Annotated in this window: 46 protein-coding genes, 4 pseudogenes and 1 riboswitch; of the genes and pseudogenes, 8 read left to right on the plus strand and 42 right to left on the minus strand. The window is 55.5% G+C overall.

Annotated elements, in window-relative coordinates; genetic code table 11:
- Nucleotides 1-729 precede the first annotated feature (729 nt).
- Nucleotides 730-918 (plus strand): IS110 family transposase, encoded by a 189-nt coding sequence (locus PPOP_RS19255; protein WP_052516569.1) that lies wholly within the window; start codon nucleotides 730-732, stop codon nucleotides 916-918.
- A 104-nt stretch (nucleotides 919-1,022) separates the two neighbouring features.
- Here the strand turns inward: PPOP_RS19255 and PPOP_RS02335 are convergent, their stop codons facing one another.
- The 7 genes from PPOP_RS02335 to PPOP_RS02365 form a co-directional block, all read right to left on the minus strand.
- On the minus strand, nucleotides 1,023-1,895 hold the full coding sequence (locus PPOP_RS02335) for a UbiA-like polyprenyltransferase (protein ID WP_042227090.1): 873 nt from the start codon (nucleotides 1,893-1,895) through the stop codon (nucleotides 1,023-1,025).
- A gap of 39 nt (nucleotides 1,896-1,934) precedes the next feature.
- Nucleotides 1,935-3,266 carry an aspartate aminotransferase family protein gene (locus PPOP_RS02340; RefSeq protein ID WP_006284429.1) on the minus strand — a complete coding sequence of 444 codons (1,332 nt, stop codon included), beginning with the start codon at nucleotides 3,264-3,266 and terminating at the stop codon, nucleotides 1,935-1,937.
- The gene (locus PPOP_RS02345; RefSeq protein WP_006284430.1) at nucleotides 3,263-5,293 is read right to left on the minus strand and encodes a peptidase U32 family protein; all 2,031 of its coding nucleotides are present in this window, start codon (nucleotides 5,291-5,293) and stop codon (nucleotides 3,263-3,265) included. The genes PPOP_RS02340 and PPOP_RS02345 overlap by 4 nt, the downstream gene beginning before the upstream one ends.
- Nucleotides 5,294-5,439: 146 nt before the next feature.
- Nucleotides 5,440-6,231, minus strand: a complete 792-nt coding sequence (locus PPOP_RS02350; protein WP_006284431.1) for an energy-coupling factor transporter transmembrane component T family protein — start codon at nucleotides 6,229-6,231, stop codon at nucleotides 5,440-5,442.
- 4 nt (nucleotides 6,232-6,235) lie between these two features.
- Nucleotides 6,236-7,141, minus strand: a complete 906-nt coding sequence (locus PPOP_RS02355) for an ATP-binding cassette domain-containing protein (RefSeq protein ID WP_006284432.1) — start codon at nucleotides 7,139-7,141, stop codon at nucleotides 6,236-6,238.
- On the minus strand, nucleotides 7,114-8,676 hold the full coding sequence (locus tag PPOP_RS19260; RefSeq protein WP_006284433.1) for a Gx transporter family protein: 1,563 nt from the start codon (nucleotides 8,674-8,676) through the stop codon (nucleotides 7,114-7,116). Before PPOP_RS19260 ends, PPOP_RS02355 begins: the two co-directional genes overlap by 28 nt.
- Nucleotides 8,660-9,055 (minus strand): NusG domain II-containing protein, encoded by a 396-nt coding sequence (locus PPOP_RS02365; RefSeq protein ID WP_006284434.1) that lies wholly within the window; start codon nucleotides 9,053-9,055, stop codon nucleotides 8,660-8,662. The genes PPOP_RS19260 and PPOP_RS02365 overlap by 17 nt, the downstream gene beginning before the upstream one ends.
- Nucleotides 9,056-9,325: 270 nt before the next feature.
- Here PPOP_RS02365 and PPOP_RS02370 point away from each other — a divergent pair, with 270 nt between their 5' ends.
- Nucleotides 9,326-10,405, plus strand: a complete 1,080-nt coding sequence (locus PPOP_RS02370) for an FAD:protein FMN transferase (RefSeq protein WP_042227124.1) — start codon at nucleotides 9,326-9,328, stop codon at nucleotides 10,403-10,405.
- Nucleotides 10,406-10,427: 22 nt separating this feature from the next.
- Here the strand turns inward: PPOP_RS02370 and PPOP_RS02375 are convergent, their stop codons facing one another.
- The 4 genes from PPOP_RS02375 to PPOP_RS02385 form a co-directional block, all read right to left on the minus strand.
- Nucleotides 10,428-11,585: a hypothetical protein gene (locus PPOP_RS02375; RefSeq protein ID WP_006284437.1), complete on the minus strand. Its 1,158-nt coding sequence runs from the start codon at nucleotides 11,583-11,585 to the stop codon at nucleotides 10,428-10,430.
- Nucleotides 11,537-11,704, minus strand: coding sequence for a hypothetical protein (locus tag PPOP_RS23780; RefSeq protein ID WP_234399650.1), 168 nt, complete (start codon nucleotides 11,702-11,704; stop codon nucleotides 11,537-11,539). Before PPOP_RS23780 ends, PPOP_RS02375 begins: the two co-directional genes overlap by 49 nt.
- A gap of 433 nt (nucleotides 11,705-12,137) precedes the next feature.
- Nucleotides 12,138-13,037, minus strand: a complete 900-nt coding sequence (locus tag PPOP_RS02380; RefSeq protein ID WP_006284438.1) for a formate/nitrite transporter family protein — start codon at nucleotides 13,035-13,037, stop codon at nucleotides 12,138-12,140.
- Nucleotides 13,038-13,253: 216 nt separating this feature from the next.
- The gene (locus PPOP_RS02385) at nucleotides 13,254-14,684 is read right to left on the minus strand and encodes an NAD(P)/FAD-dependent oxidoreductase (RefSeq protein ID WP_006284439.1); all 1,431 of its coding nucleotides are present in this window, start codon (nucleotides 14,682-14,684) and stop codon (nucleotides 13,254-13,256) included.
- A 108-nt stretch (nucleotides 14,685-14,792) separates the two neighbouring features.
- A riboswitch (purine riboswitch) is annotated at nucleotides 14,793-14,892 on the minus strand.
- Nucleotides 14,893-15,421: 529 nt separating this feature from the next.
- Here PPOP_RS02385 and PPOP_RS02390 point away from each other — a divergent pair.
- Nucleotides 15,422-16,414 carry a tetratricopeptide repeat protein gene (locus PPOP_RS02390; protein WP_006284441.1) on the plus strand — a complete coding sequence of 331 codons (993 nt, stop codon included), beginning with the start codon at nucleotides 15,422-15,424 and terminating at the stop codon, nucleotides 16,412-16,414.
- Between the two features lie 252 nt (nucleotides 16,415-16,666).
- A complete protein-coding gene (locus PPOP_RS02395) occupies nucleotides 16,667-18,004 on the plus strand; it encodes a TrkH family potassium uptake protein (RefSeq protein WP_006284442.1) in 1,338 nt (445 codons plus the stop codon).
- Between the two features lie 76 nt (nucleotides 18,005-18,080).
- Here PPOP_RS02395 and PPOP_RS02400 read toward each other — a convergent pair whose 3' ends face one another.
- The 6 genes and pseudogenes from PPOP_RS02400 to PPOP_RS21590 form a co-directional block, all read right to left on the minus strand.
- Nucleotides 18,081-18,590 carry a CcdC family protein gene (locus PPOP_RS02400; protein ID WP_042227126.1) on the minus strand — a complete coding sequence of 170 codons (510 nt, stop codon included), beginning with the start codon at nucleotides 18,588-18,590 and terminating at the stop codon, nucleotides 18,081-18,083.
- A gap of 193 nt (nucleotides 18,591-18,783) precedes the next feature.
- A pseudogene (locus PPOP_RS02405) lies at nucleotides 18,784-19,147 on the minus strand (ATP-dependent helicase C-terminal domain-containing protein); the annotation flags it as partial.
- Nucleotides 19,084-19,338, minus strand: coding sequence for a hypothetical protein (locus PPOP_RS23255; RefSeq protein WP_006284445.1), 255 nt, complete (start codon nucleotides 19,336-19,338; stop codon nucleotides 19,084-19,086). The gene PPOP_RS23255 and the pseudogene PPOP_RS02405, both read right to left, overlap by 64 nt.
- Nucleotides 19,339-19,540: 202 nt before the next feature.
- Nucleotides 19,541-20,833 carry an NCS2 family permease gene (locus tag PPOP_RS02415; protein ID WP_006284446.1) on the minus strand — a complete coding sequence of 431 codons (1,293 nt, stop codon included), beginning with the start codon at nucleotides 20,831-20,833 and terminating at the stop codon, nucleotides 19,541-19,543.
- Nucleotides 20,834-21,556: 723 nt separating this feature from the next.
- The gene (locus tag PPOP_RS02420) at nucleotides 21,557-21,820 is read right to left on the minus strand and encodes a hypothetical protein (RefSeq protein ID WP_042227128.1); all 264 of its coding nucleotides are present in this window, start codon (nucleotides 21,818-21,820) and stop codon (nucleotides 21,557-21,559) included.
- Between the two features lie 429 nt (nucleotides 21,821-22,249).
- Nucleotides 22,250-22,544 (minus strand): annotated as a pseudogene (locus PPOP_RS21590) (helix-turn-helix domain-containing protein); the annotation flags it as partial.
- A 446-nt stretch (nucleotides 22,545-22,990) separates the two neighbouring features.
- On the opposite strand from PPOP_RS21590, the pseudogene PPOP_RS25700 reads away from it, so the two are divergent.
- A pseudogene (locus tag PPOP_RS25700) lies at nucleotides 22,991-23,106 on the plus strand (LD-carboxypeptidase); the annotation flags it as partial.
- A 174-nt stretch (nucleotides 23,107-23,280) separates the two neighbouring features.
- Nucleotides 23,281-23,460 carry a Mu transposase domain-containing protein gene (locus PPOP_RS02430; protein WP_148277809.1) on the plus strand — a complete coding sequence of 60 codons (180 nt, stop codon included), beginning with the start codon at nucleotides 23,281-23,283 and terminating at the stop codon, nucleotides 23,458-23,460.
- Nucleotides 23,461-23,520: 60 nt separating this feature from the next.
- Here the strand turns inward: PPOP_RS02430 and PPOP_RS02435 are convergent, their stop codons facing one another.
- From PPOP_RS02435 to PPOP_RS02530, 20 genes are all read right to left on the minus strand, one after another.
- Entirely contained in the window at nucleotides 23,521-25,068 is a 1,548-nt protein-coding gene (locus tag PPOP_RS02435) for a contractile injection system protein, VgrG/Pvc8 family (RefSeq protein ID WP_052516570.1), read from the minus strand.
- A gap of 27 nt (nucleotides 25,069-25,095) precedes the next feature.
- A complete protein-coding gene (locus PPOP_RS02440; protein WP_042227132.1) occupies nucleotides 25,096-25,533 on the minus strand; it encodes a DUF4280 domain-containing protein in 438 nt (145 codons plus the stop codon).
- A 25-nt stretch (nucleotides 25,534-25,558) separates the two neighbouring features.
- Nucleotides 25,559-26,083 carry a hypothetical protein gene (locus tag PPOP_RS02445; protein WP_006284450.1) on the minus strand — a complete coding sequence of 175 codons (525 nt, stop codon included), beginning with the start codon at nucleotides 26,081-26,083 and terminating at the stop codon, nucleotides 25,559-25,561.
- Between the two features lie 13 nt (nucleotides 26,084-26,096).
- A complete protein-coding gene (locus PPOP_RS02450) occupies nucleotides 26,097-27,230 on the minus strand; it encodes a pentapeptide repeat-containing protein (protein WP_006284451.1) in 1,134 nt (377 codons plus the stop codon).
- Between the two features lie 16 nt (nucleotides 27,231-27,246).
- Nucleotides 27,247-28,671, minus strand: coding sequence for a contractile injection system protein, VgrG/Pvc8 family (locus PPOP_RS02455; RefSeq protein WP_006284452.1), 1,425 nt, complete (start codon nucleotides 28,669-28,671; stop codon nucleotides 27,247-27,249).
- Entirely contained in the window at nucleotides 28,622-28,948 is a 327-nt protein-coding gene (locus PPOP_RS02460; protein ID WP_006284453.1) for a hypothetical protein, read from the minus strand. The genes PPOP_RS02455 and PPOP_RS02460 overlap by 50 nt, the downstream gene beginning before the upstream one ends.
- Nucleotides 28,949-28,997: 49 nt before the next feature.
- The gene (locus PPOP_RS02465; protein WP_006284454.1) at nucleotides 28,998-29,777 is read right to left on the minus strand and encodes a hypothetical protein; all 780 of its coding nucleotides are present in this window, start codon (nucleotides 29,775-29,777) and stop codon (nucleotides 28,998-29,000) included.
- A 30-nt stretch (nucleotides 29,778-29,807) separates the two neighbouring features.
- On the minus strand, nucleotides 29,808-32,474 hold the full coding sequence (locus PPOP_RS02470; RefSeq protein ID WP_006284455.1) for an acetate and sugar kinases/Hsc70/actin family protein: 2,667 nt from the start codon (nucleotides 32,472-32,474) through the stop codon (nucleotides 29,808-29,810).
- Between the two features lie 189 nt (nucleotides 32,475-32,663).
- Entirely contained in the window at nucleotides 32,664-33,365 is a 702-nt protein-coding gene (locus PPOP_RS02475) for a hypothetical protein (protein WP_042227135.1), read from the minus strand.
- Nucleotides 33,356-34,642 carry a hypothetical protein gene (locus PPOP_RS02480; RefSeq protein WP_006284457.1) on the minus strand — a complete coding sequence of 429 codons (1,287 nt, stop codon included), beginning with the start codon at nucleotides 34,640-34,642 and terminating at the stop codon, nucleotides 33,356-33,358. The genes PPOP_RS02475 and PPOP_RS02480 overlap by 10 nt, the downstream gene beginning before the upstream one ends.
- 109 nt (nucleotides 34,643-34,751) lie before the next feature.
- On the minus strand, nucleotides 34,752-36,398 hold the full coding sequence (locus tag PPOP_RS02485; RefSeq protein ID WP_006284458.1) for a hypothetical protein: 1,647 nt from the start codon (nucleotides 36,396-36,398) through the stop codon (nucleotides 34,752-34,754).
- 91 nt (nucleotides 36,399-36,489) lie between these two features.
- Entirely contained in the window at nucleotides 36,490-37,344 is an 855-nt protein-coding gene (locus PPOP_RS02490) for a PP2C family protein-serine/threonine phosphatase (protein WP_006284459.1), read from the minus strand.
- A gap of 1 nt (nucleotide 37,345) precedes the next feature.
- Complete coding sequence (locus tag PPOP_RS02495; RefSeq protein ID WP_042227138.1) at nucleotides 37,346-37,873, minus strand: FHA domain-containing protein; 528 nt, start codon at nucleotides 37,871-37,873, stop codon at nucleotides 37,346-37,348.
- 67 nt (nucleotides 37,874-37,940) lie between these two features.
- Nucleotides 37,941-38,558, minus strand: coding sequence for an FHA domain-containing protein (locus PPOP_RS02500; RefSeq protein ID WP_006284461.1), 618 nt, complete (start codon nucleotides 38,556-38,558; stop codon nucleotides 37,941-37,943).
- Nucleotides 38,559-38,593: 35 nt separating this feature from the next.
- Complete coding sequence (locus PPOP_RS02505) at nucleotides 38,594-39,061, minus strand: J domain-containing protein (RefSeq protein WP_006284462.1); 468 nt, start codon at nucleotides 39,059-39,061, stop codon at nucleotides 38,594-38,596.
- 21 nt (nucleotides 39,062-39,082) lie between these two features.
- On the minus strand, nucleotides 39,083-39,571 hold the full coding sequence (locus PPOP_RS02510; RefSeq protein ID WP_006284463.1) for a hypothetical protein: 489 nt from the start codon (nucleotides 39,569-39,571) through the stop codon (nucleotides 39,083-39,085).
- A gap of 184 nt (nucleotides 39,572-39,755) precedes the next feature.
- Nucleotides 39,756-40,196, minus strand: a complete 441-nt coding sequence (locus PPOP_RS02515; RefSeq protein WP_006284464.1) for a hypothetical protein — start codon at nucleotides 40,194-40,196, stop codon at nucleotides 39,756-39,758.
- 133 nt (nucleotides 40,197-40,329) lie between these two features.
- A complete protein-coding gene (locus PPOP_RS02520; protein WP_042227157.1) occupies nucleotides 40,330-42,492 on the minus strand; it encodes a hypothetical protein in 2,163 nt (720 codons plus the stop codon).
- Nucleotides 42,493-43,262: 770 nt separating this feature from the next.
- Nucleotides 43,263-44,636 (minus strand): DEAD/DEAH box helicase, encoded by a 1,374-nt coding sequence (locus tag PPOP_RS02525; protein ID WP_052516571.1) that lies wholly within the window; start codon nucleotides 44,634-44,636, stop codon nucleotides 43,263-43,265.
- Between the two features lie 80 nt (nucleotides 44,637-44,716).
- Nucleotides 44,717-44,935: a YwbE family protein gene (locus tag PPOP_RS02530; protein ID WP_006284467.1), complete on the minus strand. Its 219-nt coding sequence runs from the start codon at nucleotides 44,933-44,935 to the stop codon at nucleotides 44,717-44,719.
- A gap of 347 nt (nucleotides 44,936-45,282) precedes the next feature.
- On the opposite strand from PPOP_RS02530, the gene PPOP_RS22490 reads away from it, so the two are divergent.
- Complete coding sequence (locus PPOP_RS22490) at nucleotides 45,283-45,432, plus strand: hypothetical protein (RefSeq protein WP_006284468.1); 150 nt, start codon at nucleotides 45,283-45,285, stop codon at nucleotides 45,430-45,432.
- A gap of 21 nt (nucleotides 45,433-45,453) precedes the next feature.
- Here PPOP_RS22490 and PPOP_RS02535 read toward each other — a convergent pair whose 3' ends face one another.
- From PPOP_RS02535 to PPOP_RS02555, 5 genes are all read right to left on the minus strand, one after another.
- A complete protein-coding gene (locus PPOP_RS02535; protein WP_006284469.1) occupies nucleotides 45,454-46,062 on the minus strand; it encodes a TVP38/TMEM64 family protein in 609 nt (202 codons plus the stop codon).
- Between the two features lie 17 nt (nucleotides 46,063-46,079).
- Entirely contained in the window at nucleotides 46,080-46,646 is a 567-nt protein-coding gene (locus PPOP_RS02540) for a hypothetical protein (protein ID WP_006284470.1), read from the minus strand.
- A 380-nt stretch (nucleotides 46,647-47,026) separates the two neighbouring features.
- Nucleotides 47,027-48,046: a LacI family DNA-binding transcriptional regulator gene (locus PPOP_RS02545; protein ID WP_042227141.1), complete on the minus strand. Its 1,020-nt coding sequence runs from the start codon at nucleotides 48,044-48,046 to the stop codon at nucleotides 47,027-47,029.
- Between the two features lie 655 nt (nucleotides 48,047-48,701).
- Nucleotides 48,702-49,061, minus strand: a complete 360-nt coding sequence (locus PPOP_RS02550) for a DUF1634 domain-containing protein (protein WP_006284472.1) — start codon at nucleotides 49,059-49,061, stop codon at nucleotides 48,702-48,704.
- Nucleotides 49,058-49,894 carry a sulfite exporter TauE/SafE family protein gene (locus PPOP_RS02555; protein ID WP_006284473.1) on the minus strand — a complete coding sequence of 279 codons (837 nt, stop codon included), beginning with the start codon at nucleotides 49,892-49,894 and terminating at the stop codon, nucleotides 49,058-49,060. The genes PPOP_RS02550 and PPOP_RS02555 overlap by 4 nt, the downstream gene beginning before the upstream one ends.
- Nucleotides 49,895-50,278: 384 nt before the next feature.
- Between PPOP_RS02555 and PPOP_RS23790 the strand changes: the two are divergent.
- Nucleotides 50,279-50,495: pseudogene (locus PPOP_RS23790) on the plus strand (IS110 family transposase); the annotation flags it as partial.

Genomic DNA, 50,495 nt, shown 5'->3' on the forward strand with positions numbered 1-50,495 from the left:
TCTTATTCTATTTCACATGAAGCTTCCTTGCCTCTTCCATCCAATCTTGCTTGAACTCATCATTACAACCAACGGGAGTATTTTATAAGTCTATCACCAGAATAATATTCGTACTTTGTGCCACTACCTTTATCGTATCGAACAGGCTTATTACATTGCTCCTCATTATGTGCTTGACACCTATATACAATTGATCCGGCAAATGCCGATTCGGTGGCAAACCCACCCATTAAAATAGTAGCGCAACTTAAAACAATGAGTTTTCTAAATTTCATCTCAATGCACCTTCCTTTTCCAAATATGTCTTGCAACGACTATATTACAATATCTATTGGAAAATGTAAACAACTATTTTCAAATCTTTGGATCCGTCAGCTTATCATGCTACGTGCAACAGGTAAATAAATAGCCACTGCAAATACTGATGGACTCGATGATTGGTTTTCTCAAGGATTTATTGGGGGCACTTGGACCGTCCGTCTTGAAATTCCGTTCTGGTAAACGTTATGAACAGTATGGGAACGGTGTGCAGGGTTGGATGTGCACCAAGAGGCCGTCGTTGCCTGTGTATGGGCAGGGTCTCCCGACATAAAACCGAAGCAGGAAATCAAAACATGTGGAACCCACGACCAAGGAGTTGCTAAAACTCCATAACTGGCCCGTGGAGCAAGGATGTGCGCATGTTGCCATGGAGAGACCGGCACTTGTTGGAGGCCGGCATGGAATTGGATGGAAGGTTCGCTTGAGCTTGTGTTGGCGAACCATAGCGATTCAGGCAGAAAAACAGATAGGAAAGACGCGGTCTGGATCGCTCCATTGCTGCGCTGCGGGTTGATCGAAGCGAGCTTTGTGCCACCGGAAGATATCCGGGATTTGCGCGATCTCACCGGTATCGTCGGAAGTTGGTTAACGACGTGACAGCGAAAAAGAACCGTATTCACAAAATCCTTCAGGATGGGAACATTAAGTTGACCATCTTCCGGCCAATACGAACGGTTCCACCCGAAGCGCATGCGTCATAATCAGAGCAGAAAGAAGTCCGCCATCGTGCACAACAGGATAAGCATACTGATGACCTGATTCAAGTTGTAGGAGGCCACGTTCATCCGCTTCCGGTTGCTAGGTCGGACGATGCGGTGCTCGACCGCAAGCAGCACGGCGGAGATCGCGATGCCCGTCAAGTAGATCCAGCCGAGTCCCCGAATAAAAAAGAGGGCGAACAGCACCGCCAGCATAATCGTATGGAACGAGCGGGCGATGAACAACGCATCCTCGTAGCCGAACAGGCTCGGCACGGACCACAGACCCGTCTTCCGGTCGAACTCGATATCCTGCGTCGCATAAATAATATCGAAGCCGGCAATCCAGAGCATGACCACCAGGCCAAGCAGGAATGGCGTCAAGGCCAGCTTGCCCGTGACGGCGAACCAGGCTCCCACCGGTGCGGACGCAATTGTGAAGCCGAGATACAGATGGCAGAGCCAAGTGAACCGCTTCGTGTACGAATACGAGCAGATGAGGACAATTGCGACCGGCGACAGCCAGAGACAGAGTGGATTCAACATGCCTGCCGCGAAGAGGAAGACGGCGAAGTTCAGCAGGATGAACGCCGTCACCTCCCGCTCCTGAAGCAGCCGCTGCGGCAGATGGCGGTGGGCCGTCCGCGGGTTCGCCTCGTCGTATTCCCGGTCGGCCAGCCGGTTGAAGGCGTTCGCGCCGTTCCGCGCCGCCACCAGCGCGATGAGCGACCACAGCATCACATGCGCGGACGGCAGACCGTCGGCGGCCCATACCATGGAGATAAGTGCGAACGGCAGCGAGAATAGCGTATGCGAGAACATAACGAGCTCGCCAAACAGCCGGGTCTTGCGGTACAACTTCTGCATCCACGTCATTCCTGAATCCCCCAATATCCATCATCCAAACTGCCTATACTATATGCCGCCCAGAACTTCATCCAGCGCTTCCAGCATCGCATCGATATCGCCCGCCTCGATGACGAGTGGCGGCTGGAACGCCAATACGTTGCGGCCGATGCCGTTCTTCCCGATGAGGAAGCCGCGATCCTTCATCGCTTCCAGCACGGCATCGGTAAGCGCGGCACTGTCCGTCCCCGCCGCGCCCTGCAGCTCCGCGCCGAGCATCAGGCCGCGGCCACGCACGTCAGCGATCACCTTATGCTTCCGTTGCAGCTCTTCCAATCCCTGCTTCAACCGGTCGCCCAACCGGGACGCCCGCTCGATTAGCCCTTCTTCCTCGATGTAATCTAATACGGCCAGGGCCGTGGCGGACGAGACCGGATTGCCGCCGAAGGTCGAGGCAGATGGACGGTTGAAGCTCGCCGCAATCTCGTCGGTCGTCGCAAAGGCGCCGATCGGCACCCCGTTCCCAAGCGCCTTGGCCATCGACAAGATATCCGGCTCGACGCCGTCATCGTCGAGCGCGAACATGCGGCCGGTGCGGCCGAAGCCGGTCTGAATCTCATCCGCGATCAGCAGCACGCCATAGGCCTCAAGTAGCGCCTTCACTTCACGGAAATAGCCTTCCGGCGGCACGATGATGCCGCCATTGCCCTGAACAGGCTCGACAATCATGGCCGCATACCGCTCGGGTGCTGCCTCGAGCGCCTGCTTCAGCGCCTCCAAGGAGCGCTGCATGGCGGCTTCCGCGTCCAGACCAGGCTCGTACGGCCGCGGAATGAACGCCACGCCGCCTTCATCGAGATGGTCGTCAGCCCGCCACATCGGCAGGCCGGTCACGCCCATCGTCAGCCAGGTGCGGCCGTGCAGCCCATACTCCAGCGCCAGGAAATCACGGCGCTTCGTATGCAGCCGTGCGAGCAGCAGCGCGCCCTCATTGGCCTCTGAGCCGCTGTTGCAGAAGAACGTCCGTGATAGCCGGCCCGGCAGGATGCCGTTCGCCAGCCGCGCAGCCAGGTCGGCCATCGGCTGCGTCAAATAAATCGTCGTCGTATGCTGCAGCGTCTGCATCTGCTTGACCGAAGCCTCCGCGATGCGGGGATTGCAGTGGCCGCAAGCGACGACGGACACGCCGGCGAAGAAATCCGTATACTGTCGGCCTTCATGGTCGTACACGTATTGCATGGAGCCGCGCACGATCTGCGGCGGCTGACGGTAGAAATGCTGCGTGCACGGGTAGAAATAAGCCCGCCGCTTCGCCAGCACGCCGTCCGGCCCGATAAAGGCGCTCTCCTCTGCGCCGCTTGCCCGGCTAACTTCCGGCCGTTCGTTCCCGATGCCTGTCATCGCGCACCCGCTCCTTCCTTCTGCCCGGCTGCTTCCTTCTGATCCGTCACTGCCTTCGCTTCGGCCGCTCCCTTCGGCTCGCCCATCGGGCTGTCGAATTGCAGCGCGCCCAGCGTATAGCCGGCATAGACCGGCTTCATTCCGCGATAAATATCCTCGCACCGTTCCAGCTCCTGCAGCGCCGTCCGGTAGGCCTGCACAATATCGCGCAACCGTTCGACCGGATAGGACTGCCCTTCAATCCGGAAATGGTTCACTCCAGCAGAGTGGAGCTCGGCGAGGAACGGCATGTAGCACAGCTCCTTACACAAGGCGAGATGGTTGCGGCCGCGAGAATCCCGGTAGACCGGATTCTCCCCCTTGTCCGTCATCAACACGAGGTAACGGTTGTCGACGTAACGGTTATCCTCCTGACCGATTGGCTCCAGCACCTCCGCATTCTCATACAGATTAAGCTCCAGATACATGACGACCGGAGACCCGTGCACGATCACCTCGACCGGAACCGGACTCTGCTCCAGCAGCAAGCCGAGATCATTGAGCGGCAGCTCCAGCGAGGCCGTTACCCGCTTCAGGCCGAAGTGCTCGTGATAGAACTCGGCCGAACGGGCGTTGTAGACGTTCAGATTGACGTCCCCGATCAGCGGCAGGCCCGCATCGCGGAAGCGGCGCATCGCGCCAATATTCGTAACGAGAAGCCCGCCAAGGCCGCTGCGGTCCTGCGCCAGGGCATGGCTATATTGCTCCATATGCAGGCCGTCCATCATGCGCGGCAGGCCGAGCACCACCTGCGACGCGCCGGCGCCGCCGGCAATCCGTTCGATATCGCTGCGCGTAAACGGCTGGGCAGGCTGGAACACGTCCCCGGCAAGATAGACGAAATCGGCGCCCGCTTCCAGCGCCGCCTGCGCCTGCTCGGCATCGTTCACATGCACAGAGAGCTGCGGACGCTCCGTCCGGCGGGAGGGGGTACGCACCTCCGCCAGAGCGGCCTTCACTTGTTCGATGCGCTCTGCCTTCATCTCGCGCTCGGCGGTCGGGGTGCTGAACACTTTGCCCGTGCTGTAGAACTTGCCGGTTCCTTCATAACGGGTATTGAGATAATCCAGTCCGGGCTTGCCGAACGCATAGGCCGTCGTGAAATCCCGCTTCCGGTTCTCGAACAGCTTGCGGCTGTCCTGCGCGCGTTCGAATCCGATCGGATCGGCGATATAGCGGTCGATCGCGTCCCCGTAGCCGTTCACCAGCAGGCGGAGGAACTCGGCGTCGCGCATCCGGCCCTCGATCTTGAAGGAGGTGATTCCCGCCTCGATCAGCTCCGGGATATGCTCGTACAGGTTCATATCCTTGGCGGCCAGCGGATACTCGGTCGGGTATACGTTGCCGTCCTTTTTCACACGGTACTCCCAGCGGCACGGCTTCATGCAGCGGCCCCGATTGGCGCTGTTGCCGAACAGCAGCGAGCTGTAGTAGCAGTTGGCGCCATGCACCGTACACATATCGCCATGGACGAAGTATTCGAACTCCATGCCGGTCTTCGCCTGCAGCAACTGCGCCGTCCGCAGATCCATCTCCCGGGAGGCGACGATGCGCGTTACGCCAAGCTCCTGCAGGGCGCGAATCATTTCTTCATTATGCACATTCATCATTACCGAGGCATGCACAGGAAGCCGATTCAGGTTCATCTCCTTAATCAGCGGAAACACGGCCATATCCTGAGCGATAATCCCGTCCGGACCGACCTCGTCCAGGAACGACAAATACTGCTTCGCTTCCTCGATATCTTCCCCGTTCAGCAGATTGTTGACCGTCACATAGACACGCTTGCCCCGTTCATGCGCCATCTCCACCGCCGTCCGAATCTCGTCGCAGGATAGATTGTAGCCTTTGCGCATCATCCGCATGTTCAGCGATGGCCCGCCAAAATAGACGGCATCGCAATTCGCATCCATCACTTCTTTGAAAATGTCAAACGTACCTGCCGGTGCCAGCAGCTCGACTTCTTTACCGTGAAAATACCTAGCCATGCCCGTTCCTCCTATCCCACATTCCATGCTGTCGATTTTATTTTTCCTAATTTTAAATATATCAGGTTTTGAAATCTTTATGTGATATTTTTCGCTTAATAGGCTGCAAATATAAACGTGGTGGTAATCGAATATAACCGATCCGATCACCAATACGATATGAACAGCAGCAGGACGACGAACGACGCGATGAACAGGGTGTCCGGCGTCCGCCATACGAGCCTGCGCAGCGACGTGCGCGGTGCATGCAGCACATATCCCCGGGCCTCCATTGCCTGAACCAGCTCCTCGGCCCGCCGGAACGCGCTGACGATGACAGGCACCATCAGCGTCATGACCATCTTGCCCTTCTGGACGAAGGAGACCTCGTGGAAGTCGGCGCCGCGTGAAGCCTGCGCCTTCATCACCTTATCCGCCTCCTCGAATAGGGTCGGAATGAAGCGTAGCGAGATGCCGATCATCATCGACCACTGCTGCGGCGAGCCGCCGACATAGCGCAGCGGCTTCAGTACCCGCTCCAGGCCGAGGTTAAGCTCGACCGGGGTCGTCGTGAACGTCAGAATCGCAGTGAAGGTGACGAGCAGCGCCATGCGCCACACTGCGTACGCCCCGTAGGTGACGCCTCCGGTCGTAATATGAAGCTGGCCCACATTCACCAGCGAGTTGCCGGTCTTGTCAAATAAGATATAGAACAGGAACATGAAGGCCATGATGAACCAGAGCGGCCGCGACGCCCAAAAATATCGGGTGAGTGAAATGCGCGAGCTCATCATGACAAGCAGAGCGAGTCCGCTCAGCACCGCGAGTTCCGCGAACGCGGCGGCCATAATGACCGTAATCAGAAAGAGGAGCATCGCCACCAGCTTCCCCCGCGGATCGAGGCGGTGAATCCAGGAATCGGCGGCGACATACCGGCCGAGCATCATTTTGGCTTCCATCTGGCTAGTCCCCCTCCCTGCTGTCTACTGAGCGGCCCGCCCTTCCATCTGCCTCCCTGCCCAGCCGCTCCGCGATCCAATCGGCCCAGCCCGCCGGATCGGACGGCAGGGCATCGAGCGGCACGCCCGTCTTCTCCGCCACCTGTGCCGCGAGGCGCAGCGTGGCGGGAAGCTCGATGCCGGCCGCTTCCAGTTCCCCGGGCTGGCGCATCAACTCCGCCCGGCCGCCCTGAAACACGATGCGGCCTTCCTTCATCAGGATGAAGCGGTCGGCATGCGCGAACACTTCATCCAGGCGGTGCGTCACCATGACGACCGCCTTCCCCTGCTGCGTGCACAATTCGTGCAGCAGCCGGATCAGCTCCGCCCGGCTGACCGGGTCCAGCGTCGCCGTCGGCTCGTCCAGCACGAGCAGCTCTGGATCGGAGGCGAGCACCGTCGCAATCGCGACCTTGCGAATCTGGCCTCCGCTCAGCTCGAACGGGCTGGCCTCCAGCACCGACGGCGGCAAGCCTACCATCGCGAGGGCCTGACGCGCAGCTTCGGCAGCCGCCTCGGGCTTCGATCCGAATTGAATCGGCCCGAACATCAAATCCCGTTCGACCGTCTCCTCGAACAGTTGATGCTCGGGGAATTGCAACACGAGCCCGACCCGACGGCGCAGCGGCTTCAAGCCGGACTGCTTCACACCGCCCTCGAAGGTATATTCCAGCACCTGCAGCTTCCCGGAGGTCGGCTGCAGGATGCCGTTGAAATGCTGCAGCAGCGTCGATTTGCCGGAGCCGGTCGAGCCGAGCACGACCGTGAATCCGGAGCCGACGGCAAAATTCAAATCCTGCAGCGCATGGACGGCAGGTTGTCCCTGCGCAATATAATCGTATGTCAATCGTTCAGCGTGCACGATGGCCATAAGGCGTTCACCAACTCTCTCTCGTCATTCGTCGAGGCGACCGGTAACCCCCTCTCTCGCAGCGCTTGGGCCACCGACCAGACGAACGGGGCCTGCAGCCGGCAGTCCCGCATCAGCACCTTATCCGCGAACAAAGTCTCCGGGGTGACATCCGCCGCAATCTTCCCGTCCTTCAGCACGATCGCGCGATCGGACGCCATAATCTCTTCGGCATCATGCGTAATGGATACAATCGTATATTTGCCGGTCGCATGAAGCTCCGTCCAATAGGCCGTCATCTCCCGCTTGGAGCGCTCGTCGAGCATTGAGGTCGCCTCGTCGAAGATGAGCACCTCCGGCTCCAGCACCATCATGCCGGCGATGGCAGCCCGCTGCTTCTGTCCACCGGACAGCTGCGCCGGATGGCGGTCCAGCAGCGGATCGACGCCGAACCGTCGTGCCACCTCCACCAGCCTGCGCTCCATCTCCGCATGCGGAAGGCAGCGGTTCTCCATGCCGAAGGCGATGTCGTCCCGGACCGTGATCGCGAAGAATTGATTGTCCGGATTCTGGAACAAGAATCCGACGCGGCGGCGAATCTCCTCGAGGCTGGCCTCGGACAGCGTCAGGCCGGCCACCTCAATGCGGCCAGCCTGGGGCAGATGCAGACCGTTCAGTAGCTTCACCAGCGTCGACTTGCCGGAGCCGTTCGGGCCGACAATGGACACCCACTGCCCCTGCGGAATGCGGAGGGACAGATCGTCGAAGAGCAGGCGGTCGGCCCGATACTGGTATCGGACGCCGGACAAGACGACCGCGTCATGCGCGCCGTGCTGGTTCGGCCGGCTGTCCAGGACAGCGCCCGGCGAAGGCGGCGCCTGTTCCGGCGCCCCCGGCGCTCCGTCAGCCCGGACATTCGAAGCGAGCGCCTGCTTCCGATCGAGCGCCGCCTGCCGGTTCACATCCGCCGCCGAGCTGTCGATCTGCGGCGTCAGCTTGTCGAAGAGCGGGAGCTTCGCCAGCGCCGCCACAATGTACTTCACGGCAATACCGATGAAGACGCCGGTGACAACGCCGGTAAGCAGCAGCACCGGCAGGTAGTAAAATATATTTGCGGTGCGAAATACAATATATGCGGCCGTCAATTGGCCCGCATTATGCGCTGCGCCGCCCACCACGGAAATGCCGATGAGGCTGACGTGATTTTTGCCGACGGTCAAGATAGCATACATGACGAGGAAGCTGAACAGCGATCCAAGGAAGCTGAACAGGAATGCGGAGAAGGTCCCCAGCATCAAGGTCATAAGCAGCGTCTTCAAGACGACTAGCATCAAGGCGTCGCGGCCGCGCAGGAAGTAGAGGCAGGCGAGAATCATCACATTCGCGAGCCCCAGCTTCGCCCCCGGAATCGGCAAAATCGTCTGCACGGGCAGCATCGCTTCCACGAAGCCGAGCACGACAGCTACGGCACTGAAAATCGCGATAATAACCGCCCTCTTCAAGGCGTCCGAAGAAGATTCCCCCTTCCGCAAGGCGGGGCTATTGTACGACCGCATCAATCTCATCCTCCTCTGCGCCGCCCTCGCTTACCAGCTCGACGAGCACGCGATGAGGAATGCAGACGATCGTGCTGTTCGGACGGGTAACGAAGCCGAAGGACAGACATACTTTATCCGGGCAATCGGCATCGAACATTTCGATCCCATAGTCGTGAACCTTCAATATATTTATTCCTTTGCTTGTTTCCACTTTTATAATCTGCTCTTCCTGCGTCAGTTCTACTTTTTGATAAAATTCTCCGTCCACCGTAATATTGGCAAACACGTTTGGATTGTGCAAATTTTCACTTTCTTGTTGAAACAGCCATTTCGGCACAAGAAACGCCAGCGCCGCGATGACAATGACTCCGATGAGAATCAGGTCTCCACGTTTCATTGCAATGACTCCTTGGATTAAATTTGAATAGTTTATCTTTTGCCATTATACATCTCCTATCCCTCCTCATCAATGAACTTCCATGTCCATCCGATGACATCTGCTGTCGAATCCGCCCCGCCTGTAGCAGAATCATAGGGGCTTCCTTGCAACTCCATCCGCAACTGTTATAATAAGCGTGTTCCGCCAGCGAGCTTCACCGCGAAGGGAAGCAAGCCCCGGCGCGAACCGATATCCAGTTAGTCTAACCGAACGGAGGAATTGAGAATCATGACACAACATCGACGGCTACCCATCCGAAGCTGCCTCCTTCTGATCGCGGTCTTCGTCCTTGCGCTTGGCGGGTGCGCCAAGGGGAATTCCACAAACGCTGGCTTTGCCTCCGAAGCGTCTTCGATCAAGCAGCAAACGTATTTTATCTTCGATACGATCGTGACGGTCAAAATAGTTGATGAACAAGCAGGAGACGCCCAATTCAAGGATATCGAAGCGATCCTCAAGGAGATCGACCATAAAATGAACCGCCAGGACAAGGAGAGCGAAATCTCTAACGTCCAAGCCGCTTCCGGCAAGCAAGCCGTGGCCGTCTCCCAGGATACATTCGATATCATCGCCACCTCGCTGGACTATGCCAAGCGCACCGGCGGCATGTTCGATCCGACAGTCGGCCCGATCATCGATCTGTGGGGCATCGGCTCAGAGCATGCCAAGGTTCCCGATCCGGCCGAATTGAAGCAGAAGCTGGAGCTGGTCGACTACCGGGATGTCACCCTCAATCCGGACAAGCGGGAAGTGAAGCTCGAGAAGGAAGGCATGGAGCTTGACCTCGGCAGCATTGGCAAAGGCTATGCCGCTGACCGACTCGCGGATTATTTGCGCGAGTCGGGATTCGAGAGCGCCATCGTCGATCTCGGTGGAAACATCTTCGCCGTTGGGCCGAAGCCGGGCGGCAAGGATTGGATCATCGGGGTGCAGGACCCGGATGAGACCCGCGGCAATCAGATCGGCAAAATGAAGGTGCAAAACAAAACGATTGTCACCTCAGGCGTGTATGAACGGTATTTCGTCGAAAACGGCAAGCACTATCACCACATCCTGAACCCGATGAACGGGTATCCAATCGAGAATAATCTGAGCAGCGTCACGATCGTGACAAGCAGCTCGACGCATGCCGATGCCCTGTCCACCTCGACGTTCGCTCTCGGACTCGACAAAGGGATGGAGTTCATTGCATCCAATCCGGAAGCCGAGGCTATTTTCATTACGACCGATCACAAAGTATATTGCACGCCGGGCATTAAGGATATTTTCGAGCTGACAAATAGCAATTACACTATTGTCAAGCCATAGTCGTCTCCTGCCGATCCTTTGCCTAAATCGCGGATAGCACGGCGCCTGTTGCGATGCGGTGGAAGAATGGAGAATGCGAGACGCGATGCTCTCCGACCGGATCGTTCGCATTGAACGGAAGCCGCTCCACCTCCAGCTCCTCAAGCCTGTCCACACGGCCCTCCACATAATCGAGCAGCCGCTCCTCGGCCGATTGCAGCCGGGCCAGCACCCCGCCGTAACGGATGTCGAGCACTTCCCAGCCGAACGGCTTGCTCGTCCCCATCCACAGCAGGCGATGCGCCTTGCGCGTCAGATCCACCTGCGCGCGAACGCGCGGAATGATGATCTCTGCCAGATGACGGAGCCTCTCTTGTTCCTGGGCCCGATAGGCGACTGTCACCTGCTGGCCAAGCGTTCCCTTCATGGCCAGCGTCTCCGCCAGCTTCGCATAGAACCCGAACACCAGCTTATGCGTGCCCGCAGCTTGCGATTCGGCGGCAGCAAGCCGCTCCGCCAGCTTCACGTAATGCGCCGGCAGCGCGGTCCCCAGCTCGCCTTCCACATCTTTGTCGAACAGACCGATTAACGTATCCTGCCAGAGCAGGAACTTGGACGCGTTCGAGCTGTGCATATTATTTTTCGTCACGCCCGGCGTCTCGTCCAGATAGGTCAACTGCCAGTAATCATCCAGTTGCTGGCCGGTGCAGAGGCGGAAGCGCTCCGCCAGCGCGGTCTCGTCCACTTCGCCATCCGTATACCCGTGCTCGGCGAACACCGGATCTGAACCAAGCGCGCGGTGCTTGTCGAGGAAGCTCTCATAGAACCTCTGATCGTCATGGTAATAGTCCCAGTAGACGAACTGGACGCCCTTCGGAATTCGGGCCACTGCATCGCCGGAAAACTCCAGATCCAGATCGTAATAATGGCCCCCATTGTTCATTAGCAAGTGGAAATACATGTCGCTCCACATCATCGGCTTCAAGCCATGCTTCGCCGTAATCTCCAGCACACGCCACAAATGATCGTTCATAATGTCGAACCGTTCTCGAAAGCCGTGCTTGAACAAGTATCGTCCAAGCCCCAGTCCGAACGCCTCGTCCATGCCGATATGGATCCGCTTCGATCGAAGTGGCTTCGAGACGGCCGCGATCATGTCCGCAATGAAGCGGTAGGTGGCCTCGGACCCGGCCAGCAGCACATCCCGGCAATATGGAACGTCCCTGCCTTGCGGTAAGCTTCCACGAACCGCCCCAGCGCCCGGAAAAAATGGATCGGCTCCGCATAACGGATCAAGCCGGCGCTTCCGTCCCAGGACACCGTCAACTCCCCTGCGTCCTGCTCAACCTGGATAACTACCGCATCGGAAGCGGGATTGCCCCCTCGCTTATTTCCACGTCAAGCCGTTGCCGCAGTTCCCGGATACCGGGGATGAAGCGGGCAATATCGCCACGAAAATGAATATGCATCGTCTTGTACCTCCTCTAAGATGTATAGAGCTTCTCCGTGCTGGCCAATGTAAGCGGTACGATGTGATTAGGATAGCGCTTTCGATCCTGTTATGCAACCGCATGGGTCGCGCGCTGTCCGCCAACGCCCCTTGGCCGCCCTTTCCTGGACATGCCAAAAAAGACATGGCTTGCCGATCCATGTCTTGAGGCAGACGTTGCAGCAGCCTTTCCTCCTTGGATCAACGAACCAGGCCCGACCCGGACCTGGTTCGATTATAGGCTAATAGGCTGCGGGCGGAAGCTTATCCCGTAACAGAGTGATCAAGGCTACTCGAGGAGGAAGCCGGCGTATCTGGAGCCGCTGGAGCCGCTGATACGGCAGAAGCGGATGCACGCGTCCCGGAAGTCTGAGCTGGGAAGGCCGCATCCGGATTCGGCCGCAAGTAAGCTAAGCAGTAAGCGCCGGCCACGAAGACGGCACCGCCGGTCAGGTTGCCGAGCCAGACGGGGATGAAGTTCATGATGTACTCTCCCCAGCCGTAATAGCCTTCGAAGATAGCCGCCGGGATGACGAACATGTTGGCGACAACGTGCTGGAAGCCGATGGCCACGAACGTCATCGTTGGGAACCAGATGCCCAATATTTTGCCGCTGAAGCTCTTGGATCCGTAAGCCAGCCACACCGCCAGCGCGACAAGCCAGTTGCAGCCAATACCCGAGACGAACGCTTGCAGGAAGCCTTCTTCCAGCTTGTGCCCAGCGACGGACACGGTCTTCTCCAAATAGACGCCATCGGCGGTCAGACCGACGATATGCCCGAAGAAGTAAGCGACGAAGATCGCGCCCAGGAAGTTGCTCACCGTAATCACGATCAGATTGCGAACGACCTCGCCGGTCGTAATCCGCCCCTTCATCCGGGCCAACGGAACGGCCATCATATTGCCGGTCAGCAGTTCTCCGCCCCCCAGCAGAACGAGGATCAGCCCGATCGGGAAGAGCGAGGCGCCGATAAGTCCGGTGATCGTTCCCCACTCCGGCGGCGCGCCCGCTGTCACCCGTATATACAGTAAGTATCCTAGCGCGATGAATGCGCCTGCCAGAAATCCTAATATCACCATGACCGACAGCGGATTACGGGCCTTGGTCGTCCCTGTCTCCACCGTCACTGCCGCAATCTCCTGCGGCTTCAAGTATCCTGCCATAACTGCATTACCTCCCTGCACCGCAAGTACCTTGCTGGCATTATCGCATCCTCCCGGATAGACGGAAGCGTCATACCCTATGGAATGACGGCCGTATTCCAGGCAGAAAGATGCAAGTTCATTGTATCGAAGCTTCCGCACCGAAGTTGTGCATTTTATCACGCCGAAAACGGAAAAAGCCCTTGCACCTAGCGGTCGCGGACTTTTTTATATGAATTATGCTTTTCCGATAATGCTGCGGGCGATATGAACTCCGGCTGCCCCGGCTTGCGCCAGCCCGCGGGTGACGCCTGCTCCGTCACCGCCGCAGTACAGTCCGGCAATCTCGGATTCGAGCGATGCATCCAGCTGCGGGCGGGCGGAGTAGAACTTTGCCTCGACGCCGTAGAACAGCGTATGCTCGGAAGCGATTCCCGGCGTGACCTTGTCCAGCGCTCCCACCATTTCGATGAGGCTCTTCATTGTATTGTAAGGAAGCACGAGGCCCAGATCGCCAGGAACCCCCTCGTTCAGCGTCGGCTCCAGGAAGCCTTCCCGGATCCGCTTTCCGGTAGAGCGGCGCCCGCGGAGAATATCGCCGTATTTCTGCACAATGACGCCGCCGCCGGACAGATCGTTGGCGCGCTTGCAGATTTCGCGTGCATACTCGTTCGGCTTGTCGAACGGCTCCGCGAACGTGTGCGAGACGAGCAGAGCGAAGTTCGTATTTGTTGAGCCGAGCTTCGGATCCTTGTAGGAATGACCGTTCGCGCACATGATGCCGCTGTGGTTCTCTACCACGACGTGTCCGGACGGATTGCTGCAGAATGTGCGCACCCGCGTGCCTACGGACGTGTTGAAGATGAACTTTCCTTCATACAGATGCTCGTTAATCTCGCGCATAACGACGTCCGACGTCTCGACGCGCACGCCGACATCGACCTGGTTATTGTACATTTTCAGGCGGCGCTTCTTCAGAATCTCCGTCAGCCAGGCTGAGCCGTCCCGTCCCGGCACAATAACGACGTGATCCGCTTCGATCATCTCGCCGCTCTTCAGTTCGATCCCCTGCACGACATGGCGGCCGTCTTCCTTCGCGGTGACGAGATCCGCCACTTCGGTCTTATGCATCGAATCGATTCGGGTCTTCAAGTATTCAAAAATGGATTTCAAAATCTCCAAGTTCTGCTCCGTTCCCAAGTGGCGAACTTCCGCACGCAGCAGCTTCAGCCCTGCCGCATATCCCCGCTGTTCGATCCGGCGCACGGGTTCCGTCGTCGGGTCTGTTATATTCGGCGTAGCTCCATGCTCCAAATTGATCCGGTCCACGTATTGAATGAGAGTAAGCACCTGCAACGGCGGTAAATAATCGGTCAGCCAGCCGCCGAACTCGGTCGTAATGTTGAATTTACCGTCACTGTAGGCGCCGGCTCCGCCGAAGCCGTTCGTGATGGAACAGGCGGGCAAGCATCCGGCGAACGCTTTGCGGCCGATAGCCGGAGGGCATAATTGAATTTTCTCCTCCAGAATCGGACAGCTCCGCCGGTAAATATCATGGCCTTTGTCCACCAACAATACGTTAAGATGGGGGGCCTTCAATGTCAGCTCATAGCATGTAAAAATTCCTGCAGGCCCTGCGCCAACGACAATGACATCATACTTGCTCATCAGATCAAGATCCTCCTCGTCATAACACGTTGTGTGAATCTGAATGGGGCGAATGATGAACTTTTGTTCCTTTTCCAGGCGACAAAAAAATCCTGACTTCACCCGGGTATGCGGAAGCACACCGCTCGTAGTCAGGAATTTACGGCTCCTGGTAGAGACCCCCGGACCTTATCTTCGGGAATATACGAACAGAATCATAATGCTTGCATTGCGATCAACTTCATTGCCGCCCCCCAAGGGAGCCACATGGATATTGTAACGAATTTCACCGAACGTGTCAACGGGATATTATCCTAATGTTCGTTTTTTTTGTATTTATTCATGCTTTAAAGGATATAAAAAAATAATAATAAGATTAAATCCGAATATTTTTGCAAATTACACCATCAATCTGTTCTGGACCAGGGTGCTGCTGGCCCTTACCGGCTTCGCATTGCGGTTCTTCACCGTTCGGAACATTTGTCCGAGCTTTTCCTTTTTTCACTTGCTCCCCGCGCTCTCTAGATCTACAATATGATGAGCTTACCATTGTTGCTTGCATACGCCGAACACGGCAACGTCTCGGATCAGACCCGTAAACGAACCCGCTATCCCGGCATGTCGCGCAGTGGGATAAGGAGCTTATGGAATCCGCCCCGATTCGCCGACCAGCAAGATCATCACAGGCTACCGTGGAGACACGGATCACATATCCATCGTTCTAGACAGCATAAGAAAATACTTGGAGGTGATGGAGGATGACGCGGAGTGCGCATCAAGAGCCGGTTCAAGACACGCCAGACATTGAACCATATCCTCCGGCGGCGCAGGAGCAAACCCCAGCGGCAGACGAATTGAATTCGGCCTGCGGCAGGGAAAAGTACGATCAACATACAATTCAATATTTGCAGCAGGCCATCCAGCGCATCAACCAGCTTTACCAACAGCAAGCGTATCAGGAAGCGCTGCGGGAAGCCATGCAGTTGCAGTTGGAATATCCGGAGCATCCGACCATTATGTCGCTAGCTGCCGTCGTTCATAAGCCCGTCGATCCGGACAAAGCTCTCTATTGGGCAGGTGAAGCGCTGCGGCAGGATATTTATCAACCGAACGCCTGGCGGGTGCGGATGGGCATCTATTATGACCGGGGAGAGTGGATTGCCTTCGAAACGGCGGCGAGGCAGCTGATGGCAATGGCGCCCGACGACCCAACGCCGCATTTGCTGCTCGCGCAGCATCAGATGCGCAAGGGCGCGCTGGAGCAAGCCGCCCTCTCGCTGGAGCGGTGCATCGATATTGAGCCGGCCGGACTCGCTTACGCCACGTACAGTTATGTATTGGCGCAGCTGGGACGGACGGCGGAATCGAAGGAAGCCGAACGTCAGGCATGGGCAATGGGAGAGGAGCATGCCTATACGCTGATGCAGCTCGCATGGGCAGCCGACCAGCGCGGAGAGAAGGACCATTCACTCCACCTGATGGAGAAGGCCGCCCGCCTGGCTCCGGACGATGCCCAGGTTCAGGAAGAGTATATGGACATACTGCAGAAGGCCAACCTGACCTTCCGCCTCGTCTGGCTTCCGGCCCAGTGGTTCCAGAAGCTGAATCCGTGGCTATTGTTTGTCATTTGGGTCTTATTTGCTTATCTTAAACCGGGACTGCTCGTTGCCTTTGTCCTGCTTCATGTATCGACACATTGGATTAGCCGGTGGTATGTCAATTGGAAAGTATACGGGCGGCCTTGGGCATGACACCTTGGGCCGCTTCTCGTATGTACGGCGGCCTATCCCTTCTCCGTGCCCCACTGATCCGATCGCCGTCATGATCACGCCGATGGTAATCAACAGCACGCCCAATATGGAACGCTTGTTTACAACGGAAGCGGAGAACGATATACTAGTCTTCGTTTTCATTCCGTTTTCATTCCGTTTTCGTATCGGCGCCGAACTGGCGTCATTGTGCTCATTATTTTTTTCGTTGTGGACCAAAAGGAGACCCTCTTTATGACGCTGTTGAAAAAAAGGACGCTGTACTGGACGCCCGCCCGTGTGCTGGTGACGGGTTTTCTCTTTATTATTACCATCGGAACCCTGCTGCTGAAGCTGCCGATCTCGCTGGCGCCGGGTCATTCCATCTCCTTCGTGGATGCGGTATTTACGGCGACCTCCGCCGTCTGCGTAACCGGGCTGGTCGTCGTCGATGTCGGCACGACCTTCACTTCCTTTGGACAGGGAGTGATCATTTCCCTCGTCCAGATCGGGGGCATCGGCTTCATGTCCGTGGCCTTATTGTTCTATCTGATGCTGGGCAAAAAAATATCGCTCCGCGAGCGCCTTATCCTGCAGGAGTCGATCAACGCCAACAGCATGGAAGGGATTGTGCGCACGATACGGCGGGTCATCATCTTCGTCGTCATTATTCAATCGTCGGCCACCGTCGTGCTAACGCTGCACTGGGGACAGACGATGCCGCTCGGGCAATCGTTCACGCATAGTCTTTTCCATTCGATATCCCTGTTCAACAATGCGGGCTTCGACCTGTTCGGCGACAGCTTCCAGCAGTTCGCAGAGGATGGGGTAACCAATCTCGTCGCCTTCTTCCTGATCGTCGCCGGCGGTCTCGGATTCATCGTGCTGGCGGAGCTGTATGACTACCCGAAGAAGCGGTGGCTCTCGCTGCACTCCAAGGTCGTCCTATCGATGACGGCGTTTCTCGTCGTGGGCGGCGCGCTGCTGCTCTTCATCTTCGAATTCTCGAATAGCTATACGCTCGGATCGATGAGCTGGGAAGGCAAACTATACGCTTCCTTCTTCCAATCGGTATCGGCCCGTTCCTCCGGCACCGTAACGCTGGATGTGGCAGATATGCATCAGGTGACGCAATTTTTCCTGATTATGCTCATGTTCGTCGGCGCATCACCCGGATCTGCGGGCGGCGGAATCAAGACGACGACGTTCGCGATTCTGGTCGCGGCCGTCTATGCGATGCTGAAGGGGCGCGAGGATGCCGTGCTGTTCCGCCACCGCCTGCCGAAGGATCTAATCATCAAGGCGCTGACTGTGATTTTCCTGGCGCTGTTCATGGTGCTGTCCGTCTCGATGCTGCTGGCGGTCACCGAGGATGCGCCGTTCATCAGCATTCTGTTCGATACCGTATCGGCCGTAGCGACGGTTGGCATGTCGATAGGGCTGACTCCCGATCTGTCCCCCTTCGGGAAGCTCGTCATCGCCATGACGATGTTCATCGGCAGAATCGGGCCGATGACGCTCGCCTATGCGCTCAGCAATCGCCGGGAGCAATCGCTCTATCGCTACCCGGAAGGGAAAATCATGATCGGATAACAACAACCCCCGCTGCATGAAGCCGCAGCGGGGGTTCGTTTTTTTCTGAATCATGTCAATGGCTATGCCGCCATCTCTACGTGGAGCGGTTCTCTTCCGCGCCTGTATCCGCAGAACCTGTCAGTTGCCGGTATTCCATCAGCATGGCCACACGCCATGGAAGCAGCATCCCGAACGCCAAGATGAAGAAGATGGACGCGCTCTGCGTCATCGAGACATACTGCTCCACGACATCATGCAGAATGAGCCGCAAAATCAACAGCGCGACGACGACCACGGTGAACATCGTAGAACGCTTCAAATAGACTTTCCCGTCGTTCACCTCGAACCGCGATGTGCGGATAAGCGGGTACGAGAAGCATACTGCACCGGCCACAAAAGCGGCACCCCCCCATGTCCACGGGATCCGCATCGCCGGTACGACAAACATGAGAAAGCCGAAGGCCATACCGACAGGCGGCATAATCATCTTCTGGGCGGATGTCGGCTTGTGGGACGCGCGCAGGCGCAGCACGATGACCGCCGTCCCAGCCGCGAGCGATAGAAGCAGTGACATGAATTGCGACGATACCAGGGCATGTGACATGGTCATTCACCTCAATAGACTAAAATAGAACCGGAGAGCAATCGTATCCCCCTCGGCGTCTATGACTTATTTTACACCAATATGACCTCGCTTACAAAAGATGCCCCATTTCGGGAATGTGAGGTTTAATAATGCCCAGCCTAAAATCGGTGAACCCGTAATGGATCGTTGCCGTCTGGGCGTGCAGCTCTGTTTATCCACGCGGCGGCTGCGGCCTCGCCCGACGTGTCGCGACTGCTTCATGCGGATCATCCGGCCAATAATGCTTGGGGTAGCGGCCTTTCAGATCTTTTTTGACTTCGAAGTAGGTGTTCTGCCAGAAGCTCGCCAAGTCCTGCGTGACTTGCACCGGACGCTGGGCCGGCGAGAGCAGGTGCAGCGTCAGCGGTACCGCACCGTTCGCGATGCGCGGCGTCTCCTTCCAGCCGAACGGCGAGCACCGGCCGAGCCGGATCACGGTAATCGATCAGGATTCGCGAACCGCTCGGCACCGTCATATGGGTCGGCGCTTCCCGCTCGAACTGCTGCCGCTTCTCCCACGGGAGCATCGCTTCGAGTGCCGCCGCGGCTCCAGCATTACGATGCGTTGGCCGCGAAGCCACGGCTCGTCCAGCAGCGCTAACGGCACGCGCGTCGTTTTGCCCGCCCCCGGCTCGGCGACGAGTACCGCCCCGACGGAAGCCAACAGGGCCTCCTTCAACGCGGGCAGGGCCTTCCCTATCGGCAATCGGTTCTGTTGCTCCACCATTCATTCACTCCAACTCCATGTCTGATTCCATTCACGGCTGCGGCAATCGGCAGCGTGACATATTTTCCATAAAGCGTCCGGCTTATTTGAATCCATATCCAACCCCAACCTTCTTTTGTTTAGCAAATACAAGTTCATCATACCATCGCGTTTGTTGGGGCAAGGGCTGGATTCCTAGATAGGCCAGCGCAAACAGGCTCACTCAATGCGCCGGGAAAAATACCATCTGCAGCGCGAAAATGACGCCGAAGACATAGAGGATCGGGTGCACTTGCCGACCTTTGCCGCTGAACAGCTTGATGAGCGGATAAGTAATGAAGCCAATCGCGATTCCCGTGGCGATGCTGGATGTCAGCGGCATGCTGATCATGATAGCGAATGCCGGAAACGCATCATCGAATTGCTTCCATTGGATGCGGGCCAGCCCCTCCATCATGAAGCAGCCGACAATGATCAGCACCGGAGCGGTAATGGCCGGGAGCGAAGAGATCGCTTCAATAACCGGTGAGAAGAAAAGCGACAGGAAGAACAGCACGGCGACGACGGCCGAGGTCAAGCCGGTTCGCCCTCCTGCGGCCACGCCTGCCGTTGATTCCACATAGGCGCTGGACGGGGTCGTCCCCATCAGCGAGCCTGCCGTCGTCGCCAAGGCGTCAGCTAGCAGCGCCTGCTTCGCCCGCGGAAAAGAGTTGCCCTTCATCAGGCCCGCCTGCTCCGCGACGCCGATCATCGTGCCGGTCGTATCGAAGATCGTCACCAGCAGGAAGGCAAAGACGACCGTGTACAGCCCATGCGTAAAGACGCCTGGAATATCGATGTCGAACAACACCGGAGCCACCGGCAGCGCCACGACGCCCGTGAACTTCATCAAGCCCATGAAGTACCCAATGACGGCTGTCAGCGCCATGCCGATAAATAAGGCGCCGTGCACCTTGCGGGCCATAAGGATAAGCGTAATGAACAGACCCGCTAGCGTTAGTATCGTGACTGGCTGGTGCAGGTCGCCGAAAGCGACCATCGTCGATTCGTTGGCCACCACAATGCCGGATGATTTCAAGCCGATAAATGCGATGAATAACCCGATACCTGCCGTGATGCCGAACTTGAGCGGCACCGGGATCGACTCAATCAACGTCTCGCGCAGCTTCGTAAAGGTAAGCAGCAGGAATAGAATCCCCGCCAGAAACACCGTGCCGAAGACAGTCTGATAGCTGACGCCTTGCGAAGCGACCACAGAGGTGAAGTACGCATTCATTCCCATACCCGGCGCGACGGCGATCGGATGATTCGCCGCCAGAGCCATGGTCAATGTCCCGATAATGGCGGAGATGACCGTTGCCGTAAATACCTGTTGGAACGGCACCCCTGCCCCCGACAAAATAGCTGGGTTGACGACGACAATATATACCATCGTCAAGAACGTGGTAAGTCCCGCTGTCATCTCGGTACGGGCATTCGTGCCATGTTCTTTTAATTTGAACCACTTTTCTATCATGAAGTTTGCTCCTTCCTTGCCTTGCGCATTGCGCACTTTCGTGTCCTGGCCCAAAACTGATTTTTTGTCAATGACATTGTCGATTCATTCGCCTTTTCGTCGGAAATTACCCAGGAAATGCTGTTGCGATTCTATCCCCCGCCCCGAAAACGAACAATATGTACAAGCCATTCCTCGCGCTTGCCAGCTAGGCTCATCCTCTGTTGAAAGCAGTTAGTCTAGTATTCCATGGCGCAGCACCAACCCATTCATTCCATGTATACGATTGCGATTGTGTGTTCTCTTGTCCCCCGGCCTCGTTCCTATCCTGTTCATTCAACCTCCGAGGTGCGCCGCTCACCTCAAAGACCGCTCCGTTCATCGCATAATCAGGCACGGCATGAAGTCCGTTATCAGACGAATGCTTCACATAACGTACTCAATAATATATCCAGTAATCCAATACGATCAGCACACAGGCTACGCCGCTCAAGCAGGCATCCTGCTTGGGCGCGCAGCCCACTTCCATTTACAGATTGGACAGGGTAGATCTACAATATTCGCTAGCTGCGCTTGCTTTTGCCGGGACGGTGTTCTGCGAGCCACAGCTTGGACAGATCATCCGCCGCCGAGGCGAAAGCAGAGACTGGACGCTAGCCGTCACTCCGCGCGCCCCGCTCCAGTTCGTCAGAGGAATGCCGCGGCGCAAAAAAACACCCTCATTAGAAATGAGGGCGAAACGCTTTATAAAAATCTCCTTCTCGGAATGCGGCGTCTTGTCTCCAGCAGCACGATGGCCAGCAGGTCGAACAGGACGAGCGGCAGTATGAACGGGGCAAAGGAGGTGTGCACTTTATTCGCATACATCACGGAACTCACTTTGAGGTAGACCCTCTTTTTATCCACCTTCACGATTTTTCCGACAAATACATTGCCATTTTTTGTCGTAATGCTGACCTGCTTGTTCAGGCACTGGACGCATTTTCTGTGCTTGGATACGGCAGGCATCGATTGACCTCCCTTGTGCTTTTGTTGAGACCAGTGTATGCCGGCTGCCGGGGAAGCGTGTGGGCCAGGGCTGTTGCAGGGCCATAGGTATCCAAATGACCTATAACTCCTTACTAAGTGACGCTAGGGAAAATATTTGATCGCAAGTACTGCATCTGTAATAGATGCCAAGCTTGTTGGCTGGCCTAACATCCCCCTTGCCAAGCTCCACACGCTGTAGCATTTCTTTACAGATCGAACATCTCTTTTCCCTGAAAAGAAAGTAAGATAGCTCTTTTGCCGAAAATTCTATCTCAAAGGAAGTCATCCGTTGCGTTCTCCTTCAATTTCAAAAATTGAACCTCTCATGGCTAAAGCCACGAGATTCTTGGGTAGTCCGTTCTACTGAGCAGAATGAATACATGATTACCACCAAGCTATCCCCGTAGCTCTTGATTTCGCAAAACGAACAAGTCCAAGTTTAGGGAGTTTGATTTTGTTTCCGTCAATCGCAATATTTTCGTTTGTATGTTTGGTCGTGTAAGATTGTACCTTGTTATTTTTAGACTTGAAGCGAGGTGTATCATTTTGTTTCTTAAAGAAACGTTCAAACGCATCGGTAAGATTCTTAAGTGATAACTGCAAGTGATTGAATTACAAAACGAGAGCAGCCGATTGTTTTAGCAATTAAGATTTCTTTCTTATTTGGATAGATGCGAAACTTATATACTTTGTTTACAATCATTGCTTTTCACCTCACTTTTTGATTTTGGATGTATTGTCGTATTTGCGCTTCCACATGTTCACTTACGGTTGCCACAAAGTAAGACTTTGTGGCAATATGGTATTGGATAGAGTACACATATCCTCTACCATGTTTGACTTCTGCCATGCTATCCACCTCAATTATAGGATAACATATGTCAAATGTCTTTCAAGTTTTAACCGCTAAATATCATTGTTTTTGTCAATAGATAAGTCAACATACGTCGGACCATAAAGATGGCAACAAGCCATCCCTTGTCCGAAGCCGAGAAGACTCATGACTGAAGTCACGAGTCTTCTCGGCTAAATCATAAAACAGACCTGGTCTTGATTTATCCGTTTCTTCATATTATCAGTATATCAGTTATGATATTATAAAATAAGGGAAATTCATAATTTGTTCTCGGGAAAGGTAACTTCTTGTAGGAAAGGCGGGATTCCCCCCCGAATGAAGGGGGCACCGGCGCTTGCGAAGGATCGAGCTCGGCGGCAATTTATGCACGTTGAATCTACTGCATGGCGCGGAATACATGCCCGATTTGCAGTGGGCCGGGGCATTTCAAGGCTGACGTTGACGGCAAGAGGAAACGGTTGTACGCGTCTGTTATGGTACTCGGCTACTCCAAACTGTAGGATCTCCACCGCCAAGTGCGTCACTGCTTAATACCTTCGCCAACCAACGCCTGCACGGGACAACATTCCGGGTGCCGGCGGAGATGCGGAAAGAGGAAACGCTGGTCCCAGTCACCGCGATCACCTTCGCACACGCAGAGCAGCACCAGCGGAAGGGTTCCAGCGACGGTTACGTCTCCTTCGAGGCGAACCGGTACACCGTTCCGTTTCCGTATATCAGCTCCATCGTGGAGGTTCAGGACGAGAAGAACGGCAGCCTATAGGATGGTCATTCCATATTCGCCATTACTGAACTTCTTGCAAGGTTTCTCTCCCCTGTTCTGCTATTGCCTTGACTTCATGGACAATTTGAGCTTCTCTACTACATCTTCTACCGGTAACTGATTTCGGAATAAGCGAGCTTTCGTGAACACTTTGCCGGACTGCGTGCTTTCCTTTCCTGCCGGTGAACTAGGCACTGGGGATTTGGTAAATCCCTGTACCGTCACATGACCTCCCTTAATATCGGTATCGCCATCCAACACCATACTGCTCGCTCCGCTCAAGAGATAGACAGCCTCTTTGGCCCGTATATCGAACCTTTTATCGGCTTCTAACGCGATATCTTTGTCCGCATGAAGAATGATAGCGTCCTGGCTATGAAGCTCAATGCCTTCGCTCTCATGCAGCTTCACGAAAACGTGCTCCTCCTGAGCCGTCATCCTCAGTTCATTGCCACTGAACTTGATCTCCTTTCCAGAGGGATTGCCCCAGTATTTCTCATTAGGTTGTTCCAGCTTCGGGGAATTCCCTTCTTGACGAAGAGAGGAGCGAACAAAGGACTCTTCCTCCCGATGGTTCGGGACATACAGTTGGACGGAGTCCCCAATCTGGGGCATACAATAGAGGCCTGTCTTTCCCCCTGTGACATAGGGAGAAGAATAAGGAAACCAACATGCATCCTCTTGTGTCTGTACATCGTCTATATTCAAATGGAGCTTCACTTTATCTTGTGCAGCGTCTATTACTTTTCCTTCCAGGGAAGCGCCTCGAATAGACTCGTTGCATATCGGTTGCCAATGGCTATCTACTTCGGCTTGTAAAATATATTCATGAGTAAGCATACCACCATCCAAAAGGGATGTAGCACCGGTAACAATCAGTGGCTTGTTCTTGAATAGAATCCGATCTCCAAGTTGATAATAACGTTTCGTTACAATGGAGTACCTGGTGACGCCCTCTTCCTCCTGTCCATAAGGATTCAGCGATCGAAACACCTGATAGTTCGAAATATCGAGAGAATCGGATTTGCTCTCAGACAGTCCGACCCAGAGCTTCGGGCAATCGGCTGTCGCCTCCGGAATAAGAACCGTCCCGAATCGGGAAGCCATACGTTTGAGGAACTGCCAGTCGGTTTCCTGGTACTGAACCGTGAATTGATCAAGCGACGCATGGTTAAATGTCAGATCAATAAAATCGGAGCCAGCGTAATCGGACAGAATCTGTTGAACCAATTCCTCGTACCGCATTTTATGATTCTGAAAGGAACGCGTTTTCGGCTTTACATCCAGACGATAGGAATGGGAGACCGCCTCCATCTCCAGATGATAGACGCCTCTAACGGCCTTAACCGCAATATCAGAGATGATCCCATGGAACAAGGTGCGAATAACGTCTCCCTCATCAGATAACTCGCGGATTTCAATTGTGTCCGTAGCGCTAGCCATATCGACGCAGCTTTCTTTTTTCTCTTCGGGAACAATCGCGGTAAGCAACATGCGCGCATGCTCGTTCACTTTCCTTTCAATTCGAAGCGTACTGAGGGTCTGTACCTCGTATGGTGACACAAGCTGTATATTCCGGTACCCTGCAAGCTTGGTTGATGTACTCACAAAATCCCCCCCCTATTGAGTATCATTCTAATTCTGCCCATCATTCTCAACCTTTATCTGCCCGCAAAACATGCACATGTTCGTTGAATCATTCAATAAAGAAGGGACATTGTCAACTCGTTTATCCGTTTTGCCGCCGAGCCAAGGTATCGTAATCATCGGCATACACGGCATCCGTTGGAGTACGCCGTTGTTGGCTGCCGTAGCCGCGGCGACGACGGGGTTCTGCATGCTCCCGCATGTTCCAAATGGCATGATGTTCACATTAGGGATATAATCCATAATATTCATAAGGGGCTTCCCTTTGATAAAGACGCCATGGCTCATCGGCGAGCTCAGACGGCTTGACTGTGAACCGAAGCTGCAGCTTATTGTCGCTCCAGCGACAACATAGCTTTTCTTTTGGCCGCTGCCAGCTTGAGGAGCCATTTCTATCTTGTTTTTCCCCGATTTGCCCGAACTCATCTTCATCGCCTCCCGTTTCCAATTGCTACACTTCATCCACCTTGGTTAGCTTCAGTCCGTGGAAGTCTCGCCTCAAAATGCTTTCTGCCAATATTAAGTTCACGACTAGAATCGTTTCATAGACGCCATCGATTTGGAAAAATGGGGCATCCCCGGCCATGTCCCTTCTAATTACAGACCGTTTGAGTGTGCCATTGCAGTGATACTCGCTCTTATGGGATAAACAATCGATGCGCTGCGGCAGTGTAATCCAATACACTTCCTGCCTCATCCGGGTGAAGTCGACCAGTCCCACGGGGTGATAGTACCGCCGTGGCAGAAACTTCTCAATCAACTGCTTGAGCTTATTGGACAAGAGAGGGATCGGCCGTTCAATAAAATCAACATATTCGATTTGTTCGCGGTCAGAGACAGGGAACTGCAAACTCATTTCTTTCAGTTCGTCAACCTGAGCTTCATCAAAAATGTCTTTGGGAATGGCCTTTCTTATGCCAACAGGTTCAATGGCATCCAGGATGCGATCATCCTGGGAGAGGATAAAGTAACTCATGCTCCGTGTCTCCTTACGTTTTCCAAAGGATCTGTTCCCATTGTTGCGGATCCAGCCGGAGCGCCTCCCGCTGGCGGCGAGAGAATACGGCATTCGTCAAATCCGCGCCCTCAAAGAGGGTGTCTACCACATTTGCTGCGGAAAAATCAGCTCCATGTAAAGAGGCTCCCGAAAAATCGGCCCCTGCCAGATCGGACCCGGCGAAGCGGAGTGCCGATAGACCGGGATAACGAAGAAATAAATCGTCCTTCCATCCGTCGGCCCCTGCCGCACCCCGAAAAACCGCTCCCCTGAGATCACAGCCGCGGAATTCGCCCCCGTGCACCTGGCTGCGGGAGAAATCAGTCCCTGCGAGAGCCGTATCGTGCCACTTCGTTCCGATCAGTACGCTATCCTGCAAGCTAGCACGGGATAGGTCGCATTGATTGAACACAGAGAATTGGAAGTGATTTTCCCCATAGTCTCCGTTTTGCAAATCCATGTTCCGATAGGATTCGTAAGCATATGCCGCCCCTTCCCTGTCCTCCAGCCATGCACGGATGGACGCTGAATCCCGCTCACACTCATATTGCTTGAACACCGCTTCACTCAGATCCATATATTCCCCAACCCGAATCTCGAATTCAGGTTCCTTCACAATATCCCGATATTGTTCCAACTCCACCGCTTGGGGCAGTGCAGCTCTTGCTAGGGCAATGACATAGCGATGGATGGCAATGGCCTCCGTCAGCAGCATCCGTTCTATGACCGGAACAGATACTCTGCCTCCATACATACGGCTGGCTGTCATCATCCTGCTCCGCAGCGTGTCGAGATGCTGGAATGCCCACCCGGCTTCATACTGCAGCACATAGGGATGGCGGTCAAATACCCAGCCGTTATCCATTGCCTCTACGCGATAGATATATCTGCCTTCCAACAGCTCGGTCCGGAGCATGGAGTACGTGATGTAACCGATGGCCCCTTTCTCTCCCCGTACCTGTGCATCCCGAATCTCCCGGCATATTTCTTGGAAGGAGGTCATAAATTCATCGGCCAGCCGTTCTCTCTGCGATTGAAAGTCCCGCTCCAGCACGAGCTGCACATTCGCCCGTTCCTGCCACACCACATGTTCTTGGAAATGAGCTATCGATTCCGCTTTGTCCACGTCATATCCCCTTAACTCAGTTCGTTTTTACTTCCTTCCCGATAATCGTAGCATTTCCATCGAGCTTGATGCTGCTCTCTTTGCAAGACAGGCTGATTTCATTTTTGGCCGATACGATGACCTTTTTGCCCGCATCCACCAGGATACTGTCCTCGGATATCAGCTTTATATCTTTCTTGCTATAAATGGCAATGCCATCTGTCTCATGTAATCTGATCAAGACTTCGCCGTCTTTTGCCGTAATGACAATTTCTTCAGGGCTCAGCATCAGTTCCTTACCCGTTGCCGTGCGGAAATATTTAATGTCCGGGTCGTCAAGCTTGTTCATCTCGTCAACCGATGAATTCTCGCGGGCGGCCCCGGTTGCGACCCCCTCTTCCTCCCGAGCGCTCGGAAAATAGATTTGCACTGGGTCGTCAATCTCCGGCATAACATACCAACCCGTATGCCCTTCAGCCGTATACATCGACGTATAGGGAAAGCAATACGCTTCCTCTTTGCTTTGCTCCTTGTCAATGTTCAAATGCACTTTCACCTTGTCGCAAACCACCTCCATGACTTTTCCTTGTATAGACACGCCTGCGATTTGCGAATGGGGAATCCTTTGTTGCTGCAATCCCTGCTTTGAACAGAGAACATATTTATGCATCAATAACCCGTTCTTCACTTCTGTTCTTGCTTCGCAGACGTACAAGCTTTTGCCTTTGAATCCAATCCAGTTGCCAAGCTCCAGCACCCGATCTGTCTCTATCTCGTAGAATATAAAATCGTTTTCTGTCACCTGCCGGGTATCATTTTCGGCAAAATGACGATAGGATGTCATGCGCTTGCGGACGGTATAGTGATCATCGTCAAGACGAGTCTGGGAGCTGCTATAGGAGATCCCAAAGTGAAATTTCGGTGTGTCAAAAACGGCTGTCGGCATGAGACCCGTACCGTAGCGCGACGCGATTCGTTTGAGGAACTGCCAGTCCGTCTCCTCATATTGCACCGTAAGCTGTCCCAAGCGTGCATGATGGGTCGCCTCGTCGGTAACATCCAGGCCCGGGTAATCCGAAGCGATAACATCCAATAGTGAGGGAATCGTCATCTCTTTGTTCTGGAATGATCGGCTCTTCCTCTTCACATCCAGCTTATAGGTTTGAGATATAGCTTCCACTTCGAGATAGTAGATGTCGCGGACAACCTTGATGCCGATATGAAGCACAATTCCGCTGAACAGCGGCTTACTTGTGCCGTCTTCATCAATTTGGGAGATGTCAACGGTCGTATCCGCATCGGTCATCTCCACATAACGATCCTTCTGTTCCTCAGATACAACCGCGGTAAAAGAGAGCCTCGTATGCTCATTTATTTTCTTCGTCATTGTCAATTGTTGCAGGCTTACTAGCTTATAAGGGGAAATTTGCAGTTGATGACAAGCGAGCGCCGACTGGCTCATCGTTACGTCCCTCCTTCCCAAAATCCAACGAGTCCATCCTCCCCCAGGCTATTGGCTTCCAATGCTTCACATGAAATGTTTTAGGCAGCGGAACCCGAAGCTTCCCGTTCAGAAGCAGCTCTTCCGTGAAGGGAATCGTCTCCCCGTTGATCTTCAATATAGTTTGCCGTGAGGTGAACAGCGGCGGCGGCATTTTATCCTCCTGCTTCCCCCGTGCTTCTTGTTCTTCCCACTCTCCATACAACAGTGAAATGATCTGCTCATCTACACGCTCCACGTCGCTTCTCCCTCCTTCGACTTCTTATCGTTGCTCCCGTAACCGCCGATCAATCTACAATTACCCGCTGCCGCCCACCGGGGCGGATATCCGGGGCCATCGCCCGGCTGCTGCCCGCTTCGTTCAGCACCCGCCGCAGGCCGGCGTAGAGCCGGTCGTTGGTCAGCCCGCGGAAGCCGGTGCCGAGCCGCTGGCCGAGATAATGCTGGATAACATCCCGCTCCACCGCGCCGCCGTTCAGGCACAGCATGGCGAAGGCGGCATCATAAGCATGCTCGGTGCCGGTCTTCAGCAGCTCCTGCGCAAAGTACCGCAGGACGAAGGGCGACAAGGTGCTCTGCCCGAGGCCAGCATACGGCACATGAATGACATTCAGCGTGTTGAACTCGGTAGACAGGTCGGCGAAGCTCTGGTAATCGCCCCGCAACCACGCGCCTTCCCTCAGCTTGAAGCGGCCCAGTTCCAGCTCGTCCGCCTTCACCTCGGGCGTGTCTTCGTCGAGCACGATCTCCCCCGGCAGCGTCGTGAAGTCGCTCGACGGCTGCTTCGCGTGGAACCGAATCTTGAGCACAGTCTCCCTTCCGGTCGAGCGGTAGGGCAGCTCATGCTCCTGCTTCAGCATATAGATGCGGCCCTCATGCTTGACGATGCCTTTTCCGACCGTCAGGCTGTGGGGGCCGACCCAAACCTCGGTCCCGGCCAGCACCCCGCTCGAGTAGGACTGATAGGTGATATCGACAAATTGCCGCGGGAAGTCCCGCAGATTCTCAAGCATGTCCGTCTTCAGAATCCGACCGCGATGGAAATGCGGAATCTGATGTATGAACAAAGGGCAGCCCTCCTTTCCCTTCTGTCTCGATTATTTCAAGCCGTCAAAGAAATCCAGCTCCGACAGGTCATTTTCGAAGGCATAAAACTGCTTCGCGCCGATGTAGAGCTCCTCGTTCAGCCGTGCGACCGGCACGGTGTCGAAGCCCCAGCTTCCGTCGCCGGCGAAGACGAACCATTTGGCCTCGCCGTTGGCGATCGAGTCTGTATCATCCTGCCGAATTCGATCGCCGTATTTCGCGGCGATCTCCTCATACCGCACCGGGCGGTACGCCGTGGAATCATTGACATAGACCGCGGTATAACGCAGTTGGCCGTCCGCATTGCAGATGTTGAACTCCATTTCATGCGCGCCTAGCGGCCGCGAGATCGAACCGCGCACTTGATCCAGCCGTTCGTAGCTCGCGATCAGCAGCTTCTCCTGCCCGGTGTGGGCCAGGGCGCTGACCGAGTACGGCACGATCGGCGCCTGGTTCGTCAGCCGCGGTTCGATCAGCCCCGCCTTCCGGGCGCTCAGGTAGCGCAGCGCACCGCGCAGGCAGGCTAGCTTCAGCTCCGGCACCTTGCCGGAATCATCCGCCTTCTGCCGGAACTCGATCGCCCGGCCGGGCACGAATTCCTTCAGCGCTTCCCGAAAGACGTCGATCCGGCACGATTGGCCGGTCAGCTTGATGATGGAATAATCCTGCAGCCGGCCGTCTCGGAAAAACTCGTCCAGGAACTTGTGCACGATCGCATAGATGTCAGCCCGAATAAGATGGTTGATCTCCTGAATATTGAATTCGACATCCGGCGGCTCGTGCACGTCCCGGAATTGCCCGTTCTCTCGTAGCGACAGGCACCACCGATCCAGGACCGTCAGATGCAGATCGTGCTCCGCCCGGCTGTCGCGGCCGGAAGCGAAGCGGCTCCGCAGAATGCCCGTCCGGCGGAAAAATTCCTTCTTCATCCCGTCCGCCATCTCCCACAGGACGTAGAAATTGTTCCGCACCCGCTGATACTCATCCCGGGAGCGGTGCTCGTATTCTTTGAACTGGGTCGGAATGACGGCCTCCGCCTCGCGGTAAGCGACCTCGAACGTCGCATAGACCGCTTCCGCCCCGAATTCATCCACATGGCAGTACAGGTCGGCCGCCGGGATGTCGATCAGCGAATCGATGTCCGGCACCGTTCCGGCCCCTGCTCCGCCGCCGCGGTAATACCTGGCGAAGACGATTTTCATGAATTGCATGATCCGGAACGTAATGTTGTTGCCGCCAAAGTTCGTATCCCCATTTTCATAGGACGTATGGATGTCCAGCTTGTAGGCAATGTGGCCGTCTTCAATGCGGAAGCGGCAGGAGGACAGGTCGGTCGTCCCTCCGCCACAGTCGATAACCAAGGCCTTGTATTCTTCCCCGTCGAGGAAACGCTGCTGCTCCATCTTATTGGCAATCGTGTTGTACAACACGGCCAGCCCTTCGTCGAGCGCATTGTCGGACTCGATCTGGTATTCCGGCAAAATGTCAGCAAACATCTCGATGAACTGTTTCTTCAGCTTGATCGGGCCCGACAGATGCAGATGGCGGAAGCGGCACTTGAACTGATGCTCCGCCATGTGGATGACATGAAGCATATAAGCCCGGATCAGCTCCTGCCGGGACACGGATGCCGCGTTCCCCTGCGCATCCATCACGTCTTCCCGCTTCTTGTAGTTGTTCACCCACCGCTTCATGCCGTGGAAGACAGTGGCACTGCCGCTGTAGCCGTTCCTTTTTCGGCCCCGCAGCGCATCGTAGCCGAAATGATAACGGATGCGCTTCGGATCGGAGCAGTCCGCGACGCCGATGATGGTCGGAAGCACCTCGATCCAATCCGCATCCGCAGTCGTCGGATCAGGGAACGCCACATAATTGATGCGATCGAGGCGAATGCGTCCGCTCAGTACGCCGTTCGTATGGGACGAAGCGATGTAGCCGCTGTCCAAATACGCTCCGGCCGTCGTATTCGAAGTGCCGAAATCGATCGCCAGTACGGCATCCGTCTCCTCCAGCTCGCGGATGTCCAGATCGATGACCGGAATTTTGTAATAATACAGATGGGCTGGCGGGAGCGGCGTGTCGCGGTAATACGTGCGGTACACATATTCGGACACCGCCCGCGGGAAGAAAAGCAGGCTATACTGGCGGTTCGCCGTCTTCTTCAACTCGGCCTCCTCGGCCATCGCCAAATAAAAGCTTCCCGGCGCCGAACCGTCCTTCACCAGATTGAGAATCGCACACAGCTCCAGATTTTCATTCACGAGCAGCACGTTCGATTCGGCAATCTCCTCCCCCGCCTCGACCCGGTAACCGTCGAACCGATCCAGCTTTAAGCCGGAGTACAGCGTCATCTTCGCCGGAATCCGGATATTTCCGGCATCGGGCAGCGGCGTGCCCACATACTTCTTCATGGCCGCCTCGACCCGCTCGAATCCGCCCGGCCGGACGCCAGTGATAAGCAAGCTCTCATCTGCGCCCCGGTATTTCATAATGGTCGCGACCAGTTCGTCATGAGCCAGCGTGTGGATTAGCCCCTCGATCAGCTTCTCCTGCTGGCATATGCTCCGGAGCTGGAATGTCGTCATCTCCAACAGTTCCTCCCGGTAATATTGCGCCCGCTTGCGGGTATCCTCCCGGCGTCCCGGCTGCGTATACAGCTTATACGAGTATCCGGCCATATGTTACCTCTCCCTCCGGCTGTCCTCTTCGTGACCTGCCCTATCATGAACGACCCATCCTTGCTTGCCCCCATGCGATGAACCGATAGCTTAACTTACTTAACCATGCCATTGCATTTCTTTGAAAAAACCATCGCTAACCCTGGGCAGTCTACTACTACAGGGCATCCGCTAATACAAAGCAATCCGTTAATACATAGCAATCCGCCCCAACTGCATCGTGCCGTCCACCTCGATAATGCCGAAGTGATCGCGCCAATACACTACCTTATGGAAGCGCGCCGGCAGGAACAGATCCGTGATCAGCTCCACCTTCGCCCGAACCGCCTCCGACGGTTCCTGCCCCACATAGATGAGCAGTTCATCCTTATCCTCGCAATTCACGTAAATGGTCGAACGGCGGAACATGCGCCGCATCGTATCCCGTAGCAAATAGACGGCTTCACCCGTCTCATACAGGCGCAGCACGTTGCACGCGACCGCTTCCTGCTCGTCGCGACTGAACAGCGGGATCGTTTCGCTCACGCGGCGGCCGAACCGCCCCTCCGCCATATCGCGCAGCACGAACCGGATAGCGTACTCGCGCCGGTTCATCCCCTGGTAGCGGTCAATTCGGGTCAAGAAGTGCAGGATGATGTCGAACAGCGCATGACGCAGCTCGGTATCCTCTTCGTTGTTCCTATCGAACAGATCCTTGAATAAGTCGTAGAAGCGGTAATACGGATTGACTTCGACCTTCTCCAGATGCTGCAGCGCGCGCGTGTTGAGATCCGGGAGGCTGAGCTCCATATAGGGAGAGTAGACGCAGGCCGGAGCAAACCGGATATCCTTCGTCTCGATGCCGGCTTGTTCCGCCTGGATGACCAGATCCCAGATATAATTCACGCCCATTCCCCTTCACACTTGTATTCCGGAAAAAACATCTGCACTTCCGACACAAGAAAGCTCATCTGATCCTGAAGCAGGAAGCGCTCATTCTCTTCTACCTGGCTCGCGCGGAAGGCAAGTCGCATTACTTTTTTGTCCCGTTCCGTGCGGACATTGTCGCTGACGAACGGATTCATCTCGTACGTCTGCGGCGAGCCGCCGCTCCGATCGCGGATATCGACCCGCTCCAGCTCCAGCAGGCGAGCCGCGTCGAAAGCATGCGCGATGCGGATGATCTCCCCCTTCGCCCGCACAATCTGCCCCTGTCGACGCGCATACCTCCCGATAAAACCATCTGTTCTCCGGTTGGAGACGAGCGGATAGCTCAGGCTGCCGAGGCGGCCGACGATAGGCTGCGCGAGTTTCAGGACGCTCCAGGTGCCCGCTTTCTCCCGCGGCGACACCAGGGTCAGTTCATCCCGCGAGCGCTTGATATAGCGGATATTCTCCTCTTCATCCTCCACCAAATAGCCGTGCTCGCTGCCGGTCTTGTGCAGCGAGAGCACATGCTCGTAGTTGATCCGATCGGAAGCGGGAACCGGGAAGCCGCTGTTCTTGATCGTCATCCGCTCGATATTCCAGAGCGGAACGACATCGACCCGCTTATGCGGCTCGTACTCCTCCAGATCGACCGTAATCTTGCCGATATCCTCATCTTCCTGCGGCACGGCGTCGCAATGCGTCAGCAGCACATCGACGAACTTATAGGCATACGGATGATTGACCGTTTTCCACGGCACATTGTTCTGCTGGAACACATGATACAGCTTCTCGATCTGTTCCATATAGCGCCGGCTCTGCACGAGCCGGATCGTGATCGGGTAGCAGCCGCCGGAAGTGATCATCTCCCCGCGGAACGTTCGCTGTCCCTCCAGCAGTCCCCGGAGCGATACATAATCGCATTCCAGGAACAGCGTGAACAGCAGCGCCTCTTCTTTCCGCTTCATATGGTTCAACAGCCGGCTCATGTCGATTGGCTTCGGCGCCGCGTCCTCCGGCAGCATCGGATGCAGGAAGTCGTGAATCGGATCCAACTCGTCGCGGCGGCATAGCGAGACGAAGACATCATGCTTCTCTTCGCCGATCTCCAATTCATCGAAAACTTTGCGCTCCATCCTCCGGTTCATCTCTTCCTGATATTCCACCAAGTTGAGGAACAACCCGGTCATCAACTGCTTCAGCAGTTTGCGCTGCTCCAAATCCTCCATTTTGCTTAATCGATCGGAAATGATATCCTTCATGGCGATGATTAGCTCCTCCTTCTCCTCGGCTTGGGCGGCGCGGGCATGCTCCCCGGCGTCCTCCGCTTCTCCAGATTTCTCGCTAGAGCTCGCACGCTGAGACGCTGTCCTAATCGGTCGGTTCGTCGGCATTCGCCCCCGTCGCGGGAGGCGCTTGCTCGGTACCGGCCGTTGCTGTGCCGGTCGCTGAACCATCCGTACCGGCGGCAGGCTGCGACGGCAATTGGAGCTTGTCGACCGCCTTGTCGATCTTCCGCTCCATGCCCAGCACCCGCTCCAGCATGTCAATCTCCTGATAGATCTGCTGCGCTGCCGAATAAGCGTCAATCGCGCCGGCATAATCCTGGGCGGCAAACAGCTGATCGCCTTTCTTCTCGAACTTGTCGCCCTCGATCAGCCGCTTCTCTTTCTCCAGCCCGCTTACCTTCTCCTCCGCGTCCTCCTGCTTCTTGCGAATTTCCTTCTCGGCATCGGCGAAGCCTTCCTCGATGGCCGCCCGGCGCGCCTTCTGATACGAGCTGCGCGCGCCGATGAAGTCCTGCGCCTCGAACTTTATATCCCCTTCCTGCACCCAGCCCATAATCTGTATATACTGGTTGGTGCTCTCGATTTTATCTTCGAGATCCTTATGATTGAACTCCTTGTACGGCTTCGCTTCCTCCTGCGCTTTTTCATATTTGTCCAGCGCCTTGGTAAAGTCGCGTTCCTTGAAAAAGCTGTCTCCGTCGACCATCAATTGCATCAGGCGCTGCTTTTGGTCGAACAGATCGCGGTGATAGCGGTCATTCAAGCGCTTGGCCATATTTCTCGCCTCGCTGTACTCTTTCACAGCCTTCGCATAATCGCCTTCCTTCATGTACGTATCAGCGTTCTGCTGGAACTCGATCATATTCGCGAGATTCTCCGCCTTGACTGCCGCTTCCTTCGCATAAAGGTAAATCCCGCCGCCTCCCGCTATGGCCAGCATAACCAGCGCGAGCAGCCATTTTTTCAATTGCTGCCACTTCCGCTTCGGTTCCTCCTTAAAGGCCTTGTTCACGTAGACGGCCACGGCGGTATAATTATTCACCGTGCCGCACTGCTTGCTGAGCAGCACTTCCTCAAGCGTATCCGTGAAGTCCTCCGGCTCCTTCGCCTCCTCAAGCGCATCCAGCATCTCTAGACGGTGTACCTCTTCCCACAGGCCCGATGTGCACAGCAGCAGCACATCGCTGTCGGAGAGCGGCACTTTCTTCGAGACGAACGGCTCGAATCCGTCCGGACGGCCCATATAATGGAGCAGATTATGACGCTCCGCATAATGGTCGATCGCCGTGTCCGAGATCTCGCCGGCATTCGCCATCGTCTGGGCCAGACTCTGATCCTGACTGCGCCTGAACAGGCGACCGCCGCGGAAATGGTACAGACGAGCGTGGCCCGCTACTGCCCAGACCATCTTCGTATAGTCGGTGACGACCAGGATCAAGCTGGCCTTGAGCCGTACCCGGCGGCTCTCTTCCCGGAGCCATTCATGCGCTTCCTGCATATATCGCTTCAGCCGCAGTCGAGACATTGTCGGCTTCTCGGTGAACTGCCCCAGGATGCTCTTCACGACCATCTCGGCGCTATTCGCCTCCCGATCCGCATCCAGGCCGTCGGCGACGACCCAACAGGCCATATCATCCAGCTCGACATAAGCGAAATAATCCTTGTTGTATAGAAAAGAACCGGCTTCCGACACGAAGCTGGTCTTGAAATTGCTGTTCTCCTTCCTCATCCTTACCCCCTCTTTTCCCCTATTCCGCACGCGGCTCTAAAGGCTCTCCTGCTCATGTGAGGGAATGATGCCCCCGCCGGTTCATTTTGTATCAATCATGATCAACGATGACGATCGTCGCGTTGTCCTGTTTCGCCAATCCCTTGGCTTCGATCGCCGCGATAATCTCCTCCGCGGCATCATTCGGCGCTATCGGCTGGGACAGAATCGCCTCCAGCTCCACCTCGGTCATCGTGTTGTAGACACCGTCGCTGCACAGAATGATTCGGTCTCCGGGCCGAAGTGCGAACGGTTCGCTGCCCACCTCCATCCGAGCGAAATGCTCGTAGCCCAAATAATTGATCAGCCGCTTCCGCCGCGGATAATCGATCACTTCCCCCCTCGTCAGCTCCCCCGCCAAGCGATGCTCCTTCAACACGGTCTCCAGCGCATGCTCCTCATTCATCCAGATGAACTCCCCGTCCCGGAACACCATAATGACACTGTCCCCGACGGCAGCCCAATACAGCCGATCCCCGGCAATGACGCCGGCGACGAGGGTCGTTCCCCCGGGGGCGCCCCGCAGTTGCTGTAGAATCTCCGAATTGCTGATTTTCGCCGCCTTCGTGAAATAATCATGTATGTCCCGGATATTGGACAGCTTCAGAAATTCCCGGATGAACACGGTCACGGCAATGGTACTCGCCAGACGCCCATGGGCGAGACCGCTAATGCCGTCGGCCACCACGGCGGTGGTGCCGTACGGTGTCGTTGCGCTGGAGAAATAATCACCCTGCTCGTCTTGCGCGCCGATTGTCTGCCCGTTCCCGATCGGAACTCCCAGCTTGTCGGCAGGGGCGTACGCCAGTAAGTGACGCCGCGCACCGATCAGCAGCAGAATCGCCACCGCCGCGCCGAGCACAATGATATACGGCATCCATTCTTGGAATTCAATCGGGATGCCCATATTAACCTTCGTTGTGGTCCCACTCGAAATGGACCCCACATAGCGGAATAAAGATGAACTTGCTCCGGCCGAGCTGAAGGACGTCGTAAGCGGACAGCTCTACCGGCGTATATACCGCTTCGTTATTATGATAGGCCAGGCCGGAAGCGTCGCCCGGCAGGAGATAGAAGTTACGCTTTTTCGGGTCGTAGACGATGACGGCGTGATTCCGCCGCGAGATCGCATTGTCGCCCAGAATGCGGATATGCATGTCCTCGGAGCGGCCGATGAAGTTCTTCTCGGCGCGAATCCGGTAATCTTGGCCGAGCTGAGGCCCCTCGATGCAGACGATCCACCCCGTGACCGGGTCAATGATTGTCGTTTCGCCCAGATAAGGCATCGTCTTCTCGTCCTCTTCCGGCCGGACCGGCTTTTTCACCGCCGCGTCGCCGCTCGGCGCCGCCTCCACCGAAATACTGCAATACGGGCAAATATTGCCGTGCTTGCGCGTGCTGAACATGTGCCCATTGGCGCATCTTGTCAGACTCATCCTGTTCATTCCTCCGTTACTTGATTCTTAATAGAGGCCGTGATCTATCGACATCGCACTCATGGCACTATTTCACCACGATCCGCGTATTGGCGATGCAAATCATATCGCCGGATTCGATCCGGCGCGGCCCGTCTTCCTCCAGCCGCTCCGCCGCGTTGCGACCGGCCGGCTGAATGCCGACACCGTTATGGGAATCAAGATCCTCCACGTACCAGCTTCCCGAAGCATAGTTCAGCACCGCGTGATGCTTGCTGATCAGCGACGCGTATTCCGAATCCGACAGATCTATGTCAACCTCGCTTTGTGCAGAGCTCCTGCCGATGAGCAAGGAAGTTTTCCCATGGATGTACCATTCCTTCACGCTCTCCCCCTCTTCGTCCAGGAGAACGAGCTTGGCAATGGCTGCGCCGTCCTGCCGGCGCTTCATACGGCTTCGAGCCCTCCACACGGCATAGACGGCCGCTCCTGCGACAAGCAGAACGCCGACTGCCACCTTCAAAATCAGATCCTCATTCCCTATGTACACGTAGAACAGCGCTGCCGCCGCAATGCAGGCAATCAGCACATCGATGACCACAATCCAGCCGGAACGGCGCTTCCGGTCGGGACGGGCTTTTTCATAATTCGCTTTGTATCTCACATTCGATTCCAAATTCGATTCCTCCAACAGTATGTCCGTCATGAGGTGAACCCGCTTCCACTCCGATCGCCGCCCTTTCACTTCTTCCGCATGCCGAAATACCGCTGGAACATCACCGCCGCGTCGATCGGCTGCGATGCTTCCTTGTCCGCGCCCTTCATACCGGTCGGCCGCTTCGTCTTCGGATCGAAGCCGAAGAACCGAGCGAAATCCGCCTCCACGTTCCGCGGATCGAATCGCTCCTTCGCGGACGTTCCCGCGGCCTCGCGCGTGTGCTCCGCCCCCGCTCCCCGCTTCCAGCCATGGTCAGAGGCCTTGCCAACCTTTCCTGACCCGTCCAGCTCATCATCATACGCGGAGCGCGACGCCTCATCCTGGAGCACCGTATACGCTTCATGAATCTGCTTGAATCGCTGCTCGGCTTCGGGGCTGCCGCCGTTCGCATCGGGATGATGCAGCTTGGCGAGCCGCCGGTATGCCTTCTTGATCTCGTCCGGCGCCGCATCGTGCCGCACGCCCAGCACATCATAGTAATTCGCAGCCATCCGCATCCTCCCTGCCACTCGCTAAGAAATAATATTTAACCTCTTAAGTATGGATTCTATTATGTGCCAAAACGACGACTCTTGTGCGGGAAAACCACCATCGAACGTAGCGAGCTCGGTTTTGTCTTTCTTCTGCTTGATGTAGAGGCTGAATGCTCCAACCCCTTCAATGTCGTCGTACGTCTCGGTGTAGTCGACGACGAACGCGTGAGGGAAACAAATACTGCGCACGATTTGTTGCGCAGAGATGACTTCCAGCGTCACTTTGCGGTAGCAGTCCGCCTTCTGGGCCGGAACACGCGACCACAGCGCCAGCTTCCTCGTGTCGTCGGCGTCTTCGCCATCGATCGCTGTGATGATTTTGCCGGAGATGTGCATGGTCGCGCCGACGTCGGTCGATTTTGCATCGGAGTCGTCCGGCGACGCGGTGTTATAGACGACATGTTGAATGTTGTCTATGCCGAGCTCGATTGTTTCTGAACAACCTTCTACTCTGAGAAGGAACCCCATGAATACTCCCCCCCTTAATATGTGATGCCGGAGGCGATAAACGCCTCCGGGATTTACGTGAGGCAAGCTTGGTTAAACACATCTCCAACATAACTTCAAGATTTTTCACATCGCCACTGAACACGAGGTTGATATGGCACAGATTGCTCTTGCTATCGATAACATAGTTATGCTTACTTCGCTCCTACTTTTTACCGCCGTCGTACGCATAACCGCCTTCGAACGTAGCGTCCTCGGTTTTGTCTTTCTTCTGCTTGATGTAGAGACTGAATGTTCCAACCCCTTCCGTGTCGCCGTACGCCTCTTTGTAATCGACGACGAACGCGTTAGGGAAACAAATACTGCGCACGACTTGTTCCGCAGAGATGACATCCAGCGTCACTTTGCGGTAGCAGTCCGCCTTCTGGGCCGGAACACGCGACCACAGCCCCAGCTTCCTCGTATCATCGGCGTCTTCTCCGTTGATCGCTGTGATGATTTTGCCGGAGATGAGCATGGTCGCGCCGACGTCGGTCGATTTTGCGTTGGAGTCATCCGGCGACGCGGTATTATAGATGACATGTTGAATGTTGTCTTTGCCAAGCTCGATTGTTTCTGAACCTTCTACTTTGAGAACGAATCCCATGAATATTACCTCCTTAAGATGTGGATGAGATGGATGCCGGGGCGATAAACGCCTCGGGATTTATGTGTAGAGGCAAGCTTGGTTAAGCATACCTCCAACATACGTTTTAAAAAGCAGGCCATGCGGATTACGCCTAGGCCGACGTTGTGCCTTTCGTGATCATAACTTCAAGATTTTTCACATTGCCATTGAACACGAGATTGATATGGCACAGATTGCTCTTGTCATCGATAACATAGGACATGTCGTCGCCGTCTTGAACGATGGAGTTGACATACCCGGACGTACCGAGCCATTTGCTCTTTTGGCTGCTCGGGTTATTGCTGAAGAACTTGACGATATTCTCATGCTTGAAGTCGCCCGTCTGGAAGCGGAGAATGCGCTCGATGTACGTGCTGACCAGCGTCTTGTAGAGCGGATCGAAGCTGCCCTCCGTCATCGCCATGCTTCTCGCCTTGTACACCGTGATGCACTTGATATCCTTGTCCTGCAACTGTGCATTCTCGGAAGAAAAGACGAAGCCGAAATTTTTCCGGTTAATCGTATCCTTGATGTTGTTCGTGAAGCCAGTAATCTCCTTCGCCATCGTCGTAACAGCGCGCAGCGCATGGTCACTTGCTTCGATATCGAATCTAATACCCGGCAACTCCCGACTTACGTTTCTGAACGATTCACGCAAATATTCGGGACACTGGTACGCAGCCACGATGCCGGCGGCAACGTATGCGGCTCCAATATAAACGCCCTCGATCCACAGCTTAAGAATATCCTCCTTCTCCTTGGACAGCTGAACGCCATGCTCCGTCTGCAGCATGCGGCTGTCGATGACGACGCCAGACTTGTCCTTCGGAATGACCGTGAAGTTCGGGACGCACGGGACGGCGAATTCGCTGTAATCCTTGCGCACCATGACGCTGCACTTGTCGATATATTTATCGACGCCGGAGGTCGCCATGCTGCTGAAGGTCGCCTCTTCGCCCGATTCGAAGCTGAAGAAGACCTGAACCTTGTATTCCTTGACGACTTGAAGCAGCATCGTCAGCGACTCCATCGTATTCGCATCCTGCTTCGCGACCTTCCCGTTGCCCCGGAAGCGCTCGCGGGTCACCTTCACCTTGCCTGCCGATTCCAGTTCCACCGAAGGCACGATACCGAACCAGATCGTATTGGAAAATTCGTTTTTGGAGTTCACCGTGTTCAGATACGTCTCCAGGCGTGGAATATTATTGCTCTTCACCGTCATATCCAGCGTGGCGTTCGTAATGAGCAGCGATGGCTGCATGCCTTTGTTCTTGGTTGCGTACTGGTCGAAGAACACGCGCACGCCCAATATTTTCTCCATGAGCGGCTTCACCGTCTTCACGAAATCGTCCTTCGCGTTCTTATAGAATTCCAAATAGGTGTTGTAGTTCTGCACCTCCGTCTCGATATCGACCTCGGTCTGCACGACCGGCAGCGGACAGAACGTGCGGACGACCAGATCCTTCACATAGGCGGACGGGGTCTCGGAGACCGACTCATAATCCTCCTCGAATACAGTGGTCAGCCCGGTGCTGGTATTCTCCTCCATCAACATCAGATCGGTGCTCTCGCTCTTCGGCGCCTCGATAATTTTCAGCTCACCCGCGTCTCCGATCGTCAACATCCCGATCTGAACCGCTTCCGCCTGATTCTCCTCGTTCGAGCCGCCGAGCAGGAGGCGCGTCTTAATATCCTCGATCGCGAGCGGCAGCATCGCCATCACATTGTTGTAATTTTTGCTCGCATCCTCGAACATCGTGTTCAGCTTGTCGCCGAGATCAAGCTTCTTCGGATCGGCCTCGTCCAGCTTGTCATACTGGGTGTACAAGTAATGTATCTCCTTCCGCACCTGGCGGATGTCGTCCATCACCTTTTTCGGCGAGATCATGTCCAGCAAATTCTCGAATTTGAAGTCGACATTGGTGATGCCCTGGCTGCGCTTCGTGTCAATCAGCGTGAACAGCATTTTCAGAAAATCGTTGCTCTGATCGATCTTGATCTCTGAAATGCAATCGTTCGCAATCCCCTCCGGCTTCTTGAGCGTGTACATTACTTTCTGATTCGCCGCATTGTAGAATGAGTAGACGGTTGGGGAGAACTTGTCCAGGAACTCGTCGAAGCTGCGGACAAGCAGATGTTCATTGATTTCCTTGATTTTTTCGTCGCTCAAACTGTCGATCCCTCTGACATCGCCTACGACGGTCAGAAGATCCAGCTCCTCCGGGTTGATCTCCTCGAATAGCATGGCACGGTTCGTTTGGTTAATGATGTCCATGATGTCCAGCAACATGATGCCAAGCGGTTGCGGCAGGGCCGCGGCCGGCTTGCCAATCATATGCTCCTCCTTTCTATCGCTTGATGCATGTATTGCCTCGGGTGAAGCAGACCATCCGCCCTGGCCGGGCGCACGCCCTCCCGTAAAGAGGGAGCGCCCGCCATAGCCTAAGGCAGGAGGCGCAATTCCTCTCCGAATTCGTATAAAAACCATTCCAACCAACAAGCGGGATGTATGCCCCGTGACGTGTTGCAATAAAGACTAGTTTTCTTATAAAAATTGCATGGTTTTACATCTTTAATATCGGCACTTTTGGACCAAAGATTTAGTCATTCCACGAAAAATATGTCGAATCAGGAAAAACTCATTAGACGGATCGGTCAACAAGGAATAGCTGAAGCGGATCGCCAAGCAGACGGGCGGAACATCGTTCATTACCGGCAACCTTCTGGCCGCTGTCATCATTCGGCAATCGCAGGGTCAGCCTGGCCGAATCAGGGTGATACGAGAAGAGCCGAAGCGCAAGGCCCGGCTCTGTCTGTTATCGCTATAGAAATGCCCGCTGCACACTAGCTCCCTCCCTGGGACACCGGCGCTGTGCCTGTACTGTCATCCATCGCACCAAGATCTCCTAACATTTACTGTTTCCTTGTCAACATTCCGCTGATGGCTCCCAATTTCGACACAAAACACCCTGCCCTACCTTGGAGTGCCCGTTCCGGCATCCATCATCTGCAGTTCAGCGTGTGGGGGCGCCCCCACAGCGCACATTACTTCCGTCTGCGCGGCGCCTTTCCCTTCTTGCCTAGGCCTTGGGCGGCGTTCCGCCCGAAGCGCTGTCCGGCCGCGGACGAGCCTCGCTTCCCGCCGCCCGTGCCGCCACCGGCTCTGCGGCGTTCCGGCCTCGCGTCTGCCGTGCCGTGCACACCTGCGCCCCGGCCGCTTCCATACCGAGCGGATCTGCGGCCGCGTTCGCCGCGCACGCTATCACTGCGCTCGCTATCACTGCGCACGCTGTCACTGCGCTCGCCAGACGGGCCGCCTCGGCTCTGCCGGCGCAGCTTCATGCGGATGCCCTGCTCGATGAGAGCGAGATAGCTCCCATCCCGGGACGCGGCCAGCGTAATGGCCCATCCGGCTCCGCCCGCACGGCCCGTCCGGCCGATGCGATGAATATAGCTCTCCGCGTCATGCGGAATATCGTAGTTGAATACATGTGTAATTCCTTCCACATCCAGTCCACGGGCCGCCAGATCGGTCGCCACCAGCAGTTGCACATTTGCCTTCCGGAACCGCTTCATCACCTGCTCCCGCACCGCCTGGGTCAGATCGCCGTGCAGTTCGTCCGCATCGTAGCCCTTCGCCTTGAGTGCCTCATATAGCTTCTGAGCCCGCCGCTTCGTGCGGCAAAAGATGACGGCCTGATAAGGGCGATGCTCGTCGAGGAGACGGAACAGCGTCTCTGGCTTCGCCCGATCCGTCGTCTCCACCACCAGCTGGCGAATATCCTTCACCGTCACCTGCTCCGCCTCCACCCGGAGATCAAGCGGCGACCGCATGAAGCGCGCGGCAAGCGCGCGGACCGGCTGCGGCATCGTCGCCGAGCAGAGTATCGTCTGCCGGTTGGATGGCGTGTGGGCGATGACATCCTCCACTTCGGGAAGAAAACCCATATGCAGCATCTGATCGGCCTCATCCAGCACAAGCATGCGGATGCCGGATCCGTCGAAGGTGCCCCGGCGCAGATGATCAGTCAAACGCCCCGGCGTGCCGATGACCAACTGGCATGCGCCCTGCAGCTTGCGGATCTGCTTCTCTACATCCTGGCCTCCGTAAGCGGCCAGCACATGAATGCCCCCGCTTCCATCCTGGGCGGAGTCCGTCAGCTTTTTCGCCTCTGCCGTAATCTGCAGGGCCAGTTCCCGCGTCGGCGCGACGATAAGCGCTTGCGCCTGGGGCTGCTCCGGATGAATCCGCTGCAGGATCGGAAGCAGGAACGCCAGTGTTTTCCCCGTCCCGGTCTGTGCTTGCAGCACAGCATCCCGACCAGCCAGCGCGGCAGGGATTGCTTGAATCTGAATCGGCGTCGGCGCCTTAATACCTTGCTTCGTTAATCGATTCGCCCACTCTTGGCGAATGCCCAATGTTATAAAGCCTGACAGACAGGCCACCTCATTTCTTCGCAATACATATGCATTGGTTTCTCTTTCGTTATTCATAAATTTCACTGTGCCGAATCGACGGATCCGAGAACCCGCTTCACCCGGCCGACCTGCCCGTCCTGCAGGCGAACCTTGATGCCATGCGGATGATAGGCCGAATTCGTAAGAATATCTTTGACGACGCCCCGGGTGGTCTTGCCGGTGCGCTGATCCTGCTTCAGGACAATATCCACCTCCAGGCCGGGGCGGATGCTCGCCCGCTGCTGACCGCTCTGTTCCATATGCTTCCCTCCTTCACGCACAGCTCTTTCCGGTCAGACCGAGCGCCTCTTGGAATGCCGTCTCTCAACATGGAAAGGCTCTTTTCTCGGCTTCAACCGCTTAGGGATCATCCGCTCCCCATCCATTCCAGCATCCATTCACACTCGATTCCATTTTATTTTCCCCATGTTACAGGAAAGCAGGGAAAAATGCCACTAGATCAAGCCGCAGCGCAAGGACGAACATGATCATCGCCGTCCTTGATCCCGCCTTTACGTTCAGCTTCCCCCAAAAGTTGCAACATTCAGGTTGTTGAGAAACTCCAGGGGAGTATCAGGCATTTCATTTATGAGTTCCAGTCTGATATGTGTCCGACAACCCGGCCCTGTACGGGAATGCTCACGGCAAGCCGGATCAGGAAGTGTACGCGCAGGTGAATGATAAGACATTCGAGGTGATCCGCAACAAGCCTGCGCCTTCGAGAGGCGGCAGGCTTGCGGATTTTGAACATGATTGAGAGCGGACGATAGCCGCCCGCTTATTGAATTTGGTAGTGCTTTTCAAGCTTTTTGCCAAGATACCATAGCAGGAACAGTCCCGCCACCGCCACGAGCAGGCGCCACGGATGAGAGATGAAACTCTGCCAATCATGGCCGACGAAGGACATCATGAATACCATAACCCCTTTGCCCAACACGACGGCGGCGACAAATATCCGCTTCGGCACATTGCTTGCGCCAGAGGCGATATTGACGAAGAAGGAAGGGGTGAACGGAAAGCAGTACAACAAGAACAGTGGCGAAAAGCCTTTGCGTTCAATCCATGAGAAGAAATGCTCCGCCTTCGGGTATTTCGCCGACAAATAGATGCTGAATTTCCCCCCGAACCGTCGCGCGGACAGGAAGATAAGTAGCGCTCCCGCGACCGTGCCGAGCCATGAATAGATGAAGCCGAGCCACAAGCCGTAGGCGGATGCATTGCCCGCGACGATAATGAACAGCGGCAAGAAGGGCAGCAGCGCCTCCACCATCGGCAGAGCGATGCCTGGGACGGGGCCGTGGGAGGAATATTTCTCCAGCAAAGCTTGAATCTGCTCCCTGTCAAGCTGTGACAAATTGTGATAGGTATGTTCCAACCATTCCAGCATGATGACCCCTTTGTCTTCTATGAGTACTTCCGCCTCTTGCTCTTGTGACGCACTTTGGTTCGCAGATCACCCCGATAGACGAGCTGCAGGGAAGGAGAATGGCGGAAATCCTCCGGCGTCACCCGTACCCAGCTCTTGTCCACCACATCCATTCCATGCTCCTGCAACATGGAGGCAACGAATTGGGAGCAGAAATAAGCATTCTCCCGGCGGATATCTATATTAAAAATGATACCGAACAGGCCCAGCAGATTATATTTGTACTGTTCCGGATTCCGCTCCATCTGCTTCAAGCGCAGACGGATCCGTTCATATACTTCCGTGCTTACGGTGCAAGAGTACAGCGCACATTGCGTAGGACGATGCTCCGCCCGAACAAGGTATCCCTGAACCCGCTCCTTGACGAAGCCGCCATGGAACGGATTGAGCGGATGCTTCCTGCCGAAGCTGTACACCTCCCTCAGCTCGGAATCGAGCGCGATCGACGCGTGATTTAGCGGCGCCTTCGTATAGCACCGGATAAGTTTGGAGAAGATCGTGCCCGTGTCGGTAAGAAGGATATAAATCTTCCTCTCGTCCACCATGCTCACCAACCTGTAATTAATTTCAAAAAATATGAATGAAGCGCTCCTGCCAGCGTATACTCACGAGGAGTGGCCGAGCGAACAAGACGTAATGCCCTATCCGGAACATGCTGAAATGTGCCGCTCAAACGTCTTTCCTGACAGCGAGACGCCCTTCCGGCGGCTCGGCCCAGTGAATCCTCTCCTATTGTAGTGGAGTGGCAGATGAAATAACACAATCCCACGACCAGATTCGACCTAGACCATCGTCGGGGACAAGTCGGAAGATCGTATGACAATTCCTCATTCACAGTTCCCTCTTTATGTTTGCCGCAAGCTCGCAACGGCCGAACAGCATACGGCACTGAGCCCGCACGAAGCGTGCCTTCCCGCTGCCGATTTTATCGGACGACCGAACAGCTCTCCCGTATAATCAGTTCCGACGGAATGATGATCTTCTTGCTGATGGCGCGCTTCGTCCGGATGCGCTCAAGCAGCAGCTCCAGCGCCGTGCGGCCCATGAATTCACTGTGGAGCTTCACAGTGGTCAAGGAGGGCGTCATGAACGGGGCGACGGTCATATCATTGAACCCGGCGACGCTGATATCAGCGGGCACGTTCAGCCCCGCTTCCCGAAGCGCCCTTACCGCGCCGATCGCCATGGAATCATTCGCCGCCAGCACCGCCGTGAAGCGAATGCCCGCTTCGATCAGCTCGCGGGTCAGCCGGTAACCGTCCTCTGCCGAGAAGCGCCCGATGCAAACCCGCTGCGGGTCATACCATCCCCGCTTCTGCATCCACCGCTCATACGCTTCCTCCCTTCGATCCGCACCCTTATATCCGTCGTCGTCCCGCCCGCCAATGTAGGCGATCTCCCAATGGCCCAGGCTATGCACATACGCCAGCATCTGCTCCATCGCATCGTGAAGATCGGCGATGACGATATCGAAGCGGTTGTCCCACGGCACCGGTTCGACGAAGACGAGATTCGGAGTGACGGCCGCAAGCCGGCTCACCTGCTCCCGCTGTACCGGTCCGATGACGATATAGCCGTCCGCCGCGCTGCTATCCAGCGCCATCTCGTCCTGGATGCCGGCGAACCATTGTACCTGATACTCCCGGGCCGCAGCCTCGATCGCCAGACGCATCGCCAAATAACAAGGATCGTTCAATTCCTCGCTACGCGGATACGTCATCAGAAGCCCAACGGTCGCAGCCGCGGCGGATTCCCCAGACGAAACGGCCGATTCCTCTGTCCGAGCCCCCCGCTTGTACTTCGTATATTCCAGCTCCACCGCCACCTCGAAGATGCGGCGCCGCGTCTCCTCCGACACGGAGAGCGTCTCGTCGTCATTCAATACTCTGGATACCGTCGAGACGGATACCATCGCCTTCTCCGCGATATCCTTCAATGTGGCCATCTCGTTCACTCCCTAATCTTAAGAGGGTATTCCAAAAATCCGCTTTTGATCACGAAGCGACTAGGTTAGGCAACGCAACATCGAATCTTGTACTCACTCTCGAACAGCGTATGCTTCCGAGGTATGTTTCCTGCGGAAACATGGTAGCTGCACATGCAGTCTGTTCTACACTGCGCTGCTCTTTGCAAGTTTTGCGTAGCAAAACTCGCTTCGCAAACATATGTTTCGAGTTCAAGCAACCTTCTCGGTGTTGAAAACCGGACTTTTTGAACACGTACTAGAAGCTAGTTATCCCTCATTGTACTTCTTTTTTAGTAAATGTACAATTATTTTAGTAAATAAATAGCATCTGCCGTGTCATGGAAGCAGATCACCCGCTATCTAGAGGATAGCGGGTGGAACGGCTCGATGCCGCAGCGGGAGCGGGCCATCTGGTGCTGTCCGCATGAATTGATTCCCACTAATCCCGCCTTCACCAACGTAAAACGTGAACCAGCTTCGCTCTTGTCATCAGATATACAGAAAATGGTTCCCTGAAGTAAAACAAAATCAATTGGTTTTACTAAAATATTTACTCCAAAAAGGCCGAAAGTAGAAAAATCCCACAAAAAAAAGGAAGAAGCGAGAAGCGTCTTCTTCCGGAAAGGTGTCTCGATTATGTTCCGGCTCGCCCGAGTACGAAGCTGATGAGCAAAATCGCGAGCACGAGTGCCGTGATGCCCGCGTAAACCCTATCGCCCTCCTTCAAGAAGACGAGAATGGATACGGCGACGCGGAAGACGGGGGTAAGGATAAGCAGAAGCAGCCCGAGCGATATAAATGCATAGGCATTGAAGCCCGCCACTCCTGCAGCGACCTCGGCAACGGTCGTCGGGAAGCTAGCGTCCGGGTACCCGCTCTCGCCCGTTGCGAGGAAGAGAAGCAGCCCGAAGGCAATGAACAGCCCCGCCACCACTACACCGATCCGCAGCAGCCGGCTGACCGTCAGCTCGACATCGTCCGCCCTCGAATTCATATCCAGCCCACCCCCTGCAGAATCATCTCAATGGCGACATATCCCAGAATCGGTATGAACAGCAGCCGGATCGTGCGGCTCTTCATCTGCTGCATCAGACGCGATCCAAGCACCGAGCCTGCCAGTACGCCAATAGCGACGGGAGCGGCAATGCCCGGGTCGATGTCTCCGCGGAAAAAATAGATTCCGGTGCTCGCCGCAGCGGTCACCCCCATCATGAAATTGCTGGTGGCGCTGGAGACCTTGAGCGGCAGCTTCATAAATATGTCCATCGCCATCACCTTGAAGCTGCCGCTTCCGATGCCGAGCAAACCGGAAATAACGCCGGCCGCATACATGACGCCGAATCCGCCGTAGACATTGGCCACCTGATACTCGACCTGCCTACCCAGTGCTTTATCGTAATACGAGCCGTTCATTCTTAGCTTCTGCGCGAGCGGATGAGCCTTCGTATGTTCGGGAAGCTCGGCGTTCACCTTCTTCACCATGCCGATGGCCGAACTCAACAGAAGCAGGCCGAACAGAATGAACAGCACGTTCGGCGCGATCAAGCTCGCGACGAAGGCTCCCGTTACCGCACCTGTCGTCGTCGCCACCTCCAGGAACATGCCGATCCGCAAATTCGTAAGCCGATCGCGCAAATACGCGATCGCCGAACCGCTGGATGTCGCGATGACCGAGATGATGCTAGCCCCGATCGCATACCGGATATCAACATCGAACAGCAGCGTGAGCGCAGGCGTAATAATAATGCCGCCTCCCAGGCCGAGCACGGCCCCTACGGTGCCCCCGACCAAGGAAATAAGCAGCAGCTGTATCGTCGTCATGATCATTTTTTCATCCGATGCTCCTTTCCCTCCCCTTTCTCCTTTAAGATGTCCCAGAGGATGCCAAGGAATGCGGACGCTCTGCTCTTTTCCCTGTCCAAAAAGCCCCCCACCCGTCGTGGAATGTCAACTGGATCGGCTACACTTAGTTGGACAGAAAACCCCCATGGCCTGTCGGCCACCACGATGAATGAAAATGAGGGTTGCCAATTTGAGATTCTTCTGCGCAAATAAAGATAGGCAGATCAAAGGTCGAATTTTTTTTGGTGAGCCACATCCCGCCTATTGCAGCTTTGAGCACCGCCGATTGTTGCCCTGAGCACGTGTACAAAAGTACACCTCTCGTTGCTGCATGATCTGTTCAATCCAAAGCAAGGGAGTGAAGTTGGAATGGATACGATATTGGAACGGTGTGCAGGGTTGGATGTGCACCAAGAGACTGTCGTTGCCTGTATATTGGCAGGGTCTCTGGACAAGAACTTGTCTTGGCGAATCCACAGCGAATCAAAAACATGCCAGGCAAAAAAACAGACATGAAAGACGCGGTCTGGATCGCTCAATTGCTGCGCTGCGGATGGATCGAAGCGAGCTTCGTGCCGCCGGAAGA

This window comes from Paenibacillus popilliae ATCC 14706, assembly GCF_000315235.1.
GTDB classification, from domain to species: Bacteria; Bacillota; Bacilli; order Paenibacillales; family Paenibacillaceae; genus Paenibacillus_B; species Paenibacillus_B popilliae.

Bases quoted from the DNA above. Each gene is read 5' to 3' on its own strand.
- PPOP_RS02380 (WP_006284438.1), bottom strand. From the start codon at position 13,037: ATGGCAGGATACTTGAAGCCGCAGGAGATTGCGGCAGTGACGGTGGAG.
- PPOP_RS02355 (WP_006284432.1), bottom strand. From the start codon at position 7,141: ATGGCCATCGTGCACGCTGAACGATTGACATACGATTATATTGCGCAG.
- PPOP_RS02415 (WP_006284446.1), bottom strand. From the start codon at position 20,833: ATGATAGAAAAGTGGTTCAAATTAAAAGAACATGGCACGAATGCCCGT.
- PPOP_RS02400 (WP_042227126.1), bottom strand. From the start codon at position 18,590: ATGTCACATGCCCTGGTATCGTCGCAATTCATGTCACTGCTTCTATCG.
- PPOP_RS02495 (WP_042227138.1), bottom strand. From the start codon at position 37,873: ATGAGTCTGACAAGATGCGCCAATGGGCACATGTTCAGCACGCGCAAG.
- PPOP_RS02440 (WP_042227132.1), bottom strand. From the start codon at position 25,533: ATGAGTTCGGGCAAATCGGGGAAAAACAAGATAGAAATGGCTCCTCAA.
- PPOP_RS02490 (WP_006284459.1), bottom strand. From the start codon at position 37,344: ATGGGCATCCCGATTGAATTCCAAGAATGGATGCCGTATATCATTGTG.
- PPOP_RS02365 (WP_006284434.1), bottom strand. From the start codon at position 9,055: ATGAAACGTGGAGACCTGATTCTCATCGGAGTCATTGTCATCGCGGCG.
- PPOP_RS02385 (WP_006284439.1), bottom strand. From the start codon at position 14,684: ATGAGCAAGTATGATGTCATTGTCGTTGGCGCAGGGCCTGCAGGAATT.
- PPOP_RS02530 (WP_006284467.1), bottom strand. From the start codon at position 44,935: ATGGAACAGAGCGGTCAGCAGCGGGCGAGCATCCGCCCCGGCCTGGAG.
- PPOP_RS02475 (WP_042227135.1), bottom strand. From the start codon at position 33,365: ATGGGCGTGAATTATATCTGGGATCTGGTCATCCAGGCGGAACAAGCC.
- PPOP_RS02510 (WP_006284463.1), bottom strand. From the start codon at position 39,571: ATGGGGTTCCTTCTCAGAGTAGAAGGTTGTTCAGAAACAATCGAGCTC.
- PPOP_RS02455 (WP_006284452.1), bottom strand. From the start codon at position 28,671: ATGAGCCAGTCGGCGCTCGCTTGTCATCAACTGCAAATTTCCCCTTAT.
- PPOP_RS02545 (WP_042227141.1), bottom strand. From the start codon at position 48,046: ATGGCCACATTGAAGGATATCGCGGAGAAGGCGATGGTATCCGTCTCG.
- PPOP_RS23255 (WP_006284445.1), bottom strand. From the start codon at position 19,338: ATGGTGGAGCAACAGAACCGATTGCCGATAGGGAAGGCCCTGCCCGCG.
- PPOP_RS02555 (WP_006284473.1), bottom strand. From the start codon at position 49,894: ATGATCATGACGACGATACAGCTGCTGCTTATTTCCTTGGTCGGGGGC.
- PPOP_RS02535 (WP_006284469.1), bottom strand. From the start codon at position 46,062: ATGCTGGAATGGTTGGAACATACCTATCACAATTTGTCACAGCTTGAC.
- PPOP_RS02445 (WP_006284450.1), bottom strand. From the start codon at position 26,083: ATGAGTTACTTTATCCTCTCCCAGGATGATCGCATCCTGGATGCCATT.
- PPOP_RS02395 (WP_006284442.1), top strand. From the start codon at position 16,667: ATGACGCTGTTGAAAAAAAGGACGCTGTACTGGACGCCCGCCCGTGTG.
- PPOP_RS02485 (WP_006284458.1), bottom strand. From the start codon at position 36,398: ATGAGGAAGGAGAACAGCAATTTCAAGACCAGCTTCGTGTCGGAAGCC.
- PPOP_RS02470 (WP_006284455.1), bottom strand. From the start codon at position 32,474: ATGGCCGGATACTCGTATAAGCTGTATACGCAGCCGGGACGCCGGGAG.
- PPOP_RS02480 (WP_006284457.1), bottom strand. From the start codon at position 34,642: ATGAAGGATATCATTTCCGATCGATTAAGCAAAATGGAGGATTTGGAG.
- PPOP_RS02370 (WP_042227124.1), top strand. From the start codon at position 9,326: ATGACACAACATCGACGGCTACCCATCCGAAGCTGCCTCCTTCTGATC.
- PPOP_RS02430 (WP_148277809.1), top strand. From the start codon at position 23,281: ATGCGGAAAGAGGAAACGCTGGTCCCAGTCACCGCGATCACCTTCGCA.
- PPOP_RS02420 (WP_042227128.1), bottom strand. From the start codon at position 21,820: ATGCCTGCCGTATCCAAGCACAGAAAATGCGTCCAGTGCCTGAACAAG.
- PPOP_RS02390 (WP_006284441.1), top strand. From the start codon at position 15,422: ATGACGCGGAGTGCGCATCAAGAGCCGGTTCAAGACACGCCAGACATT.
- PPOP_RS02540 (WP_006284470.1), bottom strand. From the start codon at position 46,646: ATGGTGGACGAGAGGAAGATTTATATCCTTCTTACCGACACGGGCACG.
- PPOP_RS19260 (WP_006284433.1), bottom strand. From the start codon at position 8,676: ATGCGGTCGTACAATAGCCCCGCCTTGCGGAAGGGGGAATCTTCTTCG.
- PPOP_RS19255 (WP_052516569.1), top strand. From the start codon at position 730: ATGGAAGGTTCGCTTGAGCTTGTGTTGGCGAACCATAGCGATTCAGGC.
- PPOP_RS02505 (WP_006284462.1), bottom strand. From the start codon at position 39,061: ATGGCTGCGAATTACTATGATGTGCTGGGCGTGCGGCACGATGCGGCG.
- PPOP_RS02500 (WP_006284461.1), bottom strand. From the start codon at position 38,558: ATGACGGACATACTGTTGGAGGAATCGAATTTGGAATCGAATGTGAGA.
- PPOP_RS02340 (WP_006284429.1), bottom strand. From the start codon at position 3,266: ATGACAGGCATCGGGAACGAACGGCCGGAAGTTAGCCGGGCAAGCGGC.
- PPOP_RS02345 (WP_006284430.1), bottom strand. From the start codon at position 5,293: ATGGCTAGGTATTTTCACGGTAAAGAAGTCGAGCTGCTGGCACCGGCA.
- PPOP_RS02350 (WP_006284431.1), bottom strand. From the start codon at position 6,231: ATGGAAGCCAAAATGATGCTCGGCCGGTATGTCGCCGCCGATTCCTGG.
- PPOP_RS02335 (WP_042227090.1), bottom strand. From the start codon at position 1,895: ATGACGTGGATGCAGAAGTTGTACCGCAAGACCCGGCTGTTTGGCGAG.
- PPOP_RS02520 (WP_042227157.1), bottom strand. From the start codon at position 42,492: ATGGACATCATTAACCAAACGAACCGTGCCATGCTATTCGAGGAGATC.
- PPOP_RS02515 (WP_006284464.1), bottom strand. From the start codon at position 40,196: ATGGGATTCGTTCTCAAAGTAGAAGGTTCAGAAACAATCGAGCTTGGC.
- PPOP_RS02550 (WP_006284472.1), bottom strand. From the start codon at position 49,061: ATGAATTCGAGGGCGGACGATGTCGAGCTGACGGTCAGCCGGCTGCTG.